General features: G+C 67.5%; 55 protein-coding genes (1 of these 55 only partly in view). 38 read left to right on the top strand and 17 right to left on the bottom strand.

Annotated features, from left to right (window positions below; genetic code table 11):
- Positions 1 to 72: 72 nt before the first annotated feature.
- Positions 73 to 2787: an Rne/Rng family ribonuclease gene (locus D1604_RS01025; RefSeq protein ID WP_119411843.1), complete on the bottom strand. Its 2715-nt coding sequence runs from the start codon at positions 2785 to 2787 to the stop codon at positions 73 to 75.
- 449 nt (positions 2788 to 3236) lie between these two features.
- Between D1604_RS01025 and D1604_RS01030 the strand changes: the two genes are divergently transcribed.
- Positions 3237 to 4445 carry an N-acetylmuramoyl-L-alanine amidase family protein gene (locus tag D1604_RS01030; RefSeq protein ID WP_119411844.1) on the top strand — a complete coding sequence of 403 codons (1209 nt, stop codon included), beginning with the start codon at positions 3237 to 3239 and terminating at the stop codon, positions 4443 to 4445.
- A 4-nt stretch (positions 4446 to 4449) separates the two neighbouring features.
- On the opposite strand, the gene D1604_RS01035 is transcribed toward D1604_RS01030, so the two are convergent.
- Together D1604_RS01035 and D1604_RS01040 are read right to left on the bottom strand one after the other, a co-directional pair.
- Positions 4450 to 5094 (bottom strand): uracil-DNA glycosylase, encoded by a 645-nt coding sequence (locus D1604_RS01035; protein ID WP_119411845.1) that lies wholly within the window; start codon positions 5092 to 5094, stop codon positions 4450 to 4452.
- The gene (locus tag D1604_RS01040; RefSeq protein ID WP_119411846.1) at positions 5091 to 5672 is read right to left on the bottom strand and encodes a LabA-like NYN domain-containing protein; all 582 of its coding nucleotides are present in this window, start codon (positions 5670 to 5672) and stop codon (positions 5091 to 5093) included. Before D1604_RS01040 ends, D1604_RS01035 begins: the two co-directional genes overlap by 4 nt.
- Positions 5673 to 5694: 22 nt before the next feature.
- Here D1604_RS01040 and folK point away from each other — a divergent pair, with 22 nt between their 5' ends.
- The 11 genes from folK (at position 5695) to D1604_RS01095 (ending at position 15641) form a co-directional block, all read left to right on the top strand.
- Positions 5695 to 6249 carry a 2-amino-4-hydroxy-6-hydroxymethyldihydropteridine diphosphokinase gene (gene folK, locus D1604_RS01045; protein WP_119411847.1) on the top strand — a complete coding sequence of 185 codons (555 nt, stop codon included), beginning with the start codon at positions 5695 to 5697 and terminating at the stop codon, positions 6247 to 6249.
- A 130-nt stretch (positions 6250 to 6379) separates the two neighbouring features.
- On the top strand, positions 6380 to 6739 hold the full coding sequence (gene rpoZ / locus D1604_RS01050; protein WP_024352982.1) for a DNA-directed RNA polymerase subunit omega: 360 nt from the start codon (positions 6380 to 6382) through the stop codon (positions 6737 to 6739).
- Positions 6740 to 6909: 170 nt separating this feature from the next.
- Positions 6910 to 9063, top strand: a complete 2154-nt coding sequence (locus D1604_RS01055) for a RelA/SpoT family protein (protein ID WP_169469179.1) — start codon at positions 6910 to 6912, stop codon at positions 9061 to 9063.
- 36 nt (positions 9064 to 9099) lie between these two features.
- Positions 9100 to 9879 carry a TIGR00730 family Rossman fold protein gene (locus D1604_RS01060; RefSeq protein ID WP_119411848.1) on the top strand — a complete coding sequence of 260 codons (780 nt, stop codon included), beginning with the start codon at positions 9100 to 9102 and terminating at the stop codon, positions 9877 to 9879.
- A gap of 45 nt (positions 9880 to 9924) precedes the next feature.
- Positions 9925 to 10509, top strand: coding sequence for an orotate phosphoribosyltransferase (pyrE, locus tag D1604_RS01065; RefSeq protein ID WP_119411849.1), 585 nt, complete (start codon positions 9925 to 9927; stop codon positions 10507 to 10509).
- A gap of 15 nt (positions 10510 to 10524) precedes the next feature.
- On the top strand, positions 10525 to 11283 hold the full coding sequence (locus D1604_RS01070; RefSeq protein ID WP_119411850.1) for a pyridoxine 5'-phosphate synthase: 759 nt from the start codon (positions 10525 to 10527) through the stop codon (positions 11281 to 11283).
- The gene (gene acpS / locus D1604_RS01075; protein WP_024352977.1) at positions 11280 to 11681 is read left to right on the top strand and encodes a holo-ACP synthase; all 402 of its coding nucleotides are present in this window, start codon (positions 11280 to 11282) and stop codon (positions 11679 to 11681) included. The genes D1604_RS01070 and acpS overlap by 4 nt, the downstream gene beginning before the upstream one ends.
- 112 nt (positions 11682 to 11793) lie before the next feature.
- A complete protein-coding gene (gene lepB, locus D1604_RS01080; RefSeq protein WP_024352976.1) occupies positions 11794 to 12720 on the top strand; it encodes a signal peptidase I in 927 nt (308 codons plus the stop codon).
- Positions 12720 to 13436 carry a ribonuclease III gene (gene rnc / locus D1604_RS01085; protein WP_024352975.1) on the top strand — a complete coding sequence of 239 codons (717 nt, stop codon included), beginning with the start codon at positions 12720 to 12722 and terminating at the stop codon, positions 13434 to 13436. Before lepB ends, rnc begins: the two co-directional genes overlap by 1 nt.
- Positions 13433 to 14398: a GTPase Era gene (era, locus tag D1604_RS01090; RefSeq protein WP_119411851.1), complete on the top strand. Its 966-nt coding sequence runs from the start codon at positions 13433 to 13435 to the stop codon at positions 14396 to 14398. The genes rnc and era overlap by 4 nt, the downstream gene beginning before the upstream one ends.
- Before the next feature lie 4 nt (positions 14399 to 14402).
- Positions 14403 to 15641: a serine hydrolase domain-containing protein gene (locus D1604_RS01095; protein ID WP_119411852.1), complete on the top strand. Its 1239-nt coding sequence runs from the start codon at positions 14403 to 14405 to the stop codon at positions 15639 to 15641.
- Positions 15642 to 15656: 15 nt separating this feature from the next.
- On the opposite strand, the gene D1604_RS01100 is transcribed toward D1604_RS01095, so the two are convergent.
- Complete coding sequence (locus D1604_RS01100) at positions 15657 to 17165, bottom strand: acetyl-CoA hydrolase/transferase family protein (RefSeq protein ID WP_024352972.1); 1509 nt, start codon at positions 17163 to 17165, stop codon at positions 15657 to 15659.
- A 194-nt stretch (positions 17166 to 17359) separates the two neighbouring features.
- Here D1604_RS01100 and D1604_RS01105 point away from each other — a divergent pair, with 194 nt between their 5' ends.
- Together D1604_RS01105 and recO are read left to right on the top strand one after the other, a co-directional pair.
- A complete protein-coding gene (locus D1604_RS01105; RefSeq protein ID WP_119411853.1) occupies positions 17360 to 17815 on the top strand; it encodes a nuclear transport factor 2 family protein in 456 nt (151 codons plus the stop codon).
- Positions 17815 to 18546 (top strand): DNA repair protein RecO, encoded by a 732-nt coding sequence (gene recO, locus D1604_RS01110; RefSeq protein ID WP_119411854.1) that lies wholly within the window; start codon positions 17815 to 17817, stop codon positions 18544 to 18546. The genes D1604_RS01105 and recO overlap by 1 nt, the downstream gene beginning before the upstream one ends.
- A gap of 31 nt (positions 18547 to 18577) precedes the next feature.
- Here the strand turns inward: recO and D1604_RS01115 are convergent, their stop codons facing one another.
- Positions 18578 to 19645, bottom strand: coding sequence for an NAD(P)H-dependent flavin oxidoreductase (locus D1604_RS01115; protein ID WP_119411855.1), 1068 nt, complete (start codon positions 19643 to 19645; stop codon positions 18578 to 18580).
- A gap of 103 nt (positions 19646 to 19748) precedes the next feature.
- On the opposite strand from D1604_RS01115, the gene parC reads away from it, so the two are divergent.
- From parC to D1604_RS01130, 3 genes are all read left to right on the top strand, one after another.
- Entirely contained in the window at positions 19749 to 21962 is a 2214-nt protein-coding gene (gene parC / locus D1604_RS01120) for a DNA topoisomerase IV subunit A (RefSeq protein ID WP_119411856.1), read from the top strand.
- A 268-nt stretch (positions 21963 to 22230) separates the two neighbouring features.
- The gene (locus tag D1604_RS01125; protein ID WP_024352967.1) at positions 22231 to 22800 is read left to right on the top strand and encodes a LemA family protein; all 570 of its coding nucleotides are present in this window, start codon (positions 22231 to 22233) and stop codon (positions 22798 to 22800) included.
- A gap of 6 nt (positions 22801 to 22806) precedes the next feature.
- Entirely contained in the window at positions 22807 to 23835 is a 1029-nt protein-coding gene (locus D1604_RS01130; protein WP_119411857.1) for a M48 family metallopeptidase, read from the top strand.
- Positions 23836 to 23863: 28 nt separating this feature from the next.
- On the opposite strand, the gene D1604_RS01135 is transcribed toward D1604_RS01130, so the two are convergent.
- Together D1604_RS01135 and D1604_RS01140 are read right to left on the bottom strand one after the other, a co-directional pair.
- Complete coding sequence (locus D1604_RS01135; protein ID WP_119411858.1) at positions 23864 to 24595, bottom strand: arginyltransferase; 732 nt, start codon at positions 24593 to 24595, stop codon at positions 23864 to 23866.
- A gap of 133 nt (positions 24596 to 24728) precedes the next feature.
- Positions 24729 to 25631: a flagellar motor protein MotB gene (locus tag D1604_RS01140; protein WP_119411859.1), complete on the bottom strand. Its 903-nt coding sequence runs from the start codon at positions 25629 to 25631 to the stop codon at positions 24729 to 24731.
- 127 nt (positions 25632 to 25758) lie between these two features.
- Here D1604_RS01140 and D1604_RS01145 point away from each other — a divergent pair, with 127 nt between their 5' ends.
- Positions 25759 to 26265 (top strand): flavin reductase family protein, encoded by a 507-nt coding sequence (locus tag D1604_RS01145; protein ID WP_024352963.1) that lies wholly within the window; start codon positions 25759 to 25761, stop codon positions 26263 to 26265.
- Positions 26266 to 26279: 14 nt separating this feature from the next.
- On the opposite strand, the gene hemB is transcribed toward D1604_RS01145, so the two are convergent.
- Entirely contained in the window at positions 26280 to 27281 is a 1002-nt protein-coding gene (gene hemB / locus D1604_RS01150) for a porphobilinogen synthase (RefSeq protein WP_119411860.1), read from the bottom strand.
- A 311-nt stretch (positions 27282 to 27592) separates the two neighbouring features.
- Between hemB and D1604_RS01155 the strand changes: the two genes are divergently transcribed.
- The 8 genes from D1604_RS01155 to D1604_RS01190 all read left to right on the top strand — a co-directional run bounded on the left by D1604_RS01155 (position 27593) and on the right by D1604_RS01190 (position 34927).
- Complete coding sequence (locus D1604_RS01155) at positions 27593 to 28729, top strand: isobutyryl-CoA dehydrogenase (RefSeq protein ID WP_119411861.1); 1137 nt, start codon at positions 27593 to 27595, stop codon at positions 28727 to 28729.
- Positions 28726 to 29778, top strand: coding sequence for an enoyl-CoA hydratase/isomerase family protein (locus D1604_RS01160; RefSeq protein WP_119411862.1), 1053 nt, complete (start codon positions 28726 to 28728; stop codon positions 29776 to 29778). The genes D1604_RS01155 and D1604_RS01160 overlap by 4 nt, the downstream gene beginning before the upstream one ends.
- A gap of 51 nt (positions 29779 to 29829) precedes the next feature.
- Complete coding sequence (locus tag D1604_RS01165; protein WP_024352959.1) at positions 29830 to 31200, top strand: class II 3-deoxy-7-phosphoheptulonate synthase; 1371 nt, start codon at positions 29830 to 29832, stop codon at positions 31198 to 31200.
- Positions 31197 to 31763 (top strand): prephenate dehydratase domain-containing protein, encoded by a 567-nt coding sequence (locus D1604_RS01170; RefSeq protein ID WP_119411863.1) that lies wholly within the window; start codon positions 31197 to 31199, stop codon positions 31761 to 31763. The genes D1604_RS01165 and D1604_RS01170 overlap by 4 nt, the downstream gene beginning before the upstream one ends.
- Before the next feature lie 310 nt (positions 31764 to 32073).
- Positions 32074 to 32835: a chorismate mutase gene (locus D1604_RS01175; RefSeq protein ID WP_119411864.1), complete on the top strand. Its 762-nt coding sequence runs from the start codon at positions 32074 to 32076 to the stop codon at positions 32833 to 32835.
- Between the two features lie 48 nt (positions 32836 to 32883).
- The gene (locus tag D1604_RS01180) at positions 32884 to 33519 is read left to right on the top strand and encodes an SPOR domain-containing protein (RefSeq protein ID WP_119411865.1); all 636 of its coding nucleotides are present in this window, start codon (positions 32884 to 32886) and stop codon (positions 33517 to 33519) included.
- 120 nt (positions 33520 to 33639) lie between these two features.
- Positions 33640 to 34473 carry a division plane positioning ATPase MipZ gene (locus tag D1604_RS01185; protein WP_119411866.1) on the top strand — a complete coding sequence of 278 codons (834 nt, stop codon included), beginning with the start codon at positions 33640 to 33642 and terminating at the stop codon, positions 34471 to 34473.
- A 25-nt stretch (positions 34474 to 34498) separates the two neighbouring features.
- Positions 34499 to 34927, top strand: a complete 429-nt coding sequence (locus tag D1604_RS01190; RefSeq protein ID WP_119411867.1) for a molecular chaperone DnaJ — start codon at positions 34499 to 34501, stop codon at positions 34925 to 34927.
- 11 nt (positions 34928 to 34938) lie between these two features.
- On the opposite strand, the gene D1604_RS01195 is transcribed toward D1604_RS01190, so the two are convergent.
- Positions 34939 to 35709 carry a tRNA1(Val) (adenine(37)-N6)-methyltransferase gene (locus D1604_RS01195; protein ID WP_024352953.1) on the bottom strand — a complete coding sequence of 257 codons (771 nt, stop codon included), beginning with the start codon at positions 35707 to 35709 and terminating at the stop codon, positions 34939 to 34941.
- Between the two features lie 43 nt (positions 35710 to 35752).
- On the opposite strand from D1604_RS01195, the gene D1604_RS01200 reads away from it, so the two are divergent.
- Both D1604_RS01200 and D1604_RS01205 read left to right on the top strand, forming a co-directional pair.
- Positions 35753 to 36826 carry a polyprenyl synthetase family protein gene (locus tag D1604_RS01200; RefSeq protein ID WP_119412398.1) on the top strand — a complete coding sequence of 358 codons (1074 nt, stop codon included), beginning with the start codon at positions 35753 to 35755 and terminating at the stop codon, positions 36824 to 36826.
- Positions 36826 to 37239 (top strand): hypothetical protein, encoded by a 414-nt coding sequence (locus tag D1604_RS01205; protein ID WP_024352951.1) that lies wholly within the window; start codon positions 36826 to 36828, stop codon positions 37237 to 37239. The genes D1604_RS01200 and D1604_RS01205 overlap by 1 nt, the downstream gene beginning before the upstream one ends.
- A 4-nt stretch (positions 37240 to 37243) precedes the next feature.
- On the opposite strand, the gene D1604_RS01210 is transcribed toward D1604_RS01205, so the two are convergent.
- The gene (locus tag D1604_RS01210) at positions 37244 to 38449 is read right to left on the bottom strand and encodes a pyridoxal phosphate-dependent aminotransferase (RefSeq protein WP_119411868.1); all 1206 of its coding nucleotides are present in this window, start codon (positions 38447 to 38449) and stop codon (positions 37244 to 37246) included.
- Positions 38450 to 38571: 122 nt separating this feature from the next.
- Here D1604_RS01210 and D1604_RS01215 point away from each other — a divergent pair, with 122 nt between their 5' ends.
- From D1604_RS01215 to D1604_RS01250, 8 genes are all read left to right on the top strand, one after another.
- The gene (locus tag D1604_RS01215) at positions 38572 to 39294 is read left to right on the top strand and encodes a TVP38/TMEM64 family protein (RefSeq protein WP_024352949.1); all 723 of its coding nucleotides are present in this window, start codon (positions 38572 to 38574) and stop codon (positions 39292 to 39294) included.
- Positions 39295 to 39307: 13 nt separating this feature from the next.
- Positions 39308 to 39925, top strand: coding sequence for a glutathione S-transferase family protein (locus D1604_RS01220; RefSeq protein ID WP_119411869.1), 618 nt, complete (start codon positions 39308 to 39310; stop codon positions 39923 to 39925).
- Positions 39926 to 40178: 253 nt separating this feature from the next.
- A complete protein-coding gene (locus tag D1604_RS01225) occupies positions 40179 to 41219 on the top strand; it encodes a rod shape-determining protein (protein ID WP_003168146.1) in 1041 nt (346 codons plus the stop codon).
- Positions 41220 to 41338: 119 nt separating this feature from the next.
- Positions 41339 to 42427, top strand: a complete 1089-nt coding sequence (gene mreC, locus D1604_RS01230) for a rod shape-determining protein MreC (protein WP_119411870.1) — start codon at positions 41339 to 41341, stop codon at positions 42425 to 42427.
- Complete coding sequence (locus D1604_RS01235; RefSeq protein WP_233551796.1) at positions 42424 to 42942, top strand: hypothetical protein; 519 nt, start codon at positions 42424 to 42426, stop codon at positions 42940 to 42942. Before mreC ends, D1604_RS01235 begins: the two co-directional genes overlap by 4 nt.
- A complete protein-coding gene (gene mrdA, locus D1604_RS01240; protein ID WP_119411872.1) occupies positions 42939 to 44942 on the top strand; it encodes a penicillin-binding protein 2 in 2004 nt (667 codons plus the stop codon). Before D1604_RS01235 ends, mrdA begins: the two co-directional genes overlap by 4 nt.
- A complete protein-coding gene (rodA, locus tag D1604_RS01245) occupies positions 44939 to 46096 on the top strand; it encodes a rod shape-determining protein RodA (protein ID WP_119411873.1) in 1158 nt (385 codons plus the stop codon). Before mrdA ends, rodA begins: the two co-directional genes overlap by 4 nt.
- Before the next feature lie 26 nt (positions 46097 to 46122).
- A complete protein-coding gene (locus D1604_RS01250) occupies positions 46123 to 46611 on the top strand; it encodes a DUF6173 family protein (RefSeq protein WP_119411874.1) in 489 nt (162 codons plus the stop codon).
- Between the two features lie 31 nt (positions 46612 to 46642).
- Here the strand turns inward: D1604_RS01250 and pip are convergent, their stop codons facing one another.
- Together pip and D1604_RS01260 are read right to left on the bottom strand one after the other, a co-directional pair.
- Complete coding sequence (pip, locus tag D1604_RS01255) at positions 46643 to 47614, bottom strand: prolyl aminopeptidase (RefSeq protein ID WP_119411875.1); 972 nt, start codon at positions 47612 to 47614, stop codon at positions 46643 to 46645.
- 24 nt (positions 47615 to 47638) lie between these two features.
- Positions 47639 to 48010, bottom strand: coding sequence for a DUF423 domain-containing protein (locus D1604_RS01260; RefSeq protein ID WP_119411876.1), 372 nt, complete (start codon positions 48008 to 48010; stop codon positions 47639 to 47641).
- A gap of 47 nt (positions 48011 to 48057) precedes the next feature.
- Here D1604_RS01260 and D1604_RS01265 point away from each other — a divergent pair, with 47 nt between their 5' ends.
- Entirely contained in the window at positions 48058 to 49227 is a 1170-nt protein-coding gene (locus tag D1604_RS01265; RefSeq protein WP_119411877.1) for an MFS transporter, read from the top strand.
- Here the strand turns inward: D1604_RS01265 and D1604_RS01270 are convergent.
- The 3 genes from D1604_RS01270 to D1604_RS01280 form a co-directional block, all read right to left on the bottom strand.
- Positions 49213 to 49812 (bottom strand): hypothetical protein, encoded by a 600-nt coding sequence (locus D1604_RS01270; RefSeq protein ID WP_233551797.1) that lies wholly within the window; start codon positions 49810 to 49812, stop codon positions 49213 to 49215. The genes D1604_RS01265 and D1604_RS01270 overlap by 15 nt on opposite strands.
- A 90-nt stretch (positions 49813 to 49902) precedes the next feature.
- Positions 49903 to 52491 (bottom strand): tipN, encoded by a 2589-nt coding sequence (locus D1604_RS01275; protein WP_119411878.1) that lies wholly within the window; start codon positions 52489 to 52491, stop codon positions 49903 to 49905.
- Between the two features lie 145 nt (positions 52492 to 52636).
- A complete protein-coding gene (locus D1604_RS01280) occupies positions 52637 to 52828 on the bottom strand; it encodes a hypothetical protein (RefSeq protein WP_029673146.1) in 192 nt (63 codons plus the stop codon).
- Positions 52829 to 52981: 153 nt separating this feature from the next.
- On the opposite strand from D1604_RS01280, the gene D1604_RS01285 reads away from it, so the two are divergent.
- Positions 52982 to 54460 carry a phospholipase D-like domain-containing protein gene (locus tag D1604_RS01285; protein WP_233551798.1) on the top strand — a complete coding sequence of 493 codons (1479 nt, stop codon included), beginning with the start codon at positions 52982 to 52984 and terminating at the stop codon, positions 54458 to 54460.
- Here the strand turns inward: D1604_RS01285 and D1604_RS01290 are convergent.
- Together D1604_RS01290 and D1604_RS01295 are read right to left on the bottom strand one after the other, a co-directional pair.
- Positions 54445 to 55203, bottom strand: coding sequence for an endonuclease/exonuclease/phosphatase family protein (locus D1604_RS01290; RefSeq protein ID WP_119411879.1), 759 nt, complete (start codon positions 55201 to 55203; stop codon positions 54445 to 54447). The genes D1604_RS01285 and D1604_RS01290 overlap by 16 nt on opposite strands.
- Before the next feature lie 70 nt (positions 55204 to 55273).
- Positions 55274 to 55344: the final stretch of a TPM domain-containing protein gene (locus D1604_RS01295; RefSeq protein WP_373561196.1), read on the bottom strand. It continues 613 nt past the right edge of the window; 71 of the gene's 684 nt are visible here — the last part of the coding sequence; the start codon falls outside the window, past its right edge; the stop codon is at positions 55274 to 55276.

Consider the following 55344-nt stretch of genomic DNA (forward strand, 5'->3'; position numbering starts at 1 on the left):
GGGGGGCGTCCTGGTCATGAAGAACTCCAGAGCGATCGTCTCCCCCGCAGCTTCCAGCCTAATCGTGTCCGATCAACGGCGCCACCAGCCGCGTTTCGGCTTGGCGGGCGGGGCGACGATCTGGTTCGGATCCTCGGCGATGATGGCGGCGATATCGACCTCAGGCGTCGGCGCCGGGACGGGTTCGGCCAGGACGACGGCTTCCTCGGCCAGCACCTCTTCGATCGCCTGCTCGATACGGGCGGCCACGGCGGGCGTGACGTCCAGTTCAGCCGGAACCGGCGCCGACTGTTCGGCTTCGACCTCGGCTTCGGGAGCGACCGCTTCGGTTTCAGCCGCAGGCGTTTCGGCCTGCTGTTCGGCGGCGACCTCGTTCAACTCCTCGGCGATGGCCGAGGTGACCTTGCGGCGCACGCGGCGACGCTTGGGCGCTTCAACGGGTTCCAGCGTGGAGGCGGCCTCGGGGGCGGCCTCGGTCGCGGTTTCGGGCGAGGCGTCGGCCGAAACGGCAGGCGTTTCGTCTTCGATCACCACGGCGATGGGCGTGTCGGGCGAGCCGACAGGCGGCAGGCCTTCGTTGACCGCGCGATCCTCGACCTTGGCGTCGTGCGTCACCTCGCCCCGGCTGCGACCACGACCACGACGACGGCGCGAGCGGCCGTTGCGGCCTTCGCCCTCGTTCGCCTGTTCGGCGTGAACATCGCGCGGCTCGTCGCTGCGCTCGACATCATCCTCGGCGACGCGTTCGGCGCGCACCGGGGCCGGGTTGATCGGGTCGAACCAGACATAGGGGTCCTGCAGCGACGGCGTACGGCCGCGCACCCACGTGAAGACGTCGCGTTCGCCTTCCTCGCGGACCCGGCGACCGCCGCGACGGCCTCGGCGACGGCGACCGCCGCGCCCGTCGTCATCGTCCTCTGTGGCGACGACTTCGGCTTCATCCTCCCGACGTCCGCCGCGACGGCGACGGCGGCGACGGCCGCCCCGGCCGTCATCGTCCTGTTCCTGACGCGCGCGGCCTTCGTCGTCGTCCTCGTCTTCGGACTCCAGTTCGGCCTCGTCCTGATCGTCGCCGAAGTCTTCATCTTCGTCGTGATCCTCGTCTTCATCGGCGAAGGCGCTGTCATCGAAGCCGTCGTCCAGGTCGGCCAGGTCGATGTGGCTTTCCGGCGCGACGAAGTCCTCATTGGTCTCGGTGCGCTCGATCGAGTGCTCGCCCTGCGCCAGGCTGTCGTCGATCTGGATGACGACGTTCAGGCCGCGCAACTCCAGCAGGGACTGCAGATAGGCCCGCTTGTGGTTCAGAATATACAGCGCCACGGCGGTCGAGACGCGCAGGTTCACCGAACCCGCGCCGTTCTTTCCGGCCTCGATGTCGACGGCGCGCAGGGTGGTCAGGGCCGCCGATTCGGCCGAGCGGACGCGCCCGGCGCCCTGGCAGCATTCGCAGATCTCGGTCGCGCCCTCGATCACGCCCAGGCGGCGACGCTGGCGGCTGATCTCCATCAGGCCGAAGCCGGAGATGCGGCCCATCTGGATGCGGGCGCGGTCCTTGGCCAGGGCGTCCTTGAGGGCCTTCTCAACCGCGCGGTTGTTCTTGCCCTCGTCCATGTCGATGAAGTCGATGACGATCAGGCCGGCCAGGTCGCGCAGGCGCAGCTGGCGGGCGGCCTCGACGGCGGCTTCCATGTTGGTCTTGGTCGCGGTGGCCTCGACGTTGCGCTCCTTGGTGGCGCGGCCTGAGTTCACATCGATCGCGACCAGGGCTTCGGTCTGGTTGATGACCAGATAGCCGCCCGACTTCAGCGGCACGACCGGCTGGTGAATCTGGGTCAGCACTTCTTCGATGCCGTTCGAGGCGAACAGCGGGCGCGAGCCCTGATAGAGATGGATCTTCTTGGCCTGGGACGGCATCAGCACGCGCATGAAGTCGCGGGCCTGCTTGAAGCCCTCGACGCCCTCGACCTGAATGCCGTCGAAGTCCTTGTCGTACATGTCGCGCACAGCGCGGCGGACCAGGTTTTCTTCCTCGTAGATCATCGCCGGGGCGTTGGAGCCCAGCGTCGTCTCGCGGATCGTCGACCATAGGCGCAGCAGATATTCATAGTCGCGCTTGATCTCGGCGCGGGTGCGCTTGGCGCCCGCCGTGCGGATGATCAGGCCCATGCCCTGCGGCACCTTCAGCGCGGCGGCGGCGGCCTTCAGGCGACGACGATCCGAGGTGTTGGTGATCTTGCGCGAAATGCCGCCGCCCTTGCCGGTGTTGGGCATCAGCACGCAGTAGCGGCCGGCCAGCGACAGCCAGGTGGTCAGGGCCGCGCCCTTGGCGCCGCGCTCGTCCTTGACGACCTGCACCAGCAGGATCTGACGACGCTTGATGACGTCCTGGATCTTGTAGCGGCGCATCAGGCGACGCTTCAGGCGCTCCTCGTCGGCCAAGCCGCCGTCCGATTCGCCGTCGTCGCTTTCGCGGCCCAGATCGTCGTTATCGTCGTCATCGTCCGACTGCGCTTCGGCCATGATGGCTTCGCGGTCGGCGACCGGGATCTGATAATAGTCCGGGTGGATTTCGTTAAAGGCCAGGAAGCCGTGGCGGTTGCCGCCGTATTCGACGAAGGCGGCCTGCAGGCTGGGCTCTACGCGGGTGACCTTGGCGAGATAGATATTCCCGCGAAGCTGACGGCGCGCGCGGGATTCGAAATCGAATTCCTCAACCTGGCGGCCGTCCACGATCGCGACGCGCGTTTCTTCCGCGTGCGCCGCGTCGATCAACATGGTTTTTGACATGAAGGGTCTCTCTCAGGCGCGCCAGGCCGTGCGCCGCGAGTTCAATCGCGGGAATGGGGGCGGCTCGCCGAATGGAAATGGGGGCCGGGGCGCGCGTCATCCCCTCGCAGAAAGCGAGTGCGGCAAGGTCTTGCCGAAGAGGATCGCAGGCGTAGTGGCCCATAAGGTTGTCGGTCCTGGGTCCGAACGCGCCGATCAGGGCTGCATCCCGAACCCGTTCTTCGGATCGTCGGCCAGGCCGGGCGATCCTCGGAATAGGTGAAAGTCAACGCCGCGAGGAGGGCGCGCCCGGTCCCGCAGAACTGCGGGCGGCGCGATCAGTCGCATGCGGAACTCATAATAGGCACATGCGGCGGAAAATAAAAGAACCGCGACGGTAAGAGGTCTTAACGAAATCCTTAATCTGCGGCGGCATCATGCAGGGACAAACTACAGGGTAACTTCGGTTCATGGCCGGTCGGTGGCGTGACAATCTGGCCCTTTGGGGCGTCCGCGAATGGGCGATGACGGCCGTCGCCGTTCTCGTCGTATGCGCGGTCGTACTGGCGGCCGGGCGTGGGCTGGCCTTCGGGCCGGACGGAGAAGTCATGCGACTGCGCTTCGGCGGCGACGCCCAGCGCACCCGCGTCGTCGTCGATCTGGGCCGCAGTACGCGCGGTCAGGTGATCGAGGACGGGTCGTCCGGGCGGGTCATTCTGGCGCTGTCGGGCCTTCAGCCGGGACGGGGGCTGGACGGTTCAGGCTCGGGGTTGGTGCGCGGCTATAAGGTGTCGGCTTCGGGCTCTTCATCGCGCGTGCGTCTGGACCTCGCGCGCGGCGCCGAGATCGAGCGTCGTTTCCTGCTGCCGCCCGGCGACGGGGTGGACCACTATCGCTATGTCATCGACCTGAAGGCGACAGGCGCGGCGGCTGCGCCCGTCGTCGCCCCGCGCCGCGAGCAGGCCCGTGCTGAGAAACCCCTGATCGTCATCGACGCGGGCCACGGCGGCCGCGATCCGGGCGCGCAAGGGCAGCATGTTCAGGAAAAGGCCGTCACCCTGGCCGCCGCTCAGGAACTGAAGGCCGCGCTGGAGCGCACCGGCCGTTATCGCGTGCGGCTGACGCGCGATGGCGACGTCTATGTGGCCCACGGCCGCCGGGTTCAGGTGGCGCGCGACGCGGGCGCGGACCTGTTCATCTCCCTGCACGCCGACGCCGGTTCTGACCCGGCCCTGCGCGGCGCCAGCGTCTACACCCTGTCCGAACAGGGCGCCGGACGGGCCGTGCGCGAGTTCACCAAGGGCGAAGACTGGCAGCGCGACCTGCGCCTGCCGGGGCGCGACCCTTCAGTCGACCGCATCCTGCTGGACATGACCCAGCGCGCCACCCAGAACCGCTCGGCCCAGTTCGCGCGGGTGCTGCTGACCCATATCGAGGGCGACAACCATCCCCTGCTGCGCCGCAGCCACCGCGACGCGGGTCTGGCGGTGCTGCTGGCGCCTGACGTGCCCGCCGTGCTGCTGGAGATGGGCTTCATCACCAATCCGGAAGACGAGCGCGTCCTGACCGACGAACGCGCTCGCCGCCGCCTGATGCGCTCGGTCGCTGAGGGCATCGACCGCTATTTCCGCGAACCCGCCGCTCCGGTGATGGTCGCAGGCGAGATCGCCGGGGGCTGAGGCTTCAGGCGACCAGCGCCGCCTTCGCCCGCCTGAAGATGTCCTCGAACATTTCGGCGGTCAGTCGGCCGGTATTCGTGTTCAGCCGCGAGCAGTGATAGCTGTTGATCAGCGTATAGGCGCCGACCTTGCCCTCGACGCCGTGTCCCGCGGGAATGGCCGAGCCGGGATAGCCCAGCGTCCGCAGGATGCTGCGCCGGGACACGTCGCCCAGCGTCACGATCACCTTCAGCCGGGGCAGGGCGGCCAGCCGATCCACAAGGAAGGGGCGGCACGTGTTCTCTTCCGTCGCCGTCGGTTTGTTCTGAGGCGGGGCGCAGCGCACGGCGTTGGTGATCATGCAGTCGACCAGTCGCAGATCGTCGTCGCCGTTCGGATCATATCGGCCCTCGGCGAAACCAGTCTTCTTTAGCGTGTCGTACAGCAACCAGCCTGCGTGATCCCCGGTGAAGGGGCGGCCTGTGCGGTTGGCGCCGGTGCGCCCCGGCGCCAGTCCCGCGATCAGCAGGCGCGCGTCCGGGTCGCCGAACGAAGGCGCAGGGCCGTTCCACCAGTCCGGGTTCTGGCGCGCGTTCTCGGCCCGATAGGCGACCAGACGCGGGCAGAGGGGACAGTCGCGGGGCGGCTCTGGGTTCAGCCGAGCGCTCACGCGCGGTCGTTCCGATCCAGGGTGCGGGTCACGCCCTGATTCATCGGGGCCTTGGGCTTGCCCACCTCATTGACGATGTCGGCCAGGTCGATGAAGGCGTCGGCCTGACGGCGCAGGTCGTCCGAAATCTGGGGCGGCTGGCTCTTGACCGTCGAGACGACGGTGACGCGCACGCCCTTGGCCTGCATGGCTTGCACCAGGCGGCGGAAGTCGCCGTCGCCGGAGAACAGCACGGCATGATCCAGGCGCGGCGCCAGTTCCAGCATGTCGACCGCGATCTCCATGTCCATATTGCCCTTGGTGCGGCTGTGGCCTTGAGCATCGACATAGCGTTTGACCGGCTTGGTCACGACGGTGAAGCCGTTGTAGTCGAGCCAGTCGACCAGGGGCCGGATCGGCGAGAATTCCTCGCCCTCGATCACCGCTGTGTAATAATAGGCGCGGATCAGCCGGCCTTTGCCGGTGAAGCGCTGAGACAGTTTCTTGAAGTCCAGATCGCAGTTCAGGGCGCGGGCGGCCGAATAGAGATTGGCGCCGTCGATGAACAGGGCGATGCGGTCGTCGGGGTGGTCGGTCATGCAGAAAAATGAGTCCGTCGGAATGGTCGAGAAAATGAACGCCCGGAACGACGCGGCCGAAGCAGCCTTCGATCTGGACGACGCAGTCATCGTCGCCCTTGGCTGCAATGACAAGGGCGCATGGTCGTCCTGCATTGAGGCGCTGGAGGCAGGGCTGGCCCGGTTTCGCGCCGAGGGGGTGGATGTGCTGGCGCGGTCGTCCTGGTGGTCGTCGCAGGCCTGGCCCGATCCGACCGATCCGCCGTTCCTGAATGGGGTGGCGATCGTCAGCACCGCCCAGGACGCCCCCACTCTTATGCGGACGCTGGCGCGGATCGAGGATGTCTGCGGGCGGGTGCGCACCACGCGCAACGCGCCGCGCACGCTGGATCTGGATCTGATCGCCTATGGGCGGCTGAGCGGCGACCTCGACGGGCTGATCCTGCCGCATCCGCGCGCAGCCCAGCGGCTGTTCGTTATGGGGCCGCTGGCCGAGTTGGCGCCGGAGTGGAGGCATCCGCTCTGCGGCCGGATGGCGCGCGATCTAGCGGATGCAGCCGAGGTCGGGCGCGACGCCTTCCCCCTGCGGAGGGCTTGACGCGGGATGGTCTGTCGGGCGAGGGGAGGGGCGACGGACGCCGATCCGCCTCAATGACGCCTTCGCGGCGTTGCACAATCGGCTTTCAACCTATATTTTGTGCGGTTCTCCCTGCCGCCAGAGGATTTTCATGGCCCGCGTCACTGTCGAAGACTGCATCGAAAAGGTGCCGAACCGCTTTGGTCTGGTTCTGATGGCCGGCCACCGCGCCCGCAACATCGCCAACGGCGCCCCGCTGACGCTGGATCGCGACAACGACAAGAACCCGGTCGTCGCCCTGCGCGAACTGGCCGACGAGACCGTCGTGCCGGAAGAACTGCGCGAGAACATCATCACCACCCTGCAACGCGTCGATGAGCGCACCGAGGCCGAGGACGAAGCCGAAGTCGTGGCCCTGCTGGCCGAGCCGCAGCACATGAACATGGCCGAAGCCGAACTGATCCGCGCGCTGCAGAGCGACCGGGACGGGGGCCAGGAGGAGCGCTACTGACGACCGATCCGGTCACCAAGGTAGCCCGACGGGCGGCGCGGTCTCAAACAGACTCGCCGATGGACCCCGCCGCGAATCTGCAGGACAAGACATCGGCGTCGTCTCTTCCCGAGGCGGCGCCGAAGTCGTCTGAAGGCCCTGCATTGTCTGATACCAAGCGCGCACCGATCATGCGCCAGTTCGAACTGATCGAGGCGGTCAAGGCCTATGACCCGACCGCCGATGAGGCGCTGCTGAACCGCGCCTATGTCTATGCGATGAAGATGCACGGCTCGCAGCTGCGGGCCTCGGGCGATCCCTATTTCGCCCATCCGATCCAGGTCGCGGGCATTCTGACGGACTACCGGCTGGACACGGCGACCATCGTCACGGCCCTGCTGCACGACGTGGTCGAGGACACCTCGGCCACCCGCGACGACATTGCGGACATGTTCGGCGAGGAGATCGCCGTCCTTGTGGAGGGCGTGACCAAGCTGTCGCGGCTGGAGCTTCAGGCCGAGCATACGCGCCAGGCCGAGAACCTGCGCAAATTCATCCTGGCCATTTCGCGCGACGTGCGGGTGCTGCTGGTCAAGCTGGCCGACCGCCTGCACAACATGCGCACCCTCCACTTCGTCAAGCCAGAGAAGCGCGAGCGCATCAGCCGCGAAACGCTGGAAGTCTACGCCCCGCTGGGCCGGTCGATCGGCATCCACTCCATCGCCGCCGAACTGGAAGAACTCGCGTTCGAGCATCTGAACGCCACGGCCCGCGTCGCCATCCAGCGTCGTCTGGAGGCGCTGAAGCTCGAGAACGGCAGCGCCATCGAGGCCGTCTCGCCCGAGATCGAGCGCGTCCTGGCCGAAGCCGGGGTGCAGGCGCGGGTCAAGGGGCGGGAGAAGACGCCCTATTCCATCTGGCGCAAGCTGCAGCGCAAGACGGTCGGCTTTTCGTCCCTGTCGGACATCTACGGCTTCCGCGTCATCGTGGAGAGCGAGGACGACTGTTACCGCGCCCTGGGCGTCATCCACCGCGCCTGGCCGATGGTGCCGGAACGGTTCAAGGACTTCATCTCGACGCCCAAGTCGAACAACTACCGCTCGCTGCACACCACGGTGGTCGGGCCGGGCGGCCTGCGCATCGAGATGCAGATCCGCACCGAGGCGATGGACCGGGTGGCCGAGGACGGGGTGGCGGCGCACTGGCGCTACAAGAATCAGTCCTATGGCTTCGACCGCGAGGCGATGGAGGCCGATGGCGGCCGCGACCCCCTGCTGAACCTGCGCCATCTGGTGCAGGTGATCGAGCACGGGGAGGGGGGCGAGGACTGGGTCGAGCACGCCAAGCTCGAAATGTATCTCGATCAGGTCTTCGTCTTCACGCCCAAGGGGACGCTGATTACCCTGCCGCGCGGCGGGATGCCGCTGGACTTCGCCTATGCCGTCCACACCGAGGTCGGCGACACGGCCGTCGGGGTCAAGATCAACGGCGAGCTGAAGCCCATGCGCACCGCGCTTCAGAACGGCGACGTGGTCGAGATCATCCGCGGGACCAAGCGTGAGATTCCGACCGACTGGCGCAGCCTGACGGTCACGGGCCGCGCCCGCTCGGCCATCCGCCGCCACATTCGTACTTCCGAACGCGAAGAGTTCGTGCGTCTGGGCAAGGCGACGCTGGAACAGACGCTGGAGCGGGCGGGCAAGTCGCTGGGCGAGGTCAAGCTGACCGAGGTCCTGAAGACCTTCGCCATGCCGTCTGAAGAAGACATGTTCGACGCCATCGGTCGCGGCCGCCTGACCGCGACGCGCGTGGCCGAGACCCTGTTCCCGGCGCTGAAGGGGCAACTGAAGGCCGGGCCGGAGCGCAAGCGCATCGGCGAGGAATCGCCGCGTCTGTTCGTGCGCGGCGGCGGGCTGACGCCCGGCGTCAGCATCCATTTCGGCCAGTGTTGCTCGCCGGTGCCGGGCGACCGCATCGTCGGTATTCTTGAGCCGGACAAGGGGCTGACGGTCCACACCATCGACTGCCAGAGCCTTGCGGAGTTCGCCGACGACGATTCCGTCTGGCAGGACCTGCAATGGACGCCGCAGGCCGAGCGCAGCGCGGTCGGGTCGGTCAAGCTGCACGCCACCCTGACCAATGCGCGCGGCGTGCTGGGGCAGGTGGCCTCCATCATCGGCGAGGCGGGCGGCAACATCCTGAACCTGTCGATGGCCCACAGGCAGCACGACTTCTATGACGTCGATATCGACGTGGAGGTCGAGGACGCCCGCCACGCCACCATGATCATTGCGGCGCTGAGGGCCAATCCTTACGTCGATACGGTCGATCGCGCGCGCGGCTGAGCCGCGCCGACGCCATCCATTTTCTCAAAGGTCGAAATGTCTCCCGAACAACAAAGACTCGCCAACGAAGCCCAGGTGGCGTCGCCCTCCTATCGTCTGGCCGCCCTGGATCAGGACTTCCTGCTGGGCGAATCGATGCGGGGCGTGCGCTTCCTGATGGAATATGAAAAGGCCGAGCAGGCGCTGAAGGCTTGGGGCGTGCGCTCGACCATCGTCGTCTTCGGCAGCGCCCGCGTGGGCGTCAACGGCGACGGCCGCCACGCCTATTGGTACGAACAGGCCCGTCAGTTCGGCCGCATCGCCTCTGAACGCGGCGGCGCCTTCCGGGGCGAGCCGGGCGAGGTGCGCGACAACGTCATCGCCACGGGCGGCGGGCCGGGCATCATGCAGGCCGCCAACCAGGGCGCGCACGAGGCGGGGGCGCCGTCGATCGGCTTCAACGTCACCCTGCCGCACGAACAGTTCCCGAACCCCTGGTCGACGCCGGAGCTGACGTTCCAGTTCCACTACTTCGCCATGCGCAAGATGCACCTGGCCATGCGGGCCAATGCGCTGGTGGTCTTCCCCGGCGGTTTCGGCACCCTGGACGAGCTGTTTGAAATCCTGACCCTGCGCCAGACGGACAAGGCGCCGCCGATCCCTATCGTCCTGTTCGACGAGGCCTACTGGCGCTCGGTCGTCAACTTCGACGCCCTGATCGAGCACGGCATGGTCAAGGCCTCGGACATGGATCTGTTCGCCTTCGCCGACGACGCCGAGACGGTGTGGGCCAAGCTGCTGGAAGGCGGGTTGAAGCCCAACTGCGACATCAAATAGGGCGCGGGTTGAGGGCGGCCGTCTCAGGGTCTAAGGACGGCGTTCATGAACACTGAAGACGTCCTCAACGAATTCCGCGACGCCGGCGCCTTGCGCGAAGGCCATTTCGTCCTCTCGTCCGGCCTGCACAGCCCGGTCTTCCTGCAGAAGAACCTGGTCTTCATGGACGGCGCCCGCTGCGCGCGCCTGTGCAAGGCGCTGGCGGAAAAGATCGTCGCCACGGTCGGCCCGGTCGATGCGGCGATCTCGCCCGCCGTCGGCGGCATCATCCCCGGCTATGAAACGGCCAAGCATCTGAACGTCCGCTCCATGTACGTCGAGCGCGAGGACGGCGAGTTCAAACTGCGTCGCGGCTTCTCGGTCGAGCCGGGCGAAAAGATCGTCATGGTCGAGGACATCGTCACCACGGGGCTTTCTTCGCGCGAATGCATCGCCGCGATCCAGAAGGCGGGCGGCCATGTCGTCGCCGCCGCCTGCATCGTCGACCGCTCGGGCGGCAAGGTCGATGTGGGCGTGCCCCTGATCGCCCTCGCCTCGATGGAGGTCCCGGCCTATCCAGCCGACGCCCTGCCGCCGGAACTGGCCGCCCTGCCGGTCGAGGATCCGGGCAGCCGCCGATTGTCCAAGTAGAGAAGAGAGAACGGGATGAAGCGTCAGCGGGTTCGCCTGGGCGTCAATATCGACCACGTCGCCACGGTTCGTAACGCGCGCGGCGGCGCTCATCCTGATCCGGCCCGCGCGGCCGAGGCGGCGCTGGCGGCCGGAGCCGACGGCATCACCGCCCATCTGCGTGAGGATCGCCGTCACATCACCGACGCCGACATCGACGTGCTGACGGCCCTGTGCCGCCGCGCGGACAAGCCGCTGAACTTCGAGATGGCGGTGACCGAAGAGATGCTGGCCATCGCCCTGCGCCACACGCCGCACGCCGCCTGTCTGGTGCCGGAGCGGCGCGAGGAGGTCACGACCGAAGGCGGTCTGGCCGTCGCCGGTCATGAGGCCCGCATCGCCCCGGTGGTAAAGGCGCTGTCGGACGCCGGCATCCGCGTCAGCCTGTTCATCGAACCGTCCGAGGACCAGGTCGAGGCCGCCGCCGCCGTCGGCGCCCAGGTGGTGGAGTTCCACACCGGCCGCTATTGCCTGCTGGGCGATCCGGCCGAGCGTGAAGCCGAGTTCGAGCGTATCGCCGCCGCCGCCGCCCAGGCCGATATTCTGGGGCTGGAGGTCCATGCGGGCCACGGTCTGAACTACGCCACGGCGGGGTCGATCCTGGCCATTCCCGAGATCGTTGAACTGAACATCGGCCACTTCCTGATCGGGGAGGCGGTCTTCGTCGGGTTGGACGCCGCCATCCGCCGGATGCGGGCGGCGATGGACGAGCCCACGCTCGGGGCCGGGTCGTGATTATCGGCGTCGGCGCCGATCTGTCGGACATCCGGCGCATTCAGGCGTCGCTGGACCGTTTCGGCGACCGTTTCAAACAGCGTGTCTTCACCGAGCTAGAGCGCACCCGCTCGGACCGCAAAGCCGACCCGGCGTGGAGCTACGCCAAGCGGTTCGCCGCCAAGGAAGCCTGCGCCAAGGCGCTGGGCACGGGGATGCGCTCTGACGTCTACTGGCGCGACATGGGGGTAGTGAACCTGCCGTCCGGGCAGCCGACCCTGGCGCTGACCGGCCATGCGGCCGAGCATCTGGCCCGTCTGACGCCGCCGGGTCATGAGGCGCGTATCCACCTGACCCTCAGCGACGAACATCCCTATGCGCTGGCCTTCGTGGTGATCGAGGCCCTGCCCAGGGCCTGACGCCGCCGCGAAGGTTGCGGTTCCTTCATCATCCAAAGTCTTGCTCGCGGCGATTTCAGAGACTACGCCTCGACCTTCAAACCCCGCGTTCGGCGGGGGATTCGAGCAGACGATGAGCGACGACCCCAAGGCGAACGGCGCAGCGGCCGATCCAGCCCTAGATCCGGCTGACCAACGGCCGATCTGGAGCGACGACGGCGACGCGCCCTTCGACATGGGGGATGACCCCGAGGCGCTCGACAGCGAGACCCCGATCTATGCGCCCCGGCGCTCCAGGAAGGCCAAGCGAGTGAAGAAAGAAAAGTCCGCGAACAACGAAACGGTCGAGATCATCAAGACCGTCGTTTTCGCCCTGCTGATCGCGCTGGTGCTGCGGGTGCTGCTGTTCCAGCCCTTCACCATCCCCTCGGCCTCAATGGAGCCGAACCTGTACGAGGGCGACTACATCGTCGTGTCGAAGTGGTCATACGGCTATTCCAAGCACTCGATCCCGTTCAGCCCGCCGGTGTTCAACGGCCGCATCCTGGGGCGCGAGCCTGCGCGCGGCGACATCGCCGTGTTCAAGCTGCCGCGCGACAACAAGACGGACTACATCAAGCGCGTGATCGGCCTGCCGGGCGACAAGGTGCAGATGATCGCCAACAAGCTCTACATCAACGGCGCGCCGGTTCAGGATGTGGTGGTCACTCGCGCCGAGATGGCGGACATGTTCGGCCCGCGCGCCGTGACCCAGGTGCGCGAGACCCTGCCGGGCGGCAAGAGCTTCATGACCCAGGACTTCGGCCCCGGTAATGAACTGGACGACACGCCCTTGTATGAGGTTCCGGCCGGCCACTACTTCATGATGGGCGACAACCGCGACAACTCCATCGACAGCCGTGTCGAGATGTCCTCGGGCGTGGGCATGGTTCCGGCCGAGAATCTGGTCGGCAAGGCCGAGATCATCATGTTCTCGTGGACGCCGGGCGCCTCGCTGTTCAACCCGGTCAGCTGGTTCGCCAATGTGCGCTTCAGCCGGTTCTTCAAGATCCTCGACTGATGGCGGGCGGACGCACGAATGTGCGCGCCGAGGCCGTGGCGGCCCTGCGTCGCCGTATGGGGCATGACTTCAAGGACGCCTCCCTGCTGGAGCATGCCCTGACGCACTCCAGCGTAGGCGAGGGCGCCGGGCCGCAGGTTCCGGCCGACAATGAGCGGCTGGAGTTCCTGGGCGACCGGGTGCTGGGCCTGCTGGTCGCGGACCGTCTGGTGCGCGACTTCCCGGCGGCGGACGAGGGGCAGCTTTCGGCCCGCCTGCACGCCCTGGTGGACAAGAGCGCCTGCGCCCGCGTGGGCGAGGCGCTGGGCGTGGGCGACGCCCTGCGCCTGTCGCCCGGCGAGACCAAGACCGGCGGCCGCAGAAAGGCCGGAGTCATCGCCGATGCTGTTGAGGCGATCCTGGCGGCTGTCTATCGCGACGGCGGCCTGATCGCGGCTCAGGCCGTGTTCGAGCGCGCCTGGGCCGAAGAACTGGCTGCGCCCCCGGCGCCGGCCATCACCAATCCCAAGTCCGCCCTGCAGGAATGGGCGCAAGGCCAGGGCCGCCCGCTGCCGACCTATGCGGTGGTCCAGCGCACCGGCTCGGACCACGCGCCGACCTTTACGGTCGAGGCGACGGTGACAGGATATGAACCCGCCCGAGCTCAAGGGCGTTCGCGACAGGAGGCGGAAAAGGCCGCAGCCATCGCTCTTTTGAAACGTGAAGGCGTGATTTGACCGAAACTCCCGAAACCACCGAGATCAGCAACCAGCACGCGGGTTTCGCCGCCATCATCGGCGCGCCCAATGCAGGCAAGTCGACGCTGGTGAACCGGTTGACGGGCTCCAAGGTCTCCATCGTCACCCAGAAGGTGCAGACCACGCGCTTTCCCGTGCGCGGCATCGCCATCAAGGGCGACGCCCAGATCGTGCTGGTGGACACGCCCGGCATCTTCACGCCGCGCCGTCGCTTGGACCGTGCGATGGTCGCCTCAGCCTGGGGCGGCGCGCAGGACGCCGATGTCGTCGTCCACCTGATCGACGCCCAGTCGCATATCGACGCCGAGGGCCGTGAAGGCACGCCTGCCGACCGTCGCTCGGCCGAAGACACCGAAACCATCATCGCCAACCTGCAGGCGACCGACACCAAGGTCATTCTGGCGCTGAACAAGATCGACGGGATGCGCCGGGACACCCTGCTGGCCCTGTCGCAGCGCCTGTTCGAGACGGGCGTCTATTCCGAGGTCTTCATGATCTCGGCGCTGAGCGGCGACGGTGTGGACGATCTGATGACGCGGTTGGCGATGGCCATGCCGGAAGGCCCGTGGCTGTACCCCGAAGACCAGTCGGCGGACGTGCCCCTGCGCGTTCTGGCCGCCGAGATCACGCGCGAGAAAGTCTATCTGCGCGTGCACGAGGAACTGCCCTATTCGGCGGCGGTCGAGACGACCAGCTTCGAGGACCGCGCCGACGGCTCGGCCCGCATTGAGCAGACCATCTATGTCGAGCGTGAAAGCCAGCGTCCGATCGTTCTGGGCAAGGGTGGCCAGACCCTGAAATGGATCGGTCAGAAGGCGCGCGAAGAGCTGATCGAGAGCCTGGATCGGCCTGTTCACCTGTTTTTGACCGTCAAGGTCGATCCCAAATGGCAAGACTCAAAGGCATTGTACGCCCAGTTCGGCCTGGAGTTTGACGTCTAGTCTCGTGTTCATCGTTCCCAAGACCGCGGGCGGCAGGCCCTGGTTTCTCGGCTCGCTCGTCGCCGCCGGCCTGATATCGGCCGGGGCGGGCGCGTGGTTCCTCAACGCTGTCGCGCCGGAGACCCAGGCGGCGGTCGTCAACCAACCGGCTACGCCGAAGCGCCCGCCGGTCGAAGTGGTCGAGGCCCTGCCGCAGTTGAAGGAACGGCTGGATCACCTGGCTGCGACCAAGCAGTTCACCGGCGCCGTCCTGGTGGCCAAAGGCGATCAGGTCTTGTTCCGCCAGGTCTACGGCAAGGCGAATTATGAGCAGGACACGCCGTTCGCACTGGACACCCGCTTCCGCCTGGCCTCGGTGTCCAAGCAGTTCACGGCCGTCGCTGTCCTGAAGCTTCAGGACGAGGGCAAGCTGTCGGTCGACGATCCTGTCTGCAAATGGATCGAGCCGTGCCCCGCCGCATGGGCGCCGCTGCGCATCCATCACCTGCTGTCGCACACCTCGGGCATCCCGGACCTGATGGCTCAGGCCGAATGGGGGCGCATCCGCGTCACCCGTCGCACGCCGCAGGAACTGACCGAGACCTCGGCCCGCTATGGCCTGCAGTTCGAGCCGGGAACCAAGATTCGCTACAATAACGCCGCCTTCAACCTGGCCGCCGTGATCGTGGCCAAGGCCAGCGGCATGGCGTTCGAAGACTATATGGAGCAGTCCATCCTCAGGCCGCTGGGCATGAAGGACACCGGCTCTGACGTGAACGACGACGCTCAGGGACTGGCCATGGGCTACGGCCTGTTTCCGGCCGGGCTGACGCCGCAGCCGATCGCCAACGTCAGCATCGTGGCGGGGGCAGGGGCGCTTTACTCGACGCTGGATGACATGCTGGCCTGGAACCGTGGCCTGCATCAGGGCCATGTGCTGAGCCAAAAGGCCTATGCCGACCTGATCGCCGACCACGCGCCCGACGACATGCCAGAGCGGCGCGGGCCGCACCGCGCCTATGGCTATGGCCTCTATGTCAGCGCGCTGGGCGAGCGGACTTCGGCGCCGTTCAGCGACCGCCAGATCTATCATACCGGCAGTTGGGCGGGTTTCCGCAACCTGGTGTCCTATCAGCCGGATCAGGAGGTGACGGTGGTGGTGCTGTCGAACAACTACCACCTGCGCGACCTGGTGCTTTTGCTCAATCAGCAGGCCATGGCCGAGGCTCTCGGCCGCCCGGTCCCGGCCGCGCTGGCGCGCTAGGGCGACGAAGGCCGATCAGGCCTTCATCGACCCCGTTTCGATGTAGCGCTGGTGCCAGGACAGCGCCTCGGTCAGCAGGTGCGGCGACTGCAGGCCGTATGAGCCTTCCAGCGCGCGGTCGTAATAGTCCTTCAGCGCGTCGCGATAGTCGGGGTGGGCGCAGTTGGCGATGATGACCCGCGCGCGCTGCTTGGGCGACAGGCCGCGCAGGTCGGCCAGACCCTGTTCCGTGACGATGACCTGCACGTCCTGGGTGATGTGGTCGACGTGGCTGGCCATGGGGACGATGGCCGAGATCTTGCCGCCCTTGGCTGTCGACGGCGTGACGAAGCAGGAGATGTAGGCGTTGCGCGCAAAGTCGCCCGAACCGCCGATGCCGTTCTGGATGCGCGAACCCATGACGTGGGTCGAGTTGACGTTGCCGTAGATGTCGGCCTCGATCAGGCCGTTCATGGCGATGCAGCCCAGACGGCGGATGATCTCCGGGTGGTTCGAGATTTCCTGCGGACGCAGGATGATCTTGCCGCGGAACTGCTCCATGCGGCTGTTCAGATCGGCGGCGGCCTCGGGGCTGAGCGAGAAGGCGGTGGCTGAGGCGACGGTCAGCTTGCCACTGTCCAGCAGGTCCAGCATCCCGTCCTGCAGCACCTCCGTATAGGCGGTCAGGTTCTCGAACGGACTGTCGGCCAGCCCCGCCAGCACGGCGTTGGCGACATTGCCGACGCCCGATTGCAGCGGCAGCAGATGGGCGGGCAGGCGGCCCAGCTTCACCTCATGCTGCAGGAACTCGATCAGATGCCCGGCGATGGCCGTAGCGCTGGCGTCCGGCGCGGCGAAGGGCAGGTTGCGGTCGGGGCTGTCCGTCTCGACGATGGCGGCGATCTTCGACGGATCGACGCGGAAGACCGTCTCGCCGATCAGGTCGGTCGGCCTGGTCAGCGGGATCGGCACGCGCGCGGGCGGCAGGGCGGTGCCGTAGTAGATGTCGTGCATCCCCTCCAGCGCGGCGTTCTGCCAGCTGTTGACCTCCAGGATGATGCGGTCAGCGCGATCCAGCCAAGTCTTGTTGTTGCCGATGGACGACGAGGGGATCAGCGCCCCGTCCTCGCGAATGCCCGACACCTCGACCACCGCCGTCTCCAGCGGGCCGAGGAAGCCTTGCCAGGCCACCGGCGCCACCTGCGACAGGTGCATGTCGAGGTATTCCATCTCGCCCTTGTTGATCTTCTCGCGGGCGATGGGGTCGGAGTTGTAGGGCAGGCGGAACTCGATGCCGTCAGCCTTGGCCAGAGCGCCGTCCAGCTCCGGCCCGGTCGAGGCGCCGGTCCAGACCTTCAGCCGGAACGGATTGCCCGCCGCGTGCTCGGCCTCGATCCGCTCGGCCAGGGCCATCGGCACGACCTTGGGATAGCCCGAGCCGGTGAAGCCGCTCATGCCCACGGTCGAGTTCGCCGGGATCAGGGCGGCGGCGTCCTGGGCGGACATGATCTTCGACTTGAGGGCGGCGTTACGGACGCGGGACATCGCAAACCTGACGACTGGAGCCGGGAAGGGCTCGGAAAACGTAGCGGACATAGGCGCCGCATCACCCTGATTCCAATACGGCTTTGGTCGTAACAGTCTGTGATCACAAAGGCGTTAGCAGGCCGGGACAGATCAGGGATGCGACAAGGCGCGCCGTGCTTCCCCCGCTAACGGAACAGGACTAGAACAAAGCCATGATCACCGCCGCCCTGATGATGCTTCAATTGTCCGCCGCGTCCGCAGAGACTGCGCCTGTCGAGCGGACGCTGGACGCCATGCACGCCGCAGCCTCGGTCGCGGACGGCGAGGCCTATTTCGCGACCTTCACGCCGGACGCTCGCTTCATCGGCACCGACGCGACCGAGCGTTGGACCCTGCCGGAGTTCCGAGCCTACGCCACGCCGTACTTCTCGCAAGGGCGCGGATGGACCTATCGGCCGACAGCACGGACCGTGACCATCGCCCCCATCGACTGCCGCTGCGTTGCCTGGTTCGATGAGGTGCTGGATAATGACGCCTATGGGACCACGCGCGGTTCGGGCGTGCTGCGCCTGACCGACGACGGCTGGAAGATCGAGCAGTATGTCCTCAGCTTCGCCGTGCCGAACGACCGGGCGCGCGCCGTCGTCGACGCCATCAAGGCCGACTGATGGAGGTTCAGGACGACGCCTTCGTGCTGTCGGCGCGGGCGCATGGCGATACGGGGGCGGTGGTCGACTTGCTGACCGAGCGGCACGGCCGCCGCGCCGCCTATGTCGCGGGCGGGGCGTCGCGCCGGATGCGGCCCTTCCTTCAGCCCGGCGCGCGGGTCGTGGCTGATCTGCGGTCGAGGACTTCGGATCAGTTGGGCTCGGCGCGGCTGGAGCCGGTGGGCGAAGGTCCGGCCGCCCTGTTCGACGACCCGCTGGCCCTGACCGGGCTGAGCGCCGCGGCAGCGGTGGCGCAGGGCGCCCTGCCGGAGCGGGAGCCGCACCCCGGCGCCTTCTACGCCTTCGAGGCGCTGATGGGCGCTTTCGCCGTGCCGGAGGTCTGGCCCGCCATCTTCGTGCGGTTCGAGGCCGGGTTGCTGGAGGATCTGGGGTTTGGTCTCGACCTGTCGCGGTGCGCCTCCACGGGGTCGATGGACGATCTGGTCTGGGTCAGCCCCCGCACCGGCCGCGCCGTCAGCCGGGAGGCGGGCGCGCCCTATGCCGACAAACTGCTGACGCTGCCGCCCTTCATGCTGGGCGCGCAGGCCGGGCTGGGCGAGGGGGACGTGAAGGCGGGGCTGGAGTTGACGGGACATTTTCTTGAGCAGTTCGTCTTCCACGCCCTGAACCGGCCCCTGCCGCCCGCGCGGGTGTGGATGATCGACAAGCTGGGCGAGACCGGGCGGCTATAACTGCCCCACGCCCGCTCATCCCGGTGGCGGGCTAGAGGCGGGACAGCCCCGCAATCGCCTCGCGGGTTTCCCTCTCCAACATTGCAACCAGTTCGGCGGCAGGCAGCACCCGGCCCAGCGGCGCGCCTTGGCCGGCCCAGTGCGGAGCATAGCCGTTGTCGCCCTTGACCCTGGCCGCGGCGTTCAGCGCCTTGCCGAGGTCGTAGGCGTAAGGATAGGCGGCGATCTTCGCCTCGTCGGCGCGGCGCATGAAGGCGTTCTCCACTCCGCGCGCCGGGCGGCCCGAGATAGCGGCGCTGACCCGCGTGCGCCCCGCTTCCGGCCCCGCCAGCGCCGAACGATACGCCGCATCGGCCGCCGACTCCGGGCAGGCGGCGAAGGCCGTGCCCATCTGCGTCCCGGCCGCGCCCAGCGCCAGCGCCGCCGCGATCCCGGCGCCGTCCATGATCCCGCCCGCCGCGACGACGGGGATCGGCAGATCACGCGCCAGCAGGCGCGTCAGCGGCAAGGTCGCAAAGCGCGGATCGTCGGCAGGGTCGAAGACGCCGCGATGACCGCCCGCCTCGACCCCTTGGGCGATCACCATGTCGAACCCGGCGGCGACGGCGGCGCGGCCTTCCTCGGGCGTGGTGGCGCTGGCGATCAGGATGCAGCCCGCCGCCTTCAGCGCCGTGATCTGATCGGCGCGCGGCAGACCGAAATGGACGCTGACCACGGCGGGCCTTTCCTCGACCAGCACGGCCAGCTTGGCGTCGTCGGTCAGGAAGCTCTGGTAGATGTCGTTGAGGCGCTCGGGCGGGGCCGCATCGAACTCGGTGAAGATCGGGCGCAGGCTGTCGATCCAGACGGCGTCGCGCGCCGGATCAGCCGCGATCGGCGCGTGGCAGAACAGATTGACGTTGAACGGTCGCTCGGTCAGCGCCTTGACCGCGCGGATGGCCTTGCGGCTCGCCTCGGCGTCGATGGCCCCCAAGGCGATGGAGCCCAGCGCCCCCGCGTTCGACACGGCGGCGGCCAGTTCGGCGGTCGAGGTTCCCGCCATCGGCGCCTGGATCAGGGGGAAGGACAGGCCGAGGCGATCGGTCAGGGCGGTCTTCATCGGGGCTCCTTCGCGCGTTTCTGCACAGATAGGCGCTGACAATCCCGGCGTCAGGCCCCGGCTGCGCTAGACTTTCCTCGTCCGATCATTGATTCGAAGTCGCATGACCATCCACACCCCGACGCCCGACGGCGGCCGCATCGTCGAAGAACCGATGGGCGAGGCGCTGTCGCGCCGCTATCTGGCCTACGCCCTATCGACCATCACCAACCGCGCGCTGCCCGACGTGCGCGACGGCTTCAAGCCGGTGCACCGGCGGATCATGTACGCCATGCACCAGATGCGGCTGAACCCGCAGGCGGCCGCGCGTAAATGCGCCAAGGTCGTCGGCGAGGTGATGGGCGGCTATCACCCGCACGGCGACGCCTCCATCTATGAGGCGCTGGTCCGCCTGGCTCAGGACTTCGCCCAGCGCTATCCGCTGGTGGACGGCCAAGGGAATTTCGGCAACATCGACGGCGATAGCGCAGCCGCCATGCGCTACACCGAGTGCAAGCTGACGCCCGCCGCCGTCCTGCTGCTGGACGGCATCGATCAGGACGCGGTCGACTTTCGCCCCACCTATGACGATCAGGACGAAGAGCCGGTGGTCCTGCCGGCGGGCTTCCCCAACCTGCTGGCCAACGGGTCGTCGGGCATCGCCGTGGGCATGGCGACGTCCATCCCGCCGCACAACGTGGGCGAACTGATCGACGCCTGCCAGTTGCTGCTGGAGCGGCCGGACGCCACGACGGTCGATTTGATGCAGATCGTGCCGGGACCGGACTTCCCGACCGGCGGCGTGTCGGTCGAGAGCCAGGCCGCCATTCTGGACGCCTATGAGACCGGTCGCGGCGGCGTGCGTCTGCGCGCCAAATGGGTCGAGGAAAAGCTCGATCGCGGCGCCTATCAGATCGTCATCACCGAGATGCCGTATCAGGTGCAGAAGTCGCGCCTGATCGAGGCCCTGGCCGACCTGATCGAGAACAAGAAGGCGCCCCTTCTGGGCGACGTACGCGACGAGTCGGCGGAGGATATCCGCCTGATCCTCGAACCAAAGAACCGCACCATCGAGCCTGAAATGCTGATGGAAAGCCTGTTCAAGCTGTCCGATCTCGAGGTGCGCTTCCCCATCAATATGAACGTGCTGGACGCCACCGGCACGCCGCGCGTCATGGGGCTGAAGGAATGCCTGCGGGCCTTCCTGGATCACCGCCGCGTAGTGCTGAACCGCCGCAGCCAGTGGCGCATCGCCCGCGTGGAGAAGCGTCTGCATCTGTTGGAAGGCCTGCGTATCGTCTTCCTGAACCTGGACGAGGTCATCCGCATCGTCCGCGAGGAAGAGCAGCCCAAGGCGGCCCTGATCGCGACCTTCGGACTGAGCGAGCTTCAGGCCGACTTCATCCTCGACACCCGCCTGCGTCAGTTGGCCCGTCTCGAAGAGATGACGATCGAGAAGGAATTCAAGGAGCTGTCGGAAGAACTTGCTGCGTTGCAGGCGCTGACGTCTTCCGAGGCCAAGCAGTGGAAGGCGATCGGCAAGGAACTGGAGGCCGTGCGCAAGGCGCTGATCTCGCCGCGCCGCACCTTGATCGGCGAAGCGGTCGACGCCTCGGCCTTCGTCGCGCCAGAGGCCTTCATTCCGCGCGAGGCCATTACTGTCATCCTGTCGGATCGCGGCTGGATCCGCGCCGCCAAGGGCAAGGTCGACGATCCCTCCGAGCTGAAGTTCAAGGAAGGCGACAAGCTGGGCTTCCTGATCCCCGCCTATACGACGGACAAGCTGCTGATCGGGGCCTCGGACGGGCGCATCTTCACCATCGGCGCCGACAAGCTGGCTTCCGGGCGCGGCCACGGCGAGCCGTTGCGCCTGATGATCGACCTGGACGAGAAGGCCGACATCATCAACGTCGTGGCGCATGAGCCGGACGCGAAGCTGTTGATTGCCTCCAAGGCGGGCTACGGCTTCGTCGCGCCCGAGAACGACCTTCTGGCCCAGAAGCGCGGCGGCAAGCAGGTGTTGAACGGCGAGATGCTGGTCATGCTGCGCGTGCCCTCGAACCCGCAGGCCGACCACGTCGCCGTCATCGGCGAGAACATCAAGACGCTGGTCTTCCCCCTGGCGGACCTGCCCGAAATGGGCCGAGGCAAGGGCGTGAAGTTGCAGAACTACAAGCAGGGCGGTCTGGCTGATGTGACGATGTTCAATGCCGAGGCCGGGCCGGAATGGGTCGATGGCGGCGGCCGCCGCCGCAACTGGCCGGACTGGAAGGACTGGCTGGGCAAGCGCGCCGGGGCGGGGCGGCAGGGTCCGAGGGGACTGCGGAAGTTCCGCTGAGCTAATATTGCGCCGTCATCCTCCGGCGCTCCGTAGGAGCGACCGGGGGACCCAGCGGCGCCGCGCGATGGCGCGGCGAAAGATGCGGGCTCGCCGTTGACAGGTTCACGCTCTCGCGTGCCGCTGGGTCCCCCGGTTCCGCGCTGTGCGCGGCCCGGAGGATGACGAAAGACCAGAATGCTCTGGTTTTGGGCTTTAGTGACGCCGAATTCACTGGTTGGCAGCCCCTGCGCCATCCATAGTTCCTTGAAACTCTGGAGGAGGCTCAATGATCACCCTGATCATCATCGGCGTCATCGTCGCCATTCTGCTGTTCGTCGTGGTCGGCGCCTATAACCGGCTGGTGAAGCTGGATCAGACCGCCAACCAGTCGTTCGCTGACATCGACGTGCAACTGAAGCAGCGTCAGGACCTGATCCCCAACCTTGTCGAGACGGTGAAGGGCTACGCCACGCACGAGCGCGGCACGCTGGACGCTGTGACACAGGCGCGCGCCGCCGCCGCGGGCGCTCGCACGGTTGATGAAAAGGTGCAGGCGGAGAACATGCTGACGGCGACGCTGGGGCGCCTCTTCGCTGTGTCCGAGGCCTATCCCGACCTGAAGGCCAACACCAACTTCCAGCAGTTGCAGATGGACCTGTCGGACATTGAGAACAAGCTGGCCGCCGCGCGTCGCTTCTTCAACAACGCCGTCAGCGAGTTCAACGCTGTTCGCCGCCAGTTCCCGACCGTCCTGTTCGCCGGGATGTTCGGCTTCGGCGCCGACAAGCCTTTCTTCGACGTGGGCGAGAGCGAGCGCGCCGGCCTGAACGCCGCGCCGCCGACGGTGAAGTTCTAAGCCCCAATGGCGGTTTTCGGTCAGGCCGTCGGCCTCAAGACCCATATCTGGCGGAACAACGCCCGGTCAGCGATCCTGCTGGCCGGGTTCCCGGTGCTGCTGGTCGGCATATTGTTCGGCGTCCAGGTGCTGATGATGGGGTTCGGCCTGCTGCCCAACTCGGGCGGGGATTTGGGGCAGGATTTGGCGCTGGCAGCTTCGATGTTGGGCTGGACCGTGCCCTTCGCCGCCATCGCTGCGGCGATCTGGTTCGTCATCGCCTATTTCGGCAACCAGATGATGATCGACGTCATGACGGGCGCGCGAAAGGTCGAGCGTCGGGTCGAGCCTGAACTCTACAACCTGCTGGAGAATCTGGCGATCTCGCGGGGGATGAAGACGCCCGCCCTGCGCATCATCGAGAGCCCGTCGCTGAACGCCTATGCGTCGGGTCTGCATGAGGGGAACTACAGCGTCACTGTCACGCGCGGCCTGATGCAGACCCTGAGCCGGGATGAGATGGAGTGCGTCCTGGCGCACGAACTGACGCACGTCATCAACAAGGACGTGCGGACCATGGTGATCGCCTCGATCTTTGCCGGCATCATCAGCGTGATCGCCGAACTGGTGTTCCGCAGCCTGTTCTACATGCGCGGCGGCCGCGGGCGGGACAACAAGAACGCCATGCCGCTGATCCTGATCGGTCTGGCCATCGGGGTGATCGGCTTTGGTCTGGCCGCTGTTATCCGCATGACCCTGTCGCGGACGCGCGAATATGTCGCCGACGCCGGGGCGGTGGAGTTGACCAAAAACCCGGACGCGATGATCTCGGCGCTGAGGAAGGTGTCGGGTCAGTCGAAGATCGAGGCGCCGGACGAACTGCGCGGCATGTTCCTGGACAACACGGCCGAGAAGACGGGTTTTTCGGGCCTGTTCGCGACGCACCCGCCGATTGAGAAACGCATCGCGGCGCTGGTGCAGTTCGCTGGCGGCCGTGATGATGGCCCCTGGGGCGGGGCGTCCCAAGCCACGGGCACGGCGGTGCCGACGACGTAATTCCTTCTCTCCTTGTGGGAGAAGGGCCTTACAGCCGCTCCCAGCCCCAGGGGCGCAGAGCCTCCAGCGGGCGGAACTCGGCCTTGTAGTCCATCTTGGGCGAACCCTGGACCCAGTAGCCGAGGTAGACATAGGGCAGTTCCACCGTCTCGGCCTGTTGCAGGTGGTCCAGGATAGCAAAGCGGCCCAGACTGCGGCGCTCCATATCCGGGTCGAAGAAGCTGTAGACCATGGACAGCCCGTCATGCAGCAGGTCGGTCAGGCAGACGCCGACCAGACGGCCGGGCCCGTCGTCTTCGCTGGGTAGGCGGTATTCGATCAGATGGGTGCGAACAGCGGTGTCCTCGACCATGGAGACATAGTCGGACCAGCTCATGTCGCTCATTCCGCCGCCGGGGTGGCGGGCGTTCAGATAGCGTTGCAGCAGGTCGAACTGCTCCATCGTCGCCTCGGCCTCGACCAGGTCGCGGGACAGGTCGGCGTTGCGGGCCAGGATGCGGCGGCGTGAACGGGACATCTCAAACTCAGCCACGGGAATCCGCACCGACACGCAGGCCGCGCAGGCCTCGCACGCCGGGCGATAGGCGATGTTCTGGCTGCGGCGGAACCCGGCCTGGGTCAGGGCGTCGTTGACGTCGGCGCCGTCGCTGAACGGCAGGTTGGCGAAGACCTTCCGCTCGAACTTGCCCGGCAGGTAAGGGCAGGGGGCGCTGGCCGTCATGAAGAAGCGGATCTGGCGCGAGAAGAAGTGCTGGGTCACGGCTGTCGCTCCGTGACGGTGTCAGCGCCCGCACAGGGGCTGGATGGGTACGCGCGGCTCATGTCCTGATTTGGCGCGCAACCAGCCGTTTTCGCAAGCCTTCTTCGCGCGGCGGGCGTATCGCCGCGCTTTCTCACAGGCTGGTGTCCGTGGGCAGGACCGGCGCCTCGCGCAGCAGGACGATGGCGATGCGGCGGTTGCCCGCCAGCGACGGATCGTCCGGATACAGCGGATCGGACCCCGCCTTGCCCGCGACCGAATAGACCCGGTCGGTGTTTACGCCTGCGCCCTGCAGCGTCAGGCGCGAGGCGTCGGCGCGGGCCGAGGACAGGGGCCAGTCGCCGGGGCTGCTGGCGCGGCTGGAGCCGGCGACGGCGCTGGTATGGCCGGTGATGGAGATGCGGTTGGGCAGCTGGTTGATGACCTTGGCCACGGCACGCAGCAACAGTTGGGCGCGCGGGTTGGGGCGGGCCGAGCCGTTCTCGAACATCGAGCGGCCTTCCTGATCGACCAGCTGGATGCGCAGGCCTTCCGGCGTCTGATCGATGATCAGCTGTTTCGACAGTTCGGCCAGTTCCGGCATGGACTGCATGGCCTGGCGCAGGGATTCGGCGGCGCTGGCGAAGTCGGCGGCCTCGCGCCGGGCGATCTCGGCGCGCAGGGCGGCTTCGCTGGCCGAGGCCAGGTTGGAGTTCTGGCCTGCGTCCTGGGGGGCGTCGGGCGCGGCCGGGGCCAGTTGTTCGATGACGGCGTTGGAGCCGGCGCCCTTGGCTCCTTCGGAATCGCCCAGCGACGTGCCGCCAAGAATGCCGCCTGAGCCCGAGGTGGAGGCTGATACGCTGGCCGGGGCGAAGTATTCGGCGATGCCGCGTTTCTGTTCCGGGTCGGTCGTGTTGATCAGCCACATCAGCAGGAAGAAGGCCATCATGGCAGTGACGAAGTCGGCATAGGCCACCTTCCACGCGCCGCCGTGGTGTCCGCCGCCGGAAACCTTTTTCACCTTCTTGATCAGGATCGGGCGATCGTTCAGCGCCATGGGGCGGGGTCCGTCTTAACCGTGTTCGTTCGCCTTACATCCCATGCGGGGCTTAAGAAGCGGTTGCAGCGCGATGCAGCGCGCTTGCGCCCTTGCCGATGCGGGCCGCACGGCCTAGCTGAGGGCCATGTCCGACGCGTCCGTTTTTCCCGCCGCCGAATTCGATCCTCGCGCCTATCGTCGGGCGCTGGGCGGGTTTGCGACGGGGGTATGTGTGGTCACGGCCCATACGGTCGACGGGCCGATGGGGATCACGGTGAACAGCTTCACCTCCGTCTCGCTGGACCCGCCGCTAGTGCTGTGGTGCATGGACATCAAGTCCGACCGACATGACGCCTTCGCCGGGGCCGAGCGCTTCGCCGTTCATATGCTGCCGGTCGAGGACAAGGCCATGTCCGACCGTTTCGCCTGGGGCGTGTGCCGTCTGTCGGACGATGAGTTCGCGGTTGATGATCCCGAGCCGCCGCGCCTTCTGAACGCGGTGACGCGCCTGACCTGTCAGACCCACGACCGCATCGTCATGGGCGATCACCTGGTCATTGTCGGCCGGGTCGAGGCGTTCGATACGCGGCCGGGCGACGCTCTGACCTATTTCCGAGGCAAGTACGGCAAGGCGGTCGATCCGACCGCCTGATTCTGGATAAAGGCTTAGCCCATCATCCGCGCGGCTTGAGGCGCGAAATAGCTGATGACGCCGGACGCCCCCGCGCGCTTGAAAGCGTGCAGGCTTTCCAGGATGGCGCGGTCCGGGTCCAGCCAGCCGTTGGCGAAGGCGGCCTGCATCATCGCGTACTCGCCGGACACCTGATAGGCGAAGGTCGGAACCTTGAACGTCTGCGACACCAGCCGGACGATATCCAGATAGGGCAGGCCCGGCTTGACGATCAGGGCGTCGGCGCCCTCCGAAAGGTCCATCGCTACTTCGCGCAGGGCCTCCTCGGCGTTGGCGAAGTCCATCTGATAGGTCTTCTTGTCGCCGATCAGCGACTTGGACGAACCGACTGCGTCGCGATACGGGCCATAGAAAGCCGAGGCGTATTTGGCCGCATAGCTGATGATCAGGGTGTCGCTCAGGCCGTTGGCCTCCAGCGCCTCGCGGATGGCCTGAACACGGCCGTCCATCATGTCGGAGGGAGCCACGGCGTCGGCGCCTGCGTGGGCGTGGATGAAGGCCTGTTCCGCCAGTCGCTCCAGCGTCGGGTCATTGACGATGCGGCCGTTCTCCAGAACGCCGTCGTGGCCGTGGTCGGTGTAGCAGTCCAGCGCTACGTCGGTCATGACGCCGATCTCGGGCGCGGCGTCCTTGATGGCGCGGATGCAGTCGGGGATCAGGCCGTCCGGGTCGGTGGCGGCGGTGGCGACATTGTCCTTCAGGCCGTCGTTCACATTGGGGAAGAGGGCGACCATCGGAATGCCCAGATCCCGCGCTTCGACGGCGGCCTTGGCGGCCTCCCTGGGCGACAGGCGGAAGACGCCCGGCATGGAGGCGACCGGCTGGCGGTCTTCCGGGCCGTCATGGACGATCAGCGGCCAGATCAGATCGGCGGGCGTCAGCGTCGTTTCGGCGACCAGACGGCGCACCCAGGGCTGTGAACGCAGGCGACGCGGGCGGGCGTAGGGGAAGGCGGCGGGCTGGAAGGGGATGGTCATGGGCGGGGCTTAAAACAAAGCGGGGGGAGAGGCAAAAGACGAACTGTCCAAGCGGGCGAACACCCTTTCTCTCCGCTCATCCCGGCGGACGCCGGGACCCAGTGAGCGTCACGCGCGCATCGCTGACATTGGGGGCGCCATAGCATGAACTTGAATGGGTAGGTTTGAAGCCAAAGTATTGGATCCCGGCGTCCGCCGGGATGAGCGGAAATCTTGAGCAGGCGCCGACAGCAAGGTGACGCGCGCGCCGCCAGTCGTTAGAAGCGCCCCGAACGCCCCGTCAGAGGGCAGGCTGTAATGCGGGAGCTTTCATGGACTTCGCCCTCACCGACGATCAACGCGCCATTCAGGACGCGGCCCGCGCCTTCGCCGAGGCCGAACTGGCCCCGCACTCGGCTCGCTGGGACGAGGACAAGCATTTCCCGGTCGACGTGCTGAAGGCTGCCGCCGAGATGGGTTTCGCCGGCATCTATACGGGCGAGGAACACGGCGGCATGGGTCTGGGCCGGGTCGAGGCGGCGGTGATCTTTGAAGAGCTGTCGCGCGGCGACGTGGCGACGGCGGCCTTCATCTCGATCCACAACATGGCGACGTGGATGATCGACAGCTTCGGCTCGGACGAGCTGCGGGCGCGCTTCGTGCCGTCGCTGGTCGGGATGGAGAAGATCGCCAGCTACTGCCTGACCGAGCCGGGCTCGGGCTCTGACGCTGCGGCGCTGCGGACGACGGCGGTGCGCGACGGCGACCACTATGTGCTGAACGGCGCCAAGGCGTTCATTTCCGGCGCCGGGACGTCGGACGTCTATGTCGTCATGGTCCGCACGGGCGGCGAGGGGCCTAAGGGCATCTCGACCCTCGTGGTCGAGGCGGGCACGCCGGGCCTGTCTTTCGGCGCCAATGAGAAGAAGATGGGCTGGAACGCCCAGCCGACCGCCGTGGTCAGCTTCGACGACTGCCGGGTGCCGGTCGCCAATCTGGTGGGCGAGGAAGGCGCGGGCTTCAAATACGCCATGGCCGGTCTGGACGGCGGGCGTCTGAACATCGCCGCCTGTTCGCTGGGCGGGGCGCGTCTGGCGCTGGAGACGGCGCAAGAATACGTCGCCGGCCGCAAGCAGTTCGGTCAGGCGATCGGCCAATTCCAGAACACCCAGTTCGAGCTGGCGGACATGGCCACGGATCTTGAGGCCGCCCGTCTGATGGTGCTTCGCGGCGCCTGGGCCATCGATACCGGCCACGCCGAAAAGACCAAGTGGTGCGCCATGGCCAAGCGCCTGACGACCGACGCCTGCTTCCAGATCGCCGATCAGGCGCTGCAGCTGCACGGCGGCTACGGCTATCTGAAGGACTATCCGCTGGAGCGGATCGTGCGCGACCTGCGCGTTCACCGCATTCTGGAAGGCACGAACGAGATCATGCGCGTGATCATCGCGCGGGAGCTGGCGAAATGAGCGAACTCGAAATCATCACCCGCATCGAGAACGGTGTCGGCCGCATCACCCTGAACCGGCCCAAGGCGATCCACGCCCTGAACCGGGCGATGTGCGAGGCGATGATCGAGGCGTTGTCGGCCTGGCGCGCGGACGACGCGGTTCAGTCGGTGCTGATCGACCACGCGGGCGAGCGCGGCTTCTGCGCCGGGGGCGACATCCGCATGATCGCCGAGAGCGGGGCGGGGGACGCGTCAGAAGCCAAGGCCTTCTTCAAGGCCGAGTATCAACTCAACCATCTGATGTTCGTCTATCCCAAGCCGATCACGGCGGTGGTGGACGGCATCGTCATGGGCGGCGGCGTGGGCATCAGCGAACCCGCCGACATCCGCATCGCCACCGAGCGCACCACCTACGCCATGCCTGAAACCGGCATCGGCCTGTTCCCCGACGTGGGCGGCGGCTGGTTCCTGCCGCGCCTGCCGGGCCAGACGGGAGTCTGGCTGGCCCTGACCGGCGCGCGGCTGAAGGCGGCGGATACGGTAGCCTTGGGCATTCACACCCATTACGTGCCGAGCGAGGCTATCGAGGGCCTGAAGGCCGATCTGCTGGCCGCGCCTGCCGATCCCAAGGCGGTCGCCGACCGCGTCGCCGGGGACGCTGGGCCTTCGCCGCTGGCGCCGCACCGCGAGGCCATTGACCGCCTGTTCGCCTTCGACACGGTCGAGGAGATCGTCGCCGCCCTTCAGGCCGACGGTTCGGACTGGGCGCTGAAGCAACTGGACATCCTGAAGACCAAGTCGCCGCAGTCGCTGAAGGTCTCGCTGCGCCAGATCCGCACGGGGGCGACCCTGACCGACTTCGCCGACAACATGGCGATGGAATACGCCCTGGGCGGGCGGGTGGTGCAGACCCACGACTTCCAGGAGGGCGTCCGCGCCGTCATCATCGATAAGGACAATGCGCCGAAGTGGTCGCCCGCCGAGCTTTCTTCGGTTTCGGACGCCCAGATCGAGGCCTTGTTCGCACCCTTGCCCGAGGGTGAGGCATGGAAACCGCTGATCGGGTAATTTTCTGCAAGGTTTGTTGTTCCAGATCGCTGAAAAGCCTATCTTGGCGGCATGAGTAAGCGCTGGACCCCCGAATCCTGGAGAAACAAGCCCGTTCTGCATATGCCGACGGACTATCCGGACGCCGCCGAACTGGCGCGCGTCGAAGACGAGCTGCGCGCGATGCCGCCCCTTGTCTTTGCGGGCGAGGCGCGCAAGCTCACCAGCCACCTGGCCCAGGTCGAGGCGGGCGACGCCTTCCTGCTGCAAGGCGGCGACTGCGCCGAGAGCTTCAAGGAGTTCTCGACCGACAACATCCGCGACACCTTCCGCCTGATCCTGCAGATGGCGGTGGTCCTGACCTTCGCTGGTCGCAAGCCGGTGGTGAAGGTGGGCCGCATCGCCGGTCAGTTCGCCAAGCCGCGCTCGTCGCCGGTCGAGGAGATCGGCGGGGTCGAGCTGCCGTCCTATCGCGGCGACATCATCAACGGCATGGGTTTCACGCCGGAAGAGCGCACGCCCGATCCGCAGCGCCTGATCCGCGCCTATAACCAGTCGGCCTCGACGCTGAACCTGCTGCGCGCCTTTGCGGGCGGGGGGTATGCGGACCTGTACAACATCCACCGCTGGACGCTGGGCTTCGCCGACGACGGCGCGGGCGCGGCCTACCGCGAGCTGGCCGACAAGATCACCGAGGCCCTGGCCTTCATGGAGGCGGTCGGCGTCACGCCCGAGACGCATCCCGACCTGTCGCGCGTCGAGGTCTTCACCAGCCACGAAGCCCTGCTGCTGAACGTCGAGAGCGCCCTGACGCGCCTGGACGGTTCGACCGGCGAATGGTTCGACACCTCGGCCCACATGCTGTGGATCGGCGAGCGCACCCGCCAACTGGACGGCGCCCACATCGAGTTCATGCGCGGCATCTCCAACCCCATCGGGGTCAAGTGCGGGCCGACCATGACGGCGGACGACCTGCTGCCGCTGATCGACGCCCTGAACCCGAACAACACTCCGGGCCGTCTGACGCTGATCGGCCGCTTCGGCCACGACAAGGCGGGCGACCGCCTGCCGGGCCTGATGCGGGCGGTGAAGGCGGCGGGCAAGCGCGTCATCTGGTCGATCGACCCGATGCACGGCAATACGCTGAAGGCCGGCAACGGCTACAAGACCCGTCCGTTCGATCGCGTCATGGGCGAGGTCCGCACCTTCATCGACGTGGCCGAGGCCGAGGGTGTCCACCCCGGCGGCGTCCACCTGGAAATGACCGGCCAGAACGTCACCGAATGCATCGGCGGCGCCCAGGCGGTGACTGAGGACGACCTGTCGAGCCGTTATCACACCCATTGCGACCCGCGCCTGAACGCGGATCAGGCGCTGGAGCTGGCCTTCCTGGTCGCCGAGCGCCTCAAGGCCGGGCGGCAGGCCCGGTCCGAGGCCGCATGACGTCAGACGACGAAACGCCCGGCCGCGTCGCCTATCAGGGCGCGCCGGGCGCCTTCAGCCACGAAGCCTGCCTGGACCTGCGCCCGTGGGACGAGGCGGTCGGCTTTGAGACCTTCCAGGGCGCGATCGACGCCGTCCTGGGCGGCGATTGCCACTGCGCCCTGATCCCTGTCGAAAACTCGACCGTGGGCGTGGTCGAGCCCGCCGCTACGCTTGTTCGAGAGGCGGGACTGGTGGCGGTCAGCGACGCCTGGCGGCCGATCCGGCTGGCCCTGCTGGGCGTGCCCGAGGCGCGGCTGTCGGACGTGAAGACGGCCGAGAGCCACCCTGTGGCCCTGCAACAGTGCTCCAAGGCGCTGAAAGAGATGGCGATCGCGGCCGTCGAGGTGTTCGACACCGGGGGCGCGGCCGCTGCGGTGGCCGAGGCGGGCGACGTCTCGCGCGCCGCCGTCGCGCCCGCTCGCGCGGCTGAGGTCTATGGCCTGTCGGTTCTGCGCAACGATCTGCAGGATTTCAGCGACAACCGCACACGGTTTGTTCTCTTTACGGCTCCTGAGGCTTGACCGCGCATAAAATTTGCTGTTGTAAGGCCCGGTCGGATCAACCCTGATCCAGAAACCGGACCGGATTCATGTCCTCGCTGCGCGCACAAATGACCCTTGAAACCACCTCGCGCGCGGTGGCCGGCTTTTATTTTGGCTACGGCTATTACGGCTTTCGATACGCCGGCTGAGGCGTCGGGCTTCTAACAAACCCTGACTGTCTCGCTGGCGACCGCTTCTCCCCAAGCGGCCAGTACGCGCGTTCACGCCTGACCTTCTGTCGGCGGGACGCGACCTCCCCATCGAAATCCCATGCTGAAAGCCATCTCCCATGTCGCAATCCGCCATCCAGCAAGTCTGGCCCGCCGAATCCGTTGAACTGAGCGCCGAACAGAAGGCGCTGGCCGCCCTGCGCGCCGAAATCGACAGCCTGGACGATCAGATCCTCGAGCTGTTCGAGCGCCGCCTGTCCGTCGCCGCCCAGGTGGGCAAGGCCAAGGACGCGCCGACCGGCCCCCACACCAAGCTGCGCCCCGATCGCGAGCAGGCCGTTCAGGCCCGCATCCTGAAGCAGTGCGAACCCGAAAACCGCGAAGCCGTCGAACACCTGTGGCGCGAGATCGTCGGCTGGGGTCTGGCGCGCCAGGGTCGTCTGCAGGTCCAGGTCTGGGCCCCGATCGACCCGTCCAAGGCCGTGGACGGCGCCCGCCTTCGTTTCGGCGCCGCCGCCGACATCAAGCTGGTCCTCGATCCGCAGGCCGCCCTGGCCCATGCGGCCGAGGGCAAGGGCGTGGCTGTCCTGTCCATCAGCGGCGATGATCCCTGGTGGATCGGCCTGCGTCGCGAATGGTCGATGCTGAGCGTGTTCGACGGTTACGGCGGCGAGACGCCGACGTCGTTGGCTGTGGGCAAGATTGATCCGCCGGCCCTGCCCAAGGGCCGCCGCGTGGTGGTCACGGCGGGCGGCGATGCGGGCGACGGCTCGGGCGCGCGTCGCTGGGGCCTGAACACGCACCACGGCTGGACCCTGGCTCTGACGGACGCCGACGTGGCGCCGGGCGAGGTCGAGGGCGGCGTCGGTGCCATCGGCTGACGCGGCGCGTTAACTCCGTCTCAAAGCAGGGCGGGCGAGGGTGGCGTCATGGTCCAGCCCGTCCTGCATCGACTGCCGCTTGCCGTCGCCCTTTCGGCGGCCGCCCTGGCGCTGGCGAGTTGCGGCGTGAACGAGCGCGATCCGCACCGTTTCGAGGCTCTGGCGCAGTCTGTCGCCTCCATCCCGGTATCGGCTGAAGCGGAGGGTCAGGCGGCGTCGCCGGCGTCGTCCGCCACTCCGCGTCAGCGTGCAGCGCCGCTGAAGGTCGAGCTGATGACCCCGCACGAGCTGTGGGACGCGCGCGAAGGTCTGGTCGCCAAGGAAGGTCTGGGCAAGGTTCGTCGGACCTCTGCGGCTGCGCCTGCCGCAAGCGCCTATCCTGATTTCGAGGCCCCTGCGCCCGCCGTCCCGACGGAACGACCATCGACGCCGACAGCGCGCCATGTGCAGCTCGGCGCCTTTTCCAGCGAGGAGGGCGCCCGGGCGGCGTGGTCGCGCCTGAGCCGCAGCACGGGCGGGGCGGCCTTGTCGGGGCTTCAGCCTGCCTATGAGGCGGTCGAGGTCGGCGGGCGCCGTCTGGTCCGGCTGAAGGTCGCCGCTACGGCTGAACAGGCGCAGATTCTGTGCCGCGATCTGGCGGCGTCGGACCCCTGGTGTGCGCGCTCCGGCGGCGCTGCGGCCTGATCGTCCACAGGCTCAGCTTAAGGTTTCGTTGACGATTGGCTCTCGCGGCCCGATCCTGCGCGGCATGGGCGGGCTGCGGACAGAGATGAGTCGCGCCTGCTGATCACAGTGGGATTTCACATGGCGCAGCCTCAGGTCATCGTCATCGGCAATGAAAAGGGCGGGGCGGGCAAGTCCACCCTGGCCATTCACATCGCCACCGGCCTTCTTCATGCCGGTCGCAAGGTCGCCATCATCGACCTGGACCTGCGCCAGCGCTCGCTGGAGCGTTTCTTCGCCAACCGCGCCGCCTGGACCAAGGCCAACGGCCAGGTGCTGCCGCTGCCCATCGTTCCCGACATGGGCGACGGCAAGGTGCTGCATAAGGCGGATGAGGCCGAGCAGTTGTCGCGTTTCGAGGCGGCGTTCAGCTACGCCAAGTCGTCGGCGGATGTCATCCTGATCGATACGCCGGGCGGGGATACGCCGCTGTCGCGCGCCGCGCATGGGCGGGCTGATCAGATCGTCACGCCGATGAACGACAGCTTCGTAGACTTCGACCTGCTGGGCGAGGTGGACCCGGTGACGCTGGATCTGATCCGCCCCTCGATCTATTCGGAAAGCGTCTGGGAGGCGCGCAAGCACCGCGCCATCACCGAGGGCCGCCAGGTGACGATCGACTGGATCGTGGTCACCAACCGTCTGGCCGTGGCCGAGGCCCGCAACCGTCGCCGTCTGGCCTCGCGCATGGCCAAGCTGGCCAAACGGGTCGGGTTCCGCGTCGGGCCGGGCCTGCGCGACCGGGTCATCTATCGCGAACTCTTCCCCTTCGGCCTGACGGTGGCGGACCTGTCGAACGAGATCCGCCCGGTGTCGGTGTCGCTGGCCCACGTGGCCGCGCGTCAGGAGATGCGCAATCTGATGCAGGCTCTGGGTCTGGACGACGCCATCTCGGCGATGGACGCGGCGGCCTGATCGGTTCATGGGCCGATAGAGCTTCATGGGATTGATCTGGCTGGGTCTGGCCGCCGTGGCCCTATGGGCTCTGGTGCGGCTGGGCCGTCAGACCGAGCGCGCCCGGCGCGGCCACTGGCGCATCTCGGCGACCATATTGAGCGCGGCCCTGTTGGCCGGGGCGGTGCTGGCGGCGGCGCGCGGGGCGTGGCTGATCGGCGGCGGGATGGCGCTGGCCGGGGTCTGGCTGGCGGTGCAGTCGCGCGTCAGGCCCGTCGCGTCGAAGGCTCAGCCCTCAGAGCGGATGAGCGAAGCCGAGGCGCGGGCGATCCTGGGCGTCACGGCCGGGGCCGACGCGCAGACGGTGCAGGCCGCCTGGCGACGCCTGATGGCGCGCGCCCATCCCGATCAGGGCGGGACCGAAGGCCTGGCCGCCCGCGTTAATGCCGCGCGTGATCGCCTGCTGAAGGGGTAGGGGCCCGGCGGTCAGAAGCCGAGTTCGGCCTCGCCGCGCAGAATGGCCTCGGCCTGTAGGGTGTGCTTGGCCCCCGCGCGGTCGTGTACGATCAACGGCGGCAGAAGGCGCAGCGGCGCCTTGCCCGTCTTGATGGCCTGAACCAGCACCCGTTTGGCGGGCTGATCGACGTAAGGCTGGATCGGGCGAATGGCGAACGAACCGGCCTTGGGCGCCAGCAGCGCCAGGATGTCGGCCAGCCGGTCGGCGCGGTGAATGATGACGATGCGTCCGCCCTCGCGCACCGCCTTCAGCAAAAAGCCGGTCCAGGCGGACAGGCCGTCGTCGGCCATCCAGGCGCCGCGCTTGCCCTCGGCGGGGGCGCGCAGGGCGCCGGGATCGTCGAAAAAGGGCGGATTGCTGATCGCCCAGTCGAACGGCGGCAGGTCCAGGGCGCGGAAGGCGTGGGCCACGTCGCCGTCCAATATGGTCGTGCGCGAGGCGGCCTGATTTAGCTCGGCGTTCTGTCGGGCCAGGGCGGCGGCGGCGGCGTCGCGCTCCAGTCCGGTCAGCAGGGCCTCGGGCCGTCGCGCCGCGATCTGCATCAGCACCGCCCCGGCGCCGCAGCCGGCCTCGATCACCCGTTCGCCCGGTCGGGCGCCGACGGCGGCGGCCAGCAGAGCCGCGTCCAGACCGGCGCGATAGCCGCGCGCAGGCTGGCGCAGGCGTATGCGTCCGCCCAGCAGAGCGGATTCCGCAACATCGGCGGCGGTTGTAAGGGATGACTCGGCTTGACCCATCATGACGCCGCCACCATTGTGCGCCGCGTCGCGTCCGGGCAAGCGGATGCGTGTGAATTTCGGGCGAATCTCCCCCTTCGCCCCTGTGCTGAAAGAGATTTTCGTGGACGCAGCTCTCGCCGTCGCCTCCCGGCCCAAGGGCGATGTAGACGCCCTGGTTCGTCTGGCCAAGGACGACATGGCGGCGGTCGACGCCCTGATCATCGCGCGGATGCAGTCCGATGTGCCGGTGATCCCCCTGCTGGCCGAGCATCTGGTCTCGGCGGGCGGCAAGCGTCTGCGTCCCCTGCTGACGGTCGCTGCGGCGCGCGCGGCGGGCCAGACCGGCGACATCGAAGGCCCCAAGAAACTGGCCGCCTCGGTCGAATTCATCCACACCGCCACCCTGCTGCATGACGACATCGTCGACGGCTCGGAAATGCGCCGGGGCAAGGTCGCGGCGCACCTGATCTGGGGCGCGGCCTCTTCGGTGCTGGTGGGCGACTTCCTGTTCGCGCGCGCGTTCGAGCTGATGGTCGAGACGGATTCGCTGCGTGCGCTCGGCATTCTGGCGCGGGCCTCGGCCGTGATCGCCGAGGGCGAGGTGCTGCAACTGACGCGCGCCCACGACCTGAATCTCGATCTGGACACCTATCTGCAGATCATCCGCGCCAAGACGGCCGAGCTGTTCGCCGCCGCCGCCGAGTCAGGCGCGGTCGGAGCGGGCGCCACGGATGAACAGGTCGCGGCCCTGCGTGACTACGGCATGGGTCTGGGCATCGCCTTCCAACTGGCGGACGACGCCCTGGATTACGGCGGCGCGACCGAGACGCTGGGCAAGAACGCGGGCGACGACTTCAACGAGGGCAAGGCGACCCTGCCGCTGTTGCTGGCTGTTCAGCGGACCAAGGGAACCGAGGACCTGTTCTGGGACCGCGTCATCACCAAGGGCGACCGCAAGCCCGAGGATTTCGAGCGGGCGCGCCAGTTGATCGTCAGCAGCGGCGCCGTCGAAGCCACCCTGGATACGGCGACTGAATACGCCGACCGCGCCAAGGCCGCCTTGCAGGCGCTGCCCGCTGGGCCGTGGCGCTCGGCGCTGGAGTCCCTGGCCGACTTCGCTGTCAGCCGGGCGACCTGATGCTGGCGGCGCTTCTTGTCGCCGGGCAACTGGGCGCGCAACAGCCGCCAAGTTTTACATTGAGGCCAGAGCCGGGCGACGCCCTGAGCGCGCAGCTGTTTCGTCTGGAGTCGGGCGATCCGGGCGGTCAGGCGCGCGCTCTTCTGGGCGAGGACATGACGCGGGATGACGCGGCGCTGGCCGTGCGTTCCGTGCCGCCGCTGATCATGCTGTATCGCGAGGGCAGCCTGCCCGACGGCCCGATCGTGCTTTACGCAGGGCCCGAGGTTGAGGGCGAGCCGGACGCCGCCTGTCGCCTGTCACGCATTCCCGGCGGGGTGGTCGACAACTCGCGTCGCGCCATCGTCTGGTGCAGCGAGTTCATCCTGAAAACGGCGCCGACGTTGAACATTCCGCCGGCGCCGGTTCACTGAGAGCTTATTTCAGGCTGGCGCAGAAGCGCTGGATGCGGGTGCAGCCTTCTTCCAGCACCGCTTCCGACGTGGCGTAGCTGATGCGGAAATAGGGGCTGAGGCCGAAGGCCGCGCCCTGGACCACGGCCACGCCCTCGGCGTTCAGCAGCTCGGCGGTGAAGGTCTCGTCATTGTCGATGACCACGCCCGAAGGCGTCGTCTTGCCGATCAACTGCTCGATCGACGGATAGACGTAGAAGGCGCCTTCCGGCTTCGGACAACGAATGCCGTCGGCCTGATTCAGCATGGAGACGACCAGGTCGCGACGCTTCTCGAAGGCGGCGGCGCGCTCAGCCAGGAAGTCCTGCGGGCCGTTCAGGGCCTCGACAGCGGCCCACTGGCTGATGGAGGAGGGGTTGGAGGTCGTCTGGCTGGCTACCTTGCGCATCAGGTCGATCAGGGGCTTGGGGCCGCCCGCATAGCCGATGCGCCAGCCGGTCATGGCATAGGCCTTGGACACGCCGTTGCAGGTCAGGGTGCGGTCATACAGGTCCGGCGCGACCTGGGCGATGGTGACATAGTCGAAGTCGCCATAGACGAGGTGCTCATACATGTCGTCGGTCAGGATCCAGACCTGCGGATGCTTGCGCAGCACCTCGGCCAGGGCTTCCAGCTCGGCCCGGGTATAGGCGGCGCCGGTCGGGTTCGACGGGGAGTTGAGGATCAGCCACTTGGTCCTGGGCGTGATGGCCGCGTCCAGCACTTCGGGGCGCAGCTTGAAGCCGTCGGCTTCCTCGCCGACCACGGTGACGGGCTCGCCGCCGGCCAGCAGCACCATGTCCGGGTAGGACACCCAGTAGGGCGCGGGCACGATCACCTCGTCGCCCGGATTCAGGGTGGCGACGAAGGCATTGTAGATCACCGGCTTGCCGCCCGAGGCGACGTGGATCTGGTTGGTCTCGTAGGCCAGGTCGTTTTCGCGGGCGAACTTGGCGACGATCGCCGCCTTCAGCTCGGGCATGCCGTCGGCGTCGGTGTATTTCGTCTCGCCGCGCTTGATGGCTTCGATGGCCGCCGCCTTGACGTTGTCGGGCGTGTCGAAGTCCGGCTCGCCGGCGCCCAGGCCGATCACGTCGCGACCCTGACGTTTCAGCTCGCGCGCCTGGGCGGTCACGGCCAGGGTGGCCGAAGGCTTGACGCGGGCGAGGGAGGCGGACTGAAGGCTGGACATGGCTATCCTGTCTGGAGGATGTGAAGAGAGCCGGGGAGGCGAAGGCTTGATACGCAACCCCGCAGGGCCGCACAACGTTTGTGCGCGTCGCGGACGATCAAAAGGCGATTTGGGCGAAATCTATGCGGCGGGTCGTCGATTTTCTGCTGAATATGGAGGCCAGGCGGTGGCGCACCCTGGCTGTGACCCTGCTGCTGTTGGCGGGAATCATCGCCCTGTTCGCTCTGGGCAAGACACAACTGGCGCTGGGGGCTGAGGATCGACTGGAGCACTGGCTGGCGGGGTATCGCGCCGGGCCGTGGGGACTGGTGGCGGCGGTTGTTGTTTTCACCCTGTCGGCCTTCATCGGCGTGCCGCAGTTCCTGTTGATCGCCGCCTGCGTCGTGGCGTTCGGGCCGTGGTTCGGGTTTCTCTATAGCTGGATCGCCACCATCGCCTCGGCGGCCGTGACCTATTGGCTGGGGCGCGGACCGACCGCACGGACGCTGGAGCGATACGGCGGCGGGACGGTTGAGCGCATCCGCAGGTTCGTCGGCCGCAACGCCTTTTCGGCCAGCTTCATCATCCGCAATGTCCCCTCGGCGCCCTTCATCGTCGTGAACATGGCCTTCGGCGCCGTGCGCGCCTCATTCCCGGCCTATCTGGCGGGGTGCGCGCTGGGCGTCCTGCCCAAGACGGCGCTGGTCGCCTTCTTCGGCGGATCCTTCATGGCGGCGGTCAGCGGCGACGGCGTCTGGACCTCGGTGATCCTTGCGGCGGTCGCCGCCGTCTGGCTTGTATTGATGCTGGCGGTGCGCGAGTGGGTGAAGCGCCGTGAGGCTGCGCGCGGCCTGTCAGTCGATTGATCGGAGAACGACCATGCTGAAGCTCTATTACTCCCCCGGCGCCTGCGCCATCGCCTCGCACATCGGTCTGGAAGAGGCGGGCGCGGATTATGAGATCGAGAAGATCGACCTGCGCGCCGGTCAGCAGCGGACGCCGGAATATCTGGCGATCAATCCGGCGGGCGTGACCCCGGCGCTTCAGACCTCCGAGGGCGTGATCACCCAGAACGCGGCCATCCTGGCCTATGTGGCGCAGACGCATCCGCAGGCCGGACTGGCCGATCTGAAAGACCCGTTCGAGTTCGCGCGGATGCAGGCCGTCAACGGCTGGCTGGCCTCGTCGCTGCATCCGGCCATCGGCAAGACGCTGTTCTCACGACCGGCGCTGGAAGGCGAGGCGAAGGAGGAGGCCGTGAAGATTGCGCTGGAGAAGTACGATCTGGCCGAGAACCATGTGCTGACCGGCCCCTGGGTCATGGGCGAAGATTATTCGATGGCGGACGGCTATCTGATGGTCTTCACGCGCTGGGCGCGTCAGGCGGGGCTGCTGGACAAGACCCGGTTCGCCAGGCTGAACGACCATCTTGACCGGGTGCAGGCGCGCCCGGCCGTACAGCGCGTGCTTGAGGCCGAAGGCATTCCGGCGGTCTGATCCGCGTGCGGCCCAAGCGGGGCTGGAAAGCTTGACTGGCAAGGCTTTCAAGCCTTGCCGTGACAAGCCTGTGATCGAGAAGCCATAGGCGCTTGCAATCCCCGCGGCATGAGGGCAAACGGGCCTGTAGTCGGCTCGGCGAAGACGGTCAGGACGGCTTTGCGGTTACGCGAAGCGGGGGTAGGGCGTCGCCACAGCGGACGAATGAAATTCACGCCCTTGCAGGCCCGAACTAAAGCGGTAACCGACGCCCATGCTTTCACCCCTCTTCGGCATGATTTCCAATGACATCGCGATGGATCTGGGGACGGCCAACACCCTGATCTATATGCGCGGCAAGGGGATCGTCCTGAACGAGCCGTCGGTCGTCGCCCTGCGCAACGTCGGCGGCCGCAAGATCGTCCACGCTGTCGGCCTTGAGGCCAAGCAGATGCTGGGCCGGACGCCCGGCCACATGGAAGCCATCCGCCCGATGCGCGACGGCGTCATCGCCGACTTCGAAGTCGCCGAAGAGATGATCAAGCACTTCATCCGCAAGGTTCACAACCGCAAGGGTTTCGTGAATCCGAAGATGATCGTCTGCGTCCCCTCGGGCGCCACGGCGGTTGAGCGCCGCGCCATTCACGACAGCTGCCTGAACGCCTCGGCGCGCCGCGTCGGCCTGCTGCCCGAGCCGATGGCCGCCGCGATCGGCGCCGGTCTGCCGATCCATGAGCCGACCGGCTCGATGGTCGTCGACATCGGCGGCGGCACGACTGAGGTGGCCGTACTGTCGCTGTCGGGCGTGGTCTATTCGCGCTCGGTCCGCGTCGGCGGCGACATGATGGACGACGCCATCATCGCCTATATGCGCCGCAACCATAACTTGCTGATCGGCGAAACGACCGCCGAGCGCATCAAGAAGGACATCGGCACCGCCCGCGTCCCGGCCGACGGCGAAGGCCTGTCGATCGAGGTCAAGGGCCGCGACCTGATGCAGGGCGTGCCGCGTGAAGTGAAGATGAGCGAGCGCCAGGCGGCGGAAGCCCTGGCCGAGCCGGTGGCCCAGATCGTCGAAGCCGTGAAGGTCGCGCTGGAAGCCACGCCGCCGGAACTGGCCGCCGACATCGCCGACAAGGGCATCATGCTGACGGGCGGCGGCGCTCTGCTGCGCGGCCTGGACACCGAAATCCGCGACCACACGGGCCTGCCGGTTCAGGTGGCGGACGATCCGCTGTCGTGCGTCGCCATCGGCTGCGGCAAGGTGCTGGAGCACCCGTCGTGGATGAAGGGCGTGCTTGAGGCGTCGCTCTAACAGACTGACTGGCCGCCGGGGGCGCCGCAGACTGCTATAGGCCGCCCCCGACGGTTGTTTCACACGCGAAGGCGGGCCTCGGCCCGCTGATCCCTGAGCTCTAGCAGGAAGGGCTGGCCGTGGCGTTTCGCGACGGACCGTTCGAGAATCTGAAGGTGCCGCTGGCCTGGACGGCTGCGGTCATGGTTGTCGGCGGCATCGTCGCGGCGATCATGCTTCTGCTCGCCGATCGCCCGCCGCCGAGCGTGGATGATCTCCAGCCCGCACAGGCTGCGTTCGATACCGCCGCTGGAACGACGGGCGGGGTGTTGGCGGCTCCTGTGCGGTGGACGGGCGACGCCGTCGACTTCGTCAAAGGCTATTTCTTCGCCGTCTCCGAGAACCGTCGCCTGCGTCGTGAACTGGCGGAGATGAGCGCATGGCGCGACGACGCCCTGGCGCTCAAGAACCTCAACGCGCGCTATGAACAACTGCTGGGCCTGCAGACCGAACCGCCGATCGAGATGACGGCCGGGCGTGCGATTTCCGATGCGCGCGGCCCCTTCGCGCGTTCGCGCCTGCTGAACGTGGGCGCCGCCAAGGGCGTGCGCGTCGGTAATCCGGTCTTGAGCGAGCACGGCCTGGTCGGCCGCATCGCTGGCGCCGCCGGCGGTTACAGCCGCATGGTTCTTCTGACCGATGTGGCTTCGCGTATTCCTGTGATGGTCGAACGCACCGACGCGCGCGCCATGCTGACCGGAGACGGCAGCCGCAGCCCGCGTCTGGACTATGTGCGTGGACAGGGCTCGGTGCAGGACGGCGACCGCATCCTGACCTCGGGCGATGGCGGCGGATTCCCGCGCGGCCTGCCGGTCGGCGTCGTGGCCAAGGGGGTCGACGGCTCCTGGCGGGTCAAGCTGTACAGCGACCGCACGGCGATCGACTATGTGCGCGTCCTGCTGTTCCAGGATTTCGGCCAGTTGGCTGACCAGAACGCGCTGAACGCGCCGCCGCTGTCCAGCCTGAAGACGGCGCCGCCGCCGACCGCCGCCCAGGCCGCCGCCATTCAGGATGTGGCGACCCGCCGCGCCGTCGCCGTCAAGGCCGCCGCCGACCGTGTGCGCGCCGCCAACGCCGCCCCGCCGCCGGTTCCGACCGCCACGCCGCTCCCAGCCGCGACCCAGCCTGCCGCACCTGCGGCTGGAACGCCCGACGGGGGCCGCGAGTGAGACGGACGATCACCGTACGGATGGTCGGTCCGATGCAGTGGATCGGCTACCCGGCGCTGATCGCCGCAGCCGTGACCATTCTGTTCGCCATTCCGCTGCGCCTGTTCGGCCTGACCTTGCCTGAGCCGGTCTGGCCGATGGTGCTGGCCTTCGCCTGGCCGCTGATCCGGCCGTCGATGCTGGCGCCGGTCGTGCTGTTCGGTCTGGGGCTGTTTCTGGACTTCTTCTGGGGCGGCAAGGCGGGGATGTGGGCGCTTAACCTGCTGCTGATCTATGGAGCCATTCTGCTGGCTTCGAAATATCTGGCGGGGCAGGCGACCATCGTCCTGTTCGCCCTCTATGTCGCCTCGACGGGTCTGGCGTTTGCGGTGGCCTATTTTGTGACGCGCGGCAGCCTTGGGAATGCGCCCAATCTGCTGGCTATCATGGGGCAGATGATCCCGACGCTGTTGCTCTTCCCCCTGGCAAGTTGGCTGATCGAGCGTTTCGACGACGCGGACGTGCGATTCCGATGAGCAGCGAACCGCATATCTTCTTTTCCGATGTGAACGAACGGCAGGGCTCCTTCCTGCGGCGCACCATGTTGATGGGCGGGGCGACGGCGCTGGGCGGTCTGGCCCTGGTCGGGCGGCTGGCGCATCTGCAACTGTTCAAGTCCGAAGAGTTCGCCACCCTGGCGACCCGCAATCAGTTCAACTTCCGTCAGGTGCCGCCGCCGCGGGGCCTGATCAAGGACCGCAACGGCGTGGTCATCGCCGGCAACCGGCCCAGCTTCCGCGTGCTGGTCGTGCGCGACGAAACCAAGGACCTGGACCAGACGCTGGACCTGCTGGGCCAACTGCTGCCGGACACGCTGGAGCGGCGACGGACCATCATCCGCGAGGTCAACGCCGCGCCGCGCTTCTCGCCGGTTCCGGTCAAGAGCGACCTGACCTGGGAAGAGTTCTCCAAGGTCAACCTGCACGCGGCCGAACTGCCCGGCGTCATGGCTGACATGAACGAGGCCCGCTACTATCCGCACGGCGGCGCCTACGCCCATGTGGTCGGCTATGTGGCCAAGGTCTCGGATCGCGACGTGAAGGCGATCCGCGACAAGGGCGAGCAGCCGCCCGCCATTCTGTTCAACCCCGGTTTCCGCATCGGCCGTCAGGGCATTGAGCGCTCGCTGGACCTGGATCTGCGCGGCGTCGAAGGCGGCAAGCGGGTCGAGGTCAACGCGCGGGGCCGCGTCGTGGCCGAGGACATCGCGGGTTCGCGTCCGGCGGTGCAGGGGTCAGAGATCGTGCTGACGCTGGACAACGACGTCCAGCAGCGGGCGCTGGAGGTCTTCGGCGAAGAGGCCGGCAGCATGGTGGTCATGGATGTGCGCAACGGCGACATCCTGGCGATGGTGTCTTCGCCGTCGTTCGATCCAAACCTGTTCGTGTCGGGGGTGCCGTCCAGGATCTATCGCGCCCTGGCCGACTATGAGCGCCGCCCCCTGCTGGACAAGGCGTTGAGCGGGACCTTCGCGCCGGGCTCGACCTTCAAGCCGGTCGTGGGGCTGGCGGCGATGAAGCGGGGGCTGGACCCGTCGCGGCGCATCTTCTGCGGCGGCAGCTTCTATCTGGGGCGGCGCTTCGCCTGTCTGGGGCGGCATGGCGCGTTGGATCTGCGCGGGGCCATCAAGGCGTCGTGCAACGTCTACTTCATGACGCTGGCGGCAGAGATGGGGCCGGACGCCATCGCGGAGACGGCGCGGGATCTGGGCTTTGGGCAGACATTCGATATCGGCATCGGCGGCCAGAAGGCCGGGTTGGTGCCGGACCGCGAGTGGCGCCGCAAGAATCCGGTGCGCGGCGATACGAAATGGTATCCGGGCGAGAATCCCAGCTATGGCATCGGCCAGGGCGCGCTGACGGTGAACGCCCTGCAACTGGCCGTTTATACGGCGCGGATCGCCAATGGCCGCAAGGCGGTGACGCCGCGCCTGATCAAGTCGATCGGCGGGGTCGAGCAGGGCGGCAGCGCCTTCGCCGACCTGCCCTATACGCCCGAGATGATTCAGGTGCTGCGCGACGGCATGGAGGCGGTGACGGCCGCCGGGGGCACGGGCTTCCGCAACAGTCAGCTGGGCTTGGGCACGGTCAAGATGGCGGGCAAGACCGGCACGGCCCAGGCGCGCAACTATGGCTCCGGGTCGCGCAAGGGGGCGGGCCGTCCGTGGGACCAGAAGGACCACAACCTTTTCGTCGCCTATGCGCCGACCGACAATCCGCGCTACGCCGTCTCGGTTATCGTCCAGCATGGCGGTCTGGGCGGGGGGACGGCCGGGGCGCCGCGCGCGCGCGAAGCGATGAAGGTGGCCCTGCTCAAGGACCCCGAGATCCGGGCCCGCATCGAATCGGCCGGTTTCGAGGCTCAGGAGGACGCGGGCGTCCGCGAAGCTGAAGCCAGAGGCGAGCCCATCGACAACGGCGATGCCGACGCAGGCGCCGCCGTCGCCCCGCCGCCGTTGACGGAGCCCGGACAATGACCGCTTCCGCCCTGACCCGCCCCGGCGAACGCGATCGCCTGTCCACCAAGTTCGCAGAGCTGGACTGGCGCATCATCGGCCTGCTGTGCATTCTGGCCGGGATCGGCACGGCGATGCTCTATTCGATCGCGGGCGGCCACTGGCAGCCGTGGGCGGCCAAGCATCTGATCCGTTTCGGGGTCTTGCTGGCGGGCATGATCGCCCTGGCCATGGTCCACCCGAAGTGGTGGTTCCACGCGGCCTATCCCGTCTATGGCGTCCTGCTGTTCATGGTGATGCTGGTTGAGTTCACCCCGCTGGGGTACGTGGCGGGCGGCGCCAAGAACTGGCTGCACCTGGGCTTCATCCGCATCCAGCCGGCCGAGTTCGTCAAGATCGGCCTCGTGCTGGCCCTGGCGCGCTGGTATCATGGACATTCGGCTCAGGACGCGCGCTGGTCGTGGAAGCTGTTGTTTCCAGCCGGGATTATCGGCGTTCCCTTCATCCTGGTGGCTAAGCAGCCGGACCTCGGCTCGGCCATGATCATCGGCCTGACCGGGGGGGTGATGATGTTCATGGCGGGCTTGAGCTGGCGCGTGATCGGCGCAGGCGTCGCCGCCGCCGTGGCCGTCATCCCGCCTTTCGTGATGTTCGGCATGCACGATTATCAGCGTAACCGGGTTCTGACCTTCCTCAACCCGGAAGCCGACCCGTCGGGCACGGGCTACAACATCATCCAGTCCAAGATCGCCCTGGGTTCGGGCGGATTGATGGGCAAGGGCTATGGCCTGGGCAGTCAGAGCCAGCTGGAGTTCCTGCCGGAACGCCACACGGACTTTATCTTCTCGACGGTGTCGGAGGAGTTCGGCTTCATCGGCTCCTTCACCGTCATAGCCTGCTATGTGGCGCTGATCCTGATTTCGTTGCGGATCGCGGCGCTGTCGCACAGCCATTTCGGTCGTCTGAGCGCGGCGGGCATGACGGCCTTCGTGGCCCTGTTCATGCTCATCAACGGGGCGATGGTGATGGGGCTGGCGCCGGTTGTCGGCGTGCCCATGCCGATGCTGTCCTATGGCGGATCGTCGATGATGACGGTGATGGTCGGTTTCGGCCTGATCCTGTCGACGCGCGTGCACCGCTATGTCGAACTGCCGAAGGGACAGGGGCTGTTCTGACCGCTTGTGCGCGCTAGGTTTGCGGCATGACTGAAGAAACGCCCGAAATCCAAGCCGCCGCCGAAGCGCCCAAGGCCGACCCCGCCATGTTTTCGGACTGCGGCGATACGCCTTGTCCGCAGCCCGTGCTGGCGGACCCTCAGAACGAGGCGGCGGCTCTCGCCGAGGGCGTTCGGATGCGGGACAATCCGGCGGAATGGGCCTTTGTCCGCCTGTCCAAGCTGATCGAGGAATTCGAGGCCAATCTCGATAAGGACGAGGAGATCGGCGCGCGCGTCGTCGGCCTGCCGGGCGACGGCACGATGCAGATCGTGGACGTCGGCTTCTGGGGACCGGATCTGATTATGTTCTTCGGCCGTAACGCCGACGGCAAGCCGGTTCGTCTGATCCAGCACTACAGCCAGATCAATGTGGTGCTGAGCGCGGTGAAAAAACCGGAGGAGCGCGAGGCGCGCCGTATCGGCTTCCAACTCAACGAGATGGTTCAGAAGACCAGTCCGAAACCGGCGGACTGACTAGGTCGCGCGATACGGCCGCCCTTCGGGGTTAAAGGGCCGCCGCCCAGTCGGTGGCGCGGATCAGGCTGTCGATGATGCCCGGCTCGGTCGAGGCGTGGCCGGCGTCGCCGATGATGTCCAGCTTGGCCTCGGGCCAGGCGCGGTGCAGGGACCAGGCGCCCGAGATCGGCGTCACCACGTCAAAGCGCCCCTGCGCGATCCAGCAGGGGATGTGGCGGATGGTGTCAATATTTTCGAGGATCCAGTTCTCGCTATCCATGAAGCCGCCATTGGTGAAATACCAGTTCTCGATCCGGGCGAAGGCGACGGCGAACTCAGGATCGGCGAACTTGTCCGGTTTGCCCGACGGCCCCTGGATGCTGACGGTCTCGCCTTCCCAGGTGGCCCAGGCGACGGCGCAGCGGTTGCGTTCCTCGATGTCGTCGCCGGTCAGGCGCTTGTAATAGGCGGCCATCAGGTCGCCGCGCTCGGCCTGCGGGATCGGGGCCAGGAAGCGCTCCCAGGCGTCCGGGAAGATCATCGAGGCGCCGTCCTGATAGAACCAGTGCAACTCCTTCTTCGTCAGCAGGAAGATGCCGCGCAGCACCAGCGCCAGACAGCGATCCGGGTGTTTGATGGCGTAGGTCATCGACAGGGTCGAACCCCACGACCCGCCGAACACGACCCATTTGTCGATGCCCAGCTTCTCGCGCAGGCGCTCGATGTCGGCGACGAGGTCCCAGGTGGTGTTGTTTTCCAGCGAGGCGTTGGGCCGCGACAGGCCGCAGCCGCGCTGGTCGAACATGACGATGCGGTATTGGGCCGGGTCGAAATAGCGCCGCATCCCCGGATTGACCGCCCCGCCGGGGCCGCCGTGCAGGACGATGACGGGCACGCCATGCGGATTGCCGCTTTCCTCGTAATAGATCTCGTGGACGCTGTCGGTCGGCATCCAGCCTGAGGCGTAGGCTTCGATCTCGGGATAGAGGTCACGGCGGGGCGTTTCGTTCACGGCAAACATGCTGGGACCCTGTTCTGCTTGAGATTAGGCGTTGTTGGGCGCGGACTTGAGGGCGGCGGCGACGACCAGGCACCAGGCCGCGATCATCATGACCCCGCCGATCGGGGCGACGGCCCCCATCACAGGCAGGCTGAGCAGGCCGATCATGGCCAGGGCCAGACAGAAGATCAGCCCCCCGGCGGCAGCCAGCCATCCGGCGAGGCGCGCCAGTCGCCCGCCGCCGCTCCATAGCGCCAGCGCTACGGCTAAGGCCGCATGGACCATCTGATACTGGCCGCCCGTGGTCAGCAGGGTTTTGACAGCGGGCGCTGCGCCGTGGGCCGCGAAGGCGCCCAGCGCCACGGCCATGGCGCCGTTGAGCCCGGCGAAGACAAGAAGCTTGCGGTTGGACGTCATGGCTTATGTCTAGACCACAAATCGGGGGAAGTCTGCTATGGCGCGCCATGACGTCCGCCCCGCGCATGGCCCTGCAATACATCCTTCTGTTCGGCGCCAGCGGCGTGACTCTGCCGTTCGCGGGGCTGTGGTTCCGCGCTCAGGGGCTGAGCGGTGCGCAGATCGGCGCCCTCCTGGCGATCCCCATGCTGGCGCGGGCGCTGACCGGGCCGCTGATCGCTGTCTGGGCCGACGGTTTCAGGCGCCGACGCACGCCGATCGCCCTGCTGGGGCTGGCGATGGCGGTCGGCTATGGCGGGGCGGGGCTGGCGCAGGGCGTCGTCCCGTGGGCCGTCTTCTGGCTGATCGGGGCGACGGCCGCCGCCGCATTGATCCCGCTCAGCGACGTGTTGACCCTCAAGGTCGCGGCGCGAGAGGGCTTTCCCTTCTCCCTGCCGCGCGGGTGTGGTTCGGCGGCCTTTGTCGTCGCCAATGTCGTGATGGGCTGGCTGCTGACGCGGATGTCGGCGGACGTCGTGATCATCTGGGCGGTGGCGGCGTCCTTGCTGATCGCCGTGACGGCGTGGCGCATCCTGCCGGACGAGCGGGTAGGCGACGACGGGCCGCTGTCGGGGTTCGAGCGGTTTCGCGGATTGGGGCGTCTGGCGGCGGACCCGGTGTTCATGACCGCCATCTTCGCCGTGGGCGCGGTGCAGGCGGCGCACGCCTTCTACTACGGCTTCTCCGCCATCCTGTGGCGGGCGCAGGGCGTGGCCGAGAGCATGACGGGCCTGCTGTGGGCCTTTTCCGTCCTGGTCGAGATCGGCTTCATGTGGGTGATCGAGCCGTGGCGCCGCAGGCGGGGGATCGGGCCCTGGTTCATTCTGGCGCTGGGCGCGGGCGCGGCGGTGCTGCGCTGGACCGTCATGGCTTTTGCGCCGCCGCTGTGGCTGCTGTGGCCGTTGCAGACGCTGCACGCCCTGACGTTTGCAGCCACCTATCTGGCGGGCGTGCAGATCGTCGAGCGCCTGTGTCCGCCCGATAGCCATACGGCGGCGCAGACTTTGAGCTCGGCCCTTTCCGCCGGGGTGCTGATCGGCCTGGCGACCCTGGCCAGCGGGCCGCTGTACGATGCTTTTGGTTCGCGCGCCTATCTCAGCATGGCTGGACTGGCGCTGGTCGGCGGCGTGACGGGACTGCTGTTGGCGCGACGGTTGGGCGGCTCAGGCCGCGCTTGAGCGGGGCAGGGGCGTCAAATGACGCGCCATCGCCGAGGCGACGGCCTTGATGGCGGTGCGCATGGCCTCTTCGGTCGCGCCGTCGGGCGCGCGCAGCAGGCCGATGGAGGGTGAGTTCAGGCTGTCGGGCAGGTCGGCGAGGGCGCGGTATAGGATGTAGCTTCCCGCATCTTCCTCTGCGTCGGACGCGGCGATGGCCGGCAGGCCCGCAGCGGTCAGATCGCGCAGCATCTCGGCGATTGGGGCGGTGACGCGCGCAACGCCCGGGCCGGTCTCATCCAGTCGGCCGGCGCTGTCCAGACGCCGGTTTTCGGCCCGCATCTGAAGACGGAAGGGGCCGGGATGGCTGGTGCGGCCGATCAGCAGCAGGGCGGCGCAGTCCTGATCCTTCAGCGCGGCGATCAGGCGGTCGGCGAGAGCCGGGGAGTCGGTATCGCCCGGGATCGGCTGGGTGCGGGCGCCCGGCGGGCTCCAGGGCTCGCCGGACAGGTCTTCGACCAGATCCCAGGTCGGGTAATCCGGATTCCACACGCAGATGGCGAGGGCGGGGCGTCGATCAGGACGGGTGCGGGAATCCGTGTCCACCAAGGGGCGTGGCTCCTGTACGTCGGGATGGCGCTAGGCTCAGTGAACGTGCCGGTAAAATCGTCGTGAGGTCAAGCCTGAGCCGATGCTTCAGCCCAGGTCGCCGACGGCGGCGTCCAGCAGCATGAAGGCGCGGCCTTCGTCCGTGGCCAGCCGCGCCTGAATGTCATGGGCGTCGCCGCGCTCGGCCTGAAGCCTCAGGCCGTGGGCGAAGGCGCGCACATAGGCCTCGGCGTCGGCGCGCAGGGCGTCGTCGCTCAGCACGCGGCGCGAGACGCTGCGGACGGCGGCGGGCGCCACCCTGCGGACGATCTGGCGGGCGCGCGACGGGTCATGGGCGGCGAAGGCCTGGGCCGTTTCCTCGATGCGTGGGCGCGGCAGCAGGGCGTTGGGGTCCACGCCCATGCGCCGAATGGCGTCGGTGATGCGCGAGGCCAGGGCGTCGATCTCTTCGGGCGAGCCGATCGGCGCCGCCGGGGCGTGCGATGCAGCCTCGGCCTGCGGGCCGCTGTTGGGAGCGGACAGATCGTTCCAGTCCAGATCGGCGGCGGGCGCCTCGTGTCTGTGTGGCGGCGCGGGCGGCGTCGTATCACGCGGCGGCGGCGCCGGTCGGGCCTGCGGCGCGGCCGGGATGGCTTCGATGTCTCCCTCCGGCGCGTTCTGGGGGCGCAGCCGTCCGCGCAGGCTGTCATGCGGCCGTTCAGCGGGGCGCTCGGTCGGGGCGGGCTGGTTCAAGGGACGACGACGGCCGCCTTCGCCGGACACGGCGCCCATCAGGCGCACGGCCTCGGTCAGCATGTCGTAGTTGCGACGGACGCGCTCCTGGAAACCGCTTTCCAGGGCTTCGGTGTCCTCGGCCGCCTTACGGGAGGCGGCGCTCAGGGCGGTCAGGCCGTTTTCGACGGCGGCGCGGACCGAGTCCACACGGTTCTGGGCTTCCTGGGGCAGGCGGCTGGCGCGTTCGTCCATCTCGGACACGGCCTGTTCGACCTGGGTCAGGGCCTCGGTGACGCGGGTCAGGGTGGCGTGAAGGCTGTCGATCAGGCGCTCGCCCGTCTGGTCCACCATTTCAGCCGTCTGGCCGATGATGCGACGGGCGCCCTCGATGCGGGCCTCGGCGGCGGCGTCGGCCTGCTGGGCGGCGTCGAACAGAGATTCGCCCAGGCGGTCGGCGCGAATCTGCGCCTGTTCGATGGCCGTGTCGGCCGCCTGACGCTGGGCGTCGGCCGTGGCCTGCAGCGCCGCCAGCGAACGGCGCGTCTCTTCGACCAGCAGGTCACGGGATTCGGCGGACAGCGCCTCGAACCGGTCCAGCGCCAGCTTGGTGGCGTGGTCGAAGCCGTCGGCTTCGCGCTGGGACAACTGCACCAGGGCCTGGAACTGATCGACCACGGCCTCGACCTGGGCCTTGATGGCGTTGGCCGCCTCTTCGCCCTTCAGGTTCAGGTCGTCGGCGGCGGTGCGGGTCTGGGACAGGTGATCCAGAAGCTGGGCGCGCTGGCTCTCCACCTGGGCCGAGAAGTCTTCCTGATCGGTGCGCAGGGCATAGGCGGCGGTGACCAGGGCGGCGCGCTGTTGGCCCAGACCTTCCTCGACCGATTGAATCTGTTCAGCGACGCCGGAGCCGGCGGTTTCGAGACGCAGGGTCTGGCGGGCCAGGTCGTCGGCGGCGGCGCGGGCGGCGTCCTGCGCCTCATTGGCGGCGGCGGCCAGGTCGGCGGCGCGGGCGGCCAGGGCGGCTTCGGCCTCGCGCAGTTGCGTCTGAGCCAGGTCGGAGGCGTCGGCAACCATGCGCGACTGGCGCTCGACCGTTTCGACCACGTTGGAGGCCTGGGTTTCAAGGCGACCGCTGAGGCCGTGCATCTGCTCCCGCTCGGCCGACATCTTTTCGGTCAGTTGGCGGGCCGTGCCGCCGGCGCGTTCGGCCGCCTCGTTCAGCAGGGCGGTTTCCTTGGCCAGGGCTTCGCGAAGTTGGGCCATGTCGTTACGCGCGCGTTCGGCGGCCTGTGCCGCCAGGTCGATGTCGCTGCGCAGACCGGTGAGCACCTGACCGGCTTCATTGGCGGCCAGGGCCGTCGGGCCGACCAGGGCGTTCGCCATTTCGCGGGCGCGGCGGGTCTCTTGCGCCAGACCGGCCCCCTGACGCACGGCGTGGGCCAGCAGGATCGACAGGCCGACCGGCGCCAGAAGGATCAGGCCGTAGACCGCCAGCCGCAGCGGATCCAGCTCCATCATCCCGGAGCCCAGCTCATAGGCGAACCAGGACGCCAGCCCGCCGATCCACAGGGCCGACGCCAGCCCGGCGATCAGATAGGCGTGGTTGGCGCCGCCCTTGGCCGACTTGGCGTGAGGGGAGGGGGGAACGGTAAGGGGCGTTGATTCGACGGTGGCGGGCGGCGCGTCGGCCGACTCGCCCAGAATGGCCAGGGTGCGGGCTGCTTTTTCCGCCTCAGCCGCGCGCTGTTCGGCGATCGCTTGCTGTTCGGCCAGGCGGCGGCGCTGACGCTCAGACATCGGCCGTTCTGGGACGGGGGCGGATTCAGGCAGCGGCGGATGCTCAGGCATCGGCTCGGGCGTGGCCGCATCAGCCTGGGCGTCGGGCGCGATCACGGAGGCCTCGTCCTCAAGGGCGGGCTCGGAGTCGGTCAGGTTGAGCGGCGGCCGAGGGCGGGATTTCATGGGCGTCGATCTCGATTACTGGTCGCCTGGAGACGCGGGCGAGGTCGTGTGCGGAGCGACCCTAACGACTGTAACGAGAAGCGAAAAGGCTGGAGGGCGTATTATCCGGCCTGAAGCGGCGGCTTCACTAAGCCTAAGCTGTGGATCAGCAGGAGGTCGGGGCGTTGACCTGAATGTGGGTGGACGGGGCGTCGCCGCACTTCTTTTCGACCCGGTGGATCTCGCCATCCGACTTCTTCGTCGGGCTGAGATCGACGCCGAACTGCGACAGCGCAACTGCGGCGAGCAGTGCGATGAGGCCGATCACCATTTCGATCAGAGCTTGCATGGCGCGCATAATGACAGATCACGGTTCCGGCGACAATGCGGCGAAGTGAAGGAGCGTCGCCATTGACCGTGCTGATGCGAAAATGGAACGATCTGCAACCGCTCGACCTCTGCTGTAGAGGCCGCGCATCAAGCCGTCACGCGAATCGGCCATCGGAGGGTCATGGGGCCAGATCGTTCTTATGAAGCCAGTCTGATCGAGCCGGGTCCGGGCGTGTGGCGGTCTGCGCCCGCGCATCGTTTCGCGCCGCTGATGGAGAACAAGGCCTATTTCGACGCCCTGTCCTCGGCGCTGCACAAGGCGAAACGGTCGATCCTGATTCTGGGCTGGCAGTTCGATCCCCGCACGCGGCTCGATCCGGAGGGGCCGCTGACCGACCGCCGGGCCGAGATCGGTCATCAGTTGAAGGCTCTGGTGCGGCACAAGCCGGACCTGGACGTGCGTCTGCTGATCTGGCGCTCGCCCCTTCTGATCGCGGCGTCGCAGGGTTTCTATCCGCACAAGGCCCAGAGGTGGTTCCGCCGCCGGATCGTGGAGTTCCGGCTGGACGGGCCGGGTATTCTGGGCGCCTGCCATCATCAGAAGGTGGTGGTGATCGACAATCAGATCGCCTTCTGCGGCGGCGGCGACATCTCGACCGACCGCTGGGACACCGAAGAGCATTTCTCGGGCGATCCGCGCCGGTGCGAGCCGACCGGCGTCATTCCGGCGCCGCGGCATGAGGTGATGTGCGTACTGGACGGACCGGCGGCGCAGAACCTGGGCGACCTGGCGCGCGAACGCTGGCGGCGGGCGACGGGCGAGGTGCTGGAAGCTTCAACGCCGCGCGACGGCGACGCCTGGCCCGATGGCGTCGAGCCGACGCTGCATGATGTTCCGGTCGCTATCTCCCGCACGGAACCGCAGGTCCGGGGCCGACCTGAGGTGCGCGAGAATGAGGCCCTGCACCTGCAGGCCATCCGGCAGGCGCGGTCGCTGATCTATATGGAGAACCAGTATTTCACCTCGCCCCTGCTGGCGGCGGCGCTGGCCGAACGTCTGGCCGAGCCGGACGGGCCGGAGGTGGTGCTGGTCTCGACCGGGCGCAGCCCCAGCTGGTTTGACGGCCTGACGATGGATACCGCGCGGGCCGAGGTGCTGTATCGGCTGGAGCAGGCGGACCGCCACGACCGCTTCACCGCCTTCTATCCGGTGACGGACGAGGGCGAGCGGATCATTGTTCACGCCAAGATGACCATCATCGACGACAAGCTGCTGCGGATCGGCTCCAGCAATCTGAACAACCGCTCGATGGGGCTGGACACGGAATGCGACGTGGCCGTGGAGGCGCAGACGGATCAGCAGCGCGATGTGATCCGGCGCTTTCGTCGCCACTCGCTGGGCCATTTCATCGGCGTCTCGGGCGAGGCCTTCGCCGAGGCGGAAACCTTGCTGGGTTCGGTGGCGCAGGCGATCCAGACTTTTGGTCAGGCGCGGATGAAACCGCTGGGCGCCGCCGAGCCGACGCGGGTCGAGCGGATGTTCGCCGAGTGGCAGTTTGGCGATCCTGTGTCGGCGACCGACGCCTGGCGGCCGTGGAAGCGGCTGAACCGCTCGCACCGCACCCGGCCCAGGTCCGAGGGCGGTCAGGCGCCGGGGTGATCCTGGAGCTGACCTTCGATCTCGAAGTCGATGATCAGAGGCAGATGGTCCGACGCGGCGCGCGCCAGAGGAGAGGACGGGGTGCGGGCGCCTGTCACGCGGATCTCGCGGCTGACGAAGCAGTGGTCGATGCGGATGGCCGGGAAGCTGGACGGAAAGGTCTTGATCGAGGGCTTGAGGCCTAAGCGCCGCTGGGCGTCGTCCAGCCGCCGCGTCAGGGCCTGATAGGGGCGGGTGATGGAGGTGGCGTTGAAGTCGCCGGTCAGAATGGTCGGTCCCTGACACATAGGATCGCCCAGCCATTCCTCGCCGATCAATGCGGCGACCTGTAGCCGTTGTTCGCGCGGGATCAGGCCCAGGTGGGTGTTCATGATGTTGACCACCGCCCCGTCGAAATCGACCGCAGACCACAAGGCGCCGCGCGGCTCCAGCCCCTTGATGCCGGGCAGGGTGGGCAGGGCGGCGGCGCGCACCAGCCGCTCGGGGCGGTGGGTCAGGATGGCGTCGCCGTAGAGCTCGGCCTCGACCTTCATGGCGGGGTGGAATTGCACGCTCATGGCCAGGTGTTGAGCGATGGCGCTGGCCTGATCGACATGCCCGGTGCGGGCGCGGCCGACATCCAGTTCCTGCAGGCAGACCACGTCAGGCTCATGCTCGGCGATGACATCGGCGATGCGGTTCACGTCCAGCTTCCGGTCGACGCCGACGCAGCGATGGACGTTGTAGGTCAGAAGTCTCGGCATGAATTCCTTGCCCGCGATCGCAGCGACTGTCGCGGCTCAATGCGGCGGTCGCGAGGCCCTGATAGCCAGACTAGATGACAACCAGTCTGTCGGGGATCTCGTTTTGATCAGCGGGCTTGGGCGGAAAGCGTTCCGCTAGCA

The sequence above is a fragment of the Brevundimonas sp. LPMIX5 genome, assembly GCF_003576505.1.
GTDB classification, from domain to species: Bacteria; Pseudomonadota; Alphaproteobacteria; order Caulobacterales; family Caulobacteraceae; genus Brevundimonas; species Brevundimonas naejangsanensis.

Excerpts from the sequence above, each read along its gene's own strand:
- D1604_RS01225 (WP_003168146.1), top strand. The coding sequence starts at position 40,179 with ATGCTTTCACCCCTCTTCGGCATGATTTCCAATGACATCGCGATGGAT.
- D1604_RS01290 (WP_119411879.1), bottom strand. The coding sequence starts at position 55,203 with ATGCCGAGACTTCTGACCTACAACGTCCATCGCTGCGTCGGCGTCGAC.
- rodA (WP_119411873.1), top strand. The coding sequence starts at position 44,939 with ATGACCGCTTCCGCCCTGACCCGCCCCGGCGAACGCGATCGCCTGTCC.
- D1604_RS01030 (WP_119411844.1), top strand. The coding sequence starts at position 3,237 with ATGGCCGGTCGGTGGCGTGACAATCTGGCCCTTTGGGGCGTCCGCGAA.
- D1604_RS01155 (WP_119411861.1), top strand. The coding sequence starts at position 27,593 with ATGGACTTCGCCCTCACCGACGATCAACGCGCCATTCAGGACGCGGCC.
- D1604_RS01205 (WP_024352951.1), top strand. The coding sequence starts at position 36,826 with ATGCTGGCGGCGCTTCTTGTCGCCGGGCAACTGGGCGCGCAACAGCCG.
- D1604_RS01175 (WP_119411864.1), top strand. The coding sequence starts at position 32,074 with ATGTCGCAATCCGCCATCCAGCAAGTCTGGCCCGCCGAATCCGTTGAA.
- D1604_RS01265 (WP_119411877.1), top strand. The coding sequence starts at position 48,058 with ATGACGTCCGCCCCGCGCATGGCCCTGCAATACATCCTTCTGTTCGGC.
- D1604_RS01180 (WP_119411865.1), top strand. The coding sequence starts at position 32,884 with ATGGTCCAGCCCGTCCTGCATCGACTGCCGCTTGCCGTCGCCCTTTCG.
- D1604_RS01160 (WP_119411862.1), top strand. The coding sequence starts at position 28,726 with ATGAGCGAACTCGAAATCATCACCCGCATCGAGAACGGTGTCGGCCGC.
- pip (WP_119411875.1), bottom strand. The coding sequence starts at position 47,614 with ATGTTTGCCGTGAACGAAACGCCCCGCCGTGACCTCTATCCCGAGATC.
- D1604_RS01025 (WP_119411843.1), bottom strand. The coding sequence starts at position 2,787 with ATGTCAAAAACCATGTTGATCGACGCGGCGCACGCGGAAGAAACGCGC.
- mrdA (WP_119411872.1), top strand. The coding sequence starts at position 42,939 with ATGAGCAGCGAACCGCATATCTTCTTTTCCGATGTGAACGAACGGCAG.
- D1604_RS01190 (WP_119411867.1), top strand. The coding sequence starts at position 34,499 with ATGGGATTGATCTGGCTGGGTCTGGCCGCCGTGGCCCTATGGGCTCTG.
- D1604_RS01215 (WP_024352949.1), top strand. The coding sequence starts at position 38,572 with ATGCGGCGGGTCGTCGATTTTCTGCTGAATATGGAGGCCAGGCGGTGG.
- D1604_RS01130 (WP_119411857.1), top strand. The coding sequence starts at position 22,807 with ATGGCGGTTTTCGGTCAGGCCGTCGGCCTCAAGACCCATATCTGGCGG.
- hemB (WP_119411860.1), bottom strand. The coding sequence starts at position 27,281 with ATGACCATCCCCTTCCAGCCCGCCGCCTTCCCCTACGCCCGCCCGCGT.
- D1604_RS01060 (WP_119411848.1), top strand. The coding sequence starts at position 9,100 with ATGTCTCCCGAACAACAAAGACTCGCCAACGAAGCCCAGGTGGCGTCG.
- D1604_RS01055 (WP_169469179.1), top strand. The coding sequence starts at position 6,910 with ATGCGCCAGTTCGAACTGATCGAGGCGGTCAAGGCCTATGACCCGACC.
- D1604_RS01285 (WP_233551798.1), top strand. The coding sequence starts at position 52,982 with ATGGGGCCAGATCGTTCTTATGAAGCCAGTCTGATCGAGCCGGGTCCG.
- D1604_RS01070 (WP_119411850.1), top strand. The coding sequence starts at position 10,525 with ATGAAGCGTCAGCGGGTTCGCCTGGGCGTCAATATCGACCACGTCGCC.
- D1604_RS01115 (WP_119411855.1), bottom strand. The coding sequence starts at position 19,645 with ATGAAGACCGCCCTGACCGATCGCCTCGGCCTGTCCTTCCCCCTGATC.
- pyrE (WP_119411849.1), top strand. The coding sequence starts at position 9,925 with ATGAACACTGAAGACGTCCTCAACGAATTCCGCGACGCCGGCGCCTTG.
- D1604_RS01165 (WP_024352959.1), top strand. The coding sequence starts at position 29,830 with ATGAGTAAGCGCTGGACCCCCGAATCCTGGAGAAACAAGCCCGTTCTG.
- D1604_RS01220 (WP_119411869.1), top strand. The coding sequence starts at position 39,308 with ATGCTGAAGCTCTATTACTCCCCCGGCGCCTGCGCCATCGCCTCGCAC.
- D1604_RS01200 (WP_119412398.1), top strand. The coding sequence starts at position 35,753 with ATGCGTGTGAATTTCGGGCGAATCTCCCCCTTCGCCCCTGTGCTGAAA.
- D1604_RS01195 (WP_024352953.1), bottom strand. The coding sequence starts at position 35,709 with ATGATGGGTCAAGCCGAGTCATCCCTTACAACCGCCGCCGATGTTGCG.
- rpoZ (WP_024352982.1), top strand. The coding sequence starts at position 6,380 with ATGGCCCGCGTCACTGTCGAAGACTGCATCGAAAAGGTGCCGAACCGC.
- D1604_RS01275 (WP_119411878.1), bottom strand. The coding sequence starts at position 52,491 with ATGAAATCCCGCCCTCGGCCGCCGCTCAACCTGACCGACTCCGAGCCC.
- D1604_RS01100 (WP_024352972.1), bottom strand. The coding sequence starts at position 17,165 with ATGTCCCGCGTCCGTAACGCCGCCCTCAAGTCGAAGATCATGTCCGCC.
- D1604_RS01145 (WP_024352963.1), top strand. The coding sequence starts at position 25,759 with ATGTCCGACGCGTCCGTTTTTCCCGCCGCCGAATTCGATCCTCGCGCC.
- D1604_RS01040 (WP_119411846.1), bottom strand. The coding sequence starts at position 5,672 with ATGACCGACCACCCCGACGACCGCATCGCCCTGTTCATCGACGGCGCC.
- lepB (WP_024352976.1), top strand. The coding sequence starts at position 11,794 with ATGAGCGACGACCCCAAGGCGAACGGCGCAGCGGCCGATCCAGCCCTA.
- D1604_RS01125 (WP_024352967.1), top strand. The coding sequence starts at position 22,231 with ATGATCACCCTGATCATCATCGGCGTCATCGTCGCCATTCTGCTGTTC.
- D1604_RS01250 (WP_119411874.1), top strand. The coding sequence starts at position 46,123 with ATGACTGAAGAAACGCCCGAAATCCAAGCCGCCGCCGAAGCGCCCAAG.
- rnc (WP_024352975.1), top strand. The coding sequence starts at position 12,720 with ATGGCGGGCGGACGCACGAATGTGCGCGCCGAGGCCGTGGCGGCCCTG.
- D1604_RS01170 (WP_119411863.1), top strand. The coding sequence starts at position 31,197 with ATGACGTCAGACGACGAAACGCCCGGCCGCGTCGCCTATCAGGGCGCG.
- recO (WP_119411854.1), top strand. The coding sequence starts at position 17,815 with ATGGAGGTTCAGGACGACGCCTTCGTGCTGTCGGCGCGGGCGCATGGC.
- parC (WP_119411856.1), top strand. The coding sequence starts at position 19,749 with ATGACCATCCACACCCCGACGCCCGACGGCGGCCGCATCGTCGAAGAA.
- D1604_RS01140 (WP_119411859.1), bottom strand. The coding sequence starts at position 25,631 with ATGGCGCTGAACGATCGCCCGATCCTGATCAAGAAGGTGAAAAAGGTT.
- folK (WP_119411847.1), top strand. The coding sequence starts at position 5,695 with ATGGTCGAGAAAATGAACGCCCGGAACGACGCGGCCGAAGCAGCCTTC.
- D1604_RS01185 (WP_119411866.1), top strand. The coding sequence starts at position 33,640 with ATGGCGCAGCCTCAGGTCATCGTCATCGGCAATGAAAAGGGCGGGGCG.
- D1604_RS01210 (WP_119411868.1), bottom strand. The coding sequence starts at position 38,449 with ATGTCCAGCCTTCAGTCCGCCTCCCTCGCCCGCGTCAAGCCTTCGGCC.
- D1604_RS01260 (WP_119411876.1), bottom strand. The coding sequence starts at position 48,010 with ATGACGTCCAACCGCAAGCTTCTTGTCTTCGCCGGGCTCAACGGCGCC.
- D1604_RS01280 (WP_029673146.1), bottom strand. The coding sequence starts at position 52,828 with ATGCGCGCCATGCAAGCTCTGATCGAAATGGTGATCGGCCTCATCGCA.
- D1604_RS01105 (WP_119411853.1), top strand. The coding sequence starts at position 17,360 with ATGATCACCGCCGCCCTGATGATGCTTCAATTGTCCGCCGCGTCCGCA.